We start from the raw sequence: 54,084 nt of genomic DNA on the forward strand, positions 1-54,084 counted from the left end.
GAGTGATTTGCCTAAGAAAACCCGGTTTTTGCCTAAGTCTTGCTTGAGTGCGATCTACCTTTTGCCAAAAAAATTAATTTACCAAATTTTCAAGCTACCAGAACAATCAGGCATAATGAGATTTGTCAAAATAAATCGCATACCTGATGAGTCCCAAAGGCAATAAAAAACGGGTTATTAAAACCGTTATATTTATCGGATTGAGCCTCACCATTTCCCTGTTGTGGGAAAACAGAAAAACCGCCAGTTCAAATCCGCTAATACCGATCGCACCCGTTGAAAATCCCCCGCCAAACCTCCTGAAACCCCGAAAACTAAAAACACCCCATTCTGCCCCCGCAGCTCCCTCTCCCAAACCTCCCGAACAACCTTTAGTCTTCGCACCGCCCGCGCACTTTCGCAGCCAAATTGTTTATAAAGCCAGTATTAACAACTCAAAAGTTATCGCCCTGACATTTGACGATGGCCCTTCGCCTGAAACTTTGAAAATATTAGAAGTTTTGCACAAACATCAAGTTGTGGGCACATTTTTCTGCTTGGGTGCAAATTTGCGGGAGTATCCAGAAATTGCGAAAAGAGTTGTGCAAAGGGGAAATGCGATCGGCAATCATACTTGGCATCACTATTCTCACAATGTTACCAAAAAAACAGCATCGGATGAAATAGATAATACTGGCGTTCATATTTATCGATCGAGTGGGGCAAAAAGTTTCTTGTTTCGCCCTCCCGGCGGTCGCTTAAATAACGGTTTGGCAAATTACGCTAAAAAAAAATTATGTAGTGGTGATGTGGTCGATCGATCCTAAAGACTTTCTGCAACCTTCGGTCGCTGCGATCACCCGTAGCGTGCTATCCCAAGCGACATCGGGGGCGATCGTATTGTTGCACGACGGCGGCGGAAATCGCCAGCAAACAGTCGAGGCGCTATCTGCAATTATTCCCAAACTCAAACAGCAAGGATATCGTTTTGTCACCGTACCGCAATTGCTGCAAATGCAAGCTGGACAAAAACAGCGAATTGCCAATCAAAAAACCCAATAAACAGACATCTCAGCCAAATCTGCTTTATCTGCATTTCATTTGCGTTCATCTGCGGTTAAAATCAACATTATGCTAAACTTATTAATCACTATAAAACCATTTATTAATCCTAATGCAAAAACTTCTCTCAAGAGATATCAACCTCCGCTATCTAATCGATAACTTCGGCTTGCAGCGAGTTCGCAACAGCGAATTTTTCCGAGAATGGCAAGAAAACTTACCCGAAGTAACAGACTCAGAAAAACAATTGCTCGATCGCATCCAAGACATATACTTCAACTTGGTAGACACCCCGCCTGTATTGGAAAATGCAGTCAAGCTAACAATTATCAGCCCCATTTTGTTTATTGCCGGTCTGTATGAGTCTCCTTTTCAAGTCAAAGCCGAAAAGTCTATCGCCATTCAAGAGGAAGACGAAGGCAGAATCATCGAAGGCAGAATAGATATCCTAATTATGAAAGCAAACTTGTGGGTGACAGTAATTGAATCCAAACAACTTTCGTTTTCAACGGACGAAGCACTTGCCCAACTCCTGACATATATGCTCGCCGATCCCGATCCAGAAACTCCTACTTTTGGCATGATTTCCACAGGTGCTAACTTCTCGTTTGTGAAGTTAGTCAGAGGGGAAACTCCCCAGTATGCCTTATCTCCAGAATTTGTAATCCGCAATCCCGGCAATGAATTGTACCGAGTTTTGCAGATTTTAAAACGCCTGAGTAAACTTTCAGACTAGCAATAAAAGCCATTTTGAGTTATCTTTCAAAGCAGACAATATCTAATATCTCAAATTTGAAACTGGTGCGAGCATGGTAAATTACTGGATAGTTGGCGCTGTGGCAATAGCTTCTGTCTGCTGGGCAGAAATAATACGAGACTTTTATCACGTCGTGTCCCATTATTGGGCACCCCTGCAAAAGCTGCACACTTGGCATCACCGCGTTTTCCGCCCGAATTTGACCGCCGTCAGCGAGACTATTTACAAGCAAGCACACTGGCGTCACGACGTGCCCGAAGCTGCGGCGATGATGGTTTTGGGCTTGTTGGTGTGGGTTGTAGCTTATTTTGGGCTGCCGGAATATCACTGGGGCGCAGCAGCGGGTTGTATTTATACTTTAGGCTTTTTGTTGAGCGCGATCGCCCGCGCGATCGGCATCAAAGGTGCAGACGAATTAACCGACATCACCCACCAACCGGGAGATTTCCTAACTCCCCCTGGCAAGTGGTTAGTTAATAAACCTTATCACTGGCGGCATCACTTCGACAATCAAAATGCTTACTATTGCGGTACTTTCACCTTAATAGATAAACTTATGGGTACAGCACTTTCTCTCAAAGGCAAAACTGTAGCCGTCACCGGTGCATCGGGAACTTTAGGGCGTTTGCTACTCAAACACCTCCACAAAGCTGGTGCAAAAGTGATCGCCCTCTCCTCTGGAAATGAGGAAATTACTTTGGATGTAGACGGCGAAAATTTACCTGTAAAAACCGTAACTTGGCAAGCTGGCCAAGAGGCAGACTTAGCCATATTGTTAGAAAAAATCGATATTCTCGTCATCAATCACGGGATTAACGTACAGCGAGAAAGAACAGGAGAGGCGATCGCAAAATCCTACGAAATTAACACTTTTTCCGCGTGGCGGCTGATGGAACTCTTTTTCTTAACAGTCCGCACTAACGAAAACATCGCTTGCAAAGAAGTCTGGATCAACACTTCCGAAGCAGAAGTAATTCCCGCTGTCAGTCCCCTGTACGAACTCAGCAAACGCGCCCTGGGAGATTTAGTCACCCTGCGTCGGCTGGATGCGCCCTGCATCGTTCGCAAACTGATTTTAGGGCCGTTTAAAAGCAACTTAAACCCGATCGGCATCATGTCTCCTGACTGGGTAGCGCAGCAAGTTGTCAAACAAGCTAAAGCTGATGCCCGCAATATCATCGTCACAATTAATCCTTTGACTTTTATCATTTTTCCAGTCAAAGAGTTTTTTGTTTCCCTCTACTTCCAAATGTTCAGCCGGAAAGCGATTTCCGAGATAACGGAAGCTGCGGCCTCTGAAAAATCTAGCGTTGAAGCTAAGATTAATTAATGAACAAGAAACCCGGTTTTTTATTAGATAAACCGGGTTTCTAACTTGGGATGTAATACCAAATTCGGCTTTAATACCCCTTTGATTCTTTTGTCCCTCTTTGCGGAGACCAAATTTTGTGTACGATCGGTTTCAACCGCCGCGTATTATTTAATTACTAACCTCAGCCATTTCAATGACGCGGCCGTCGTAATCCTTGACCAAAAAATTCAGTGGCTTTTCCCGGCGAATTTTATAACTAATGCCGCGAGTTTGTACCCTCATCAATAGCTGATCCAAACATTCGCGATCGAAACAAACGTGACGCTGGCGATTTTTTTCCCCTGCACCGGCCCCGCTAATAATGTGCAGTTGGGTATTTTTCATCAACTGATACCACAAACCCTCGGGACTCCCCAGCGTTTGAGAGGTCGTTGCCCTCCCGACATTCGGCGACAAATACAGCGGATCGATACCGGTTGTCCCCAAAGTTTGCTCGTAATTGTAGTAGTAGTGCAGCGGCACTTCTGCTACGGGCAGGTTTAGCATACCTTCATAGAACTCCCTCGCTTGTCCGAGATCGGATACCATGACCGTGTGTACCTTCGGAGCACTGGTGAGAAACATCCACATCGCCCCGGCATAGGCCGCCAGCAGCATTACCATAATCCCTTGAGTCGAAAATAAGCTGTCCAGGGGCAGGGACGGCAAAAAAGAGCTCAAGTACAAAGGCCGAAGTCCAAAAGCAATAAAACTAACTGCTAGAGTCATGAATTATAAGAAAGGTAAACAACGAAATTTAGGAAGATTGCAGTCGCGATCGCCCGCGAGACTTAAACTATTAGCTTAGCCATCTATGTTAGCAAAAACTAGCGGTTAGGCCCTACCCGATGAAAGTCTTTGTCTACGGCACTCTCAAACCCGGGCAGTGCAACTACCTCCGCTACTGCGAAGGAAAAGTTGTGGATGCTTGCCCCGCGATCGCCCGCGGTCAACTTTTTGCGCTGCCGATCGGCTATCCTGCGATGATGGCCGGAGATGGCACAGTCTGCGGTTTTCTCCTCTGTTTCGCAAACTCGGCTATTTTGGACGATTTAGACCGATTGGAAGACTATCATCCGCTGCGGGAACCGACACAAAACGAATATCAGCGGCAGGAAATCGAAATCTTCGATCGACACCTCAAACCTTTAGGCATGGCTTGGGCATACTTCATGTTACCCGATCGCGTCCGTTCCCTAGGAGGCATCTGGCTGCCCCACGGCAGGTGGGAAAATAGGTTTTTCACCAAATAAGGTGGTTAATGCCGATGAGCTTAGGAAATTGCCATTGCAGGGGGCGAAGGTGGCTCGAACCTGTAACCGTAACCTCGGATAGTTTTAATAAACTGCGATCCAGTAGCATCAACTTGAATCATTTTCTTGCGAATCTGACCAATATGTACGCTAACAACTTTCTCTTCTCCTGTGTTGTCGCAGTTCCACCCCCAAATTTTTTCAATTAGCTGTTGGCGACTCCAAGATTGACCGGAATGACTTGCCAAAAAATACAAGATATTAAATTCCAAGGCTGTTAACTTGATAATGCGATCGTTGAGTGTTGCTTCCCGGCACGCTGAATCGATCACGAATTGATCGAATACAATACGTGATGGAGTGACAGGACTCATGCGTCTCAACACCACTTCTATACGAATTGCCAACTCTGCCAAACCAAAGGGTTTACAGATATAGTCATCAGCACCGGCGGACAGGAGTTTAAGTTTATCAGCTTCGTCTGTGCGGCTGCTTAGCATTACCACAAAAGCATTAGTACGGCGCTGCATTTCCTGGCAGAGGTGATAGCCTGTAGTATCCGGCAAATTCCAATCGATAACTACTAGCAGTGGCTTGAATTTTTCAAACAATGTTAAAGCCGTCGCGCCATCTGCTGCCGACGTAAACCCTTCGATCGTAGCAAGTTTGCACTGCTGCAAAACTGCTTCGGGAATGGGTAAATACTCTAACTGCTCGACCCACCATAAAACTTGAGCAACACTCTTGAGGTCAGTATTTAGTTGAAGGTGAATCGTTTTAATTGGCTGGTTGTCACTTCGATAAATTTGGCGATTTCGTTGCCTTTTTCACCGCAATATAAAGCCATTTAAAAAGTCAATTACCGCTTAAAATAACCAGATTGAGGGCGAGGTTGGGGGTGGTATTAGACCTGGATGATTTTTTTTTTCCTTTTCCCTTCTCCCATCCTTTGAGCTTGCTCTTAATCGCAACCCTGAACGTTTCCTTGACCCAGCCCTTTACCTTGCCGTTAAATATACCTTTGACCCTGCTGTTGAACTTACCCTTGACCTTGTTCTTGACCTTGCCATTTTGCCTGTACTCGACGGTGCTATTGACCCTGCCCTTAGTCTTGCCCACGACATTCTTCTTGTCCCTGTTGTTGAACCTGAACTGATGCAACCACTGCAAGAATTTAAGAAACTACTACCTCACCCCGATGGTGAGAAGGAAATATTTAGGCAATGGTGGCAAGCTAACGGACAAGTTTGGACTAAGGAATTAAGACAAATCATAATTTCCTATCGCAATATAGGTCACGATTGGCAATTTAACGAACAGCAAAATTTATGACTGAGGAAGTATTATGATCCTAATAAATTGCTGGTATATTGCCTCAATAGCGCTTGTAATGTATCTCCTGCTGGGCGGCAGGAAATTGAGAAGACATTGCTGTTGCCGATCGCAAATCTGCAAAAAACCGAGGCCAACTGCGATCGAGTTTAATTGCTCGCCATCGCCTTCCCCTTCGCCTGGACACGGAGAGAGCCAGTGGAAATGATATAATGGCTAAAAGTTATTAGAAGTAAAGCGCATGAACATTACTCTAAAACCTGACCATAATAAATTTATTGAAGCGCAAGTCAAAAGTGGCAAATATTCTTCGGTGGATGAGGTAATTGCTGCGACGTTGGAACTACTCGCAGACAGAAGCGATCGGCAACAGAGCGATCGTTATCAAGAATGGGTCGATGAAACTCGTCCAAAAGTATCGGCAGGACTAGCTCAGCTTGAACGCGGGGAAGGAATTGATGGGGAAATAGTTATAGCTAGATTGCGGGAAAAATTTCGCAAAATGCGGGAAAATCAACAATGAGTCGCTACATTATTTCCCCTGAAGCCCGTCGAGATCTCAATGAAATTACCGATTACTTTGCAACTAGGTGACAAGTGCGATCGCGTGTTCTAATTCAACTAGCTACATACTCGGATATTAAGATGCGATCGCCCCACAATTCGTCATTCAAAGCCAGGAAAATGTCAAAGGATATATCCTACCTTGAAAAACTGGGAAAAACGGCAAAAAGCCCCCTTTTTTAGGGAGCTTCGCGACTTCCGTTATTGCTCAAAACAGAAATTCTACTGCGCCTTTGGCAATGACTTTTGAGGGGTTGCTAGACCAACTTTGGGAATATCCATTATCGGTGCATTCACCCCAAGCATCAAATCGTTGGGATTAACAATCTCCACCAGAGGCTCGTTCAAAGCTACAATCAAACCGTCAGATTCAGCAGGAACGGGCGATCGAGCAAACTGGGGAGCAAACAATTGGCGGCCGCCACCGACACCAGATACCACCGCAATCAACAAAGCTGCGATCGCACCTCCACCCAACATCCAAGTTTGTTTCGACTTGCGTTCCACCCGCTGCAAAACCTTCGTCGCCAACTCCTGTGCAGATTGTTCCGAAGCAGGCACCGGCATTGACTGAAAACCCCGCTGCATCATCAGAAGTCGCGAGTACAAACCCTTCGTCACAGGGTCATTTGTCAGCCAGTCCTCGACTTGCCGACGTTCTGCCGCCGTCACTTCGCCGTCGAGGTAGGCACTCAGCAATTCAAATCGATCGCGCATCATAGTAGTTACATTCCCCTGGGGATAATTCTTGTTAGCTTGAGTTTCAGCGAGTGAATCCCCGATACCTTGCTGATTCTGATTTTTATCCGATTCAAAGTTATAATTCATATTTCAAAATTGCTTTAATTGGAGGAAAGACGCACTCGCGATTAGAATGATTTACTGCTTTTTTATATTTTAAAAGATAAGTTTTGATGTCACAGCCAACATCACCACATCTTCTTGACCCGCCTCTCAAAGCACTCTTGCTAATTACCATCGAGATATTTTTGCAATTCCAACTGCAATCTTTGGCGAGCTCTAGCAATTCTCGACTTGACAGTTCCCAGAGAAACACCGGTCATTTCCGCTATCTCCTCATATGCTAAACCTTCTATTTCTCTCAAAACAATTGTCGTGCGGAATACTTCTGGCAAATCCGCGATCGCCACCCGCAACTGGTCGTAAAATTCTCGAGTCGTCAAATCTTCATCAGGCCCCGGACTGTCGGCGGGAATTTCCCAATCTACCTCGCCATCTTCCAGAGCACGGGGTACGTCCAGCGACAGCGGAGTTCGCACCCGCTTGCGCTTCCGCAACTCATCGTAAAACAAATTAGTGGCGATGCGGCTCAGCCAGCCGCGAAATTTTACCGGCTCTTGCAAGCGGTTAACATTGCGGTAGACCCGAATCCAGACTTCCTGAGCCAAGTCTGCTCGGTCTTGCCAGTCAGGAGCCAAGTGATATAGAACCCTGTCTACGTGAGACTGATAACGCTTCAACAGTTCTGAAAAAGCAGTGCTCTCAGGTCGATTTCCTTCCTGACAACGCAACACCAAGTCATAATTAGAGAGTTTTTCGGCTGGCAATTGCACTCTTTGAACGGTCGCCACAACCGCAGACCAGGACACGGAAATAAAGTCGCTCATCGGTGGAATTGGCTCATCGAACATTCCACATTTGTTGACGCTAGCAGATCCCGATGGGTTCCCGCACTCGGAAACTGCGATCGGCTTCACTCATCAAACAGTCAATGACTGCTGACTGCTTACTAATGCCCGACAACTTCGCACGCTCCTATACTAACCCAACTGCTAGAACCGTCGGCCCAATGTTCCTTTTTCCAAATCGGTACATTGTGTTTGAGCGTATCTATGGCGTACTGGCAAGCTGCAAAGGCCTCCCCCCGGTGGGGGCAACCAACAGCCACCAGTACGCTGATTTCTCCCACCTGCAAGTGTCCGACGCGGTGGTGAATGGTGACCCGATTGACATCGACCCACTGGCGGCGGATTTCCGTAGCGATTTGCTGGAATACTCGCACGGCCATCGGTTCGTAGGCTTGATATTCTAGGGAAACTACAGCTTGACCGTCAGTTTGGTTGCGGACTGTACCGCTCATCATTACCACGGCTCCGTTCGCGGGGTCATCTGCCAAAGCGTATATTTCCTCTACAGACAACGGCGCTAAGGTAATGGCGAAGCTGTCTGATTCATGGCGTTGAGGAATTGTGCCGATCGAAAGTGCAGCGCTAGAGTTCATTGCCAAAGAAGAGGTGCTGGATAAGTTAATTGATCTTGACACAAATCAAGTCGCGATGGATTTGTCTTGCATTCTTGTCGGGGACACAGGGAGAGTAATCTTGAGACCCATCTGGTAGCACGGGCAAGGGCCCGATGCCATTTTCCCGAACTTCTGCACCAGTGCGATCGGCTACAATATAACTCGCCCGAACCAAATTAAGACCGTGCTTGAAGACGAGCAGGATGCTTGTTTTTTAGAATTAACTGCCGATATTGCTGTAGCAACTCAATAAATAAGCACACGCAAATAAGTAGTGTCATTCGCAACTCAGTACAAGCAATCTCAAACCCCAAGCGATAACTTCGTTCCCTTTTTAATGACATAGTTTAAGTTTAATTCTGCCCTCCAACTTATTGGCGTAGCCCAAATTTTTAGCAGCAGATGTAAACTTTATTTATTTTTTTGTTCCGGAAAGCTACTTAGATGGCATGATATACCTGTGCAGGATTCAGGAACATTAGCCAATACTCGCCAAAAGCCAGACCTTAACGCCCTTTTGTGGCTTTTAGGAAACATAAGTTAATAATTTGGGCTGTTAATCGAGGTTTTGACCTGAATCTCCATCAAAAAATGTTAAAAACAATCACGAGGAAACTATGGAAGCACTAGCATTGAGCCACTCTTTTGTTGCTTATGAATCTCCAGAGTCCGAACTCCAAGTCAAGTCGTTAGACCAACTGGGCTTGAAAATTCCTAATTCTGCATGGATAGGCGTTGCAGGTCTGGCAGTAGCTCTATCTGTTCTGGGTGTCGCTGGCGAAGCGCAAGCAAGTTGCCACTACTCCCGCTGCGGCAAGAAAAGTCATCACGGCCATCACAGCTACGCCAAAGTTGTCACGAATGGCGGCCGACTGAATATCCGCAACCGCCCCAGTAGCTGTTCTCATGTAATCGGCAAGTTATATTATGGAGACCACATCAAATTGACCGGTCGTTACAAAAACGGCTGGGCACAAGTCAAAGGTGGTGGCTGGGTATCTGCGTCCTGGCTTTCCTAACTCTTAACTAGAGCACTTGACATTTCTAGAAAGAGTTTTAATCGTTACCCGGCTATACTGGGTAACGATTATTTTAAATATGCGATCGATCCTGAAAATCATCGAATATCCGAAATTCATGACTAACAACTAACAGCCTAAACTTTACCCCCGCCGATCAGGTAAAGTAATGCCATCCGCACCGCCACGCCGCTGGTAACTTGCTGAGAAATCAGGCTAAACTGGGCATCGTCCATCAAATCCGAACTAATTTCCACGCCACGGTTAACCGGGCCCGGGTGCAACACCTTCACATCCGGCTTGCAGAGTTTGAGCCGATCGCGCGTAATCCCGTACAAAGAATGGTACTCTCGTAAACTCGGCAGCAAATGGTCGCTCATCCGTTCCTTTTGCAGCCGCAAAGTCATCACAAAATCAGCATCGGCCAAAGCAGGTTCAAGCTGCCAATGCAAAAATAATTTGCCTTCCCTACCATCGCCACACTCAGCAAACAACAGCGGTAGCAAAGTTGGCGGCCCGGCCAAATGAACCTCTGCCCCAGAAGCCGTTAGACTCCAAATATTAGACCTAGCCACCCGCGAATGCAAGATATCCCCCACCACAGCAATTTTTTTACCCGCTAAAAGTTCCAGCCGCGGACGTTCGGTATCTAACAGAGCACAAATAGTAAATAAGTCTAGCAAACCTTGCGACGGGTGTTCGTGCTGACCGTCTCCTGCATTGAGAACGCTGACTCTTGAAGCCAAGCGATCCATTTCCGAAGCAATCGTGCTGGGAACTCCAGCTTGTTCGTGCCGGATCACCATCAAATCCGTTCCCATCGCCAGATAAGTCTTAGCCGTATCCAGAATAGTCTCCCCCTTCGTCAGAGAAGAACTTCCAGGGGTAAAATTTAGCGTATCTGCTGACAGCCGCTTCGCCGCCAACTCAAAACTATTGCGAGTCCGGGTAGAAGGTTCAAAAAACAAATTCGCGACCACTTGACCCTGCAGGGCCGGCACTTTCTTCGTGCGGCGGCCGAGCACCTCCCGAAAACTGGCTGCTGTTTGCAGCACGGTATCGTATTCGTCCGAGGTAAAATCAGCCAGAGTGAGAATGTGTCGCCTTGTCCAAGTCATACAATTTTAGATTTGAGATTTGAGATGTGAGATTTATTGAATCAAGACGGACGATGGGTTTGAAACTTGCCTGCTGGCCCGCGTGGGGCAGCCTAGAATGTTCGATCGACATTTAGGGGTGGCGATCAACAGTATCCAACAATTTTTGATCGCTTTTGCGGTGAGTAGAGTTATAATCAGTTTATCAAGGAGTTTATCAAGGAAATTGGGTCTAAAACCCTGTCCTTCTAGGACGGCTTTAATTTCTTAAATCCCTTCCTAAAAATCAAAAAATTTCTAGTATACTAGAGTAGTCAAGGTTAAACTCCTAAGCCATCGTGCATAAAAACAGTTAACGACACACTTTGGCGCGTAAACCGGGGGACAAAGAGCGGCGAAAACTCTATAAACAGCTAGGGGCTTAACACAGTTCCTTTAACCAGAGAAACAAACTATTTAGTCTTTTTAAGTAGGGTAGGGCATACCCGAACTCTAGGTTCATATCCTAGTACGCTTTTGGAGATAGACCCTCTGGGGTTGCTGTGAGTTGAACTCGTCAATTGGTATTTTGTACGGTTGAAAGGTTTAAGAAGTGCCGAAAGGACATAGCGCTTAAAGGTCAGTCGATGAATTAAGAATCCCCACGCCTTTAGGCTGGGGAGTGTCAAGTAGCTCAGACCCCACTCTCACAGCGAACCCAGCGTCGAAGGTGAAAGAGGTGTGGTTTACGTGCAGGAAAGCGGAAATTACGCTGTAGCCACCAAATCGCAGTAGTTGCAGTTTCTCCTACGCAAACTCAGCCTTGTCAAGAACAAGCCTAACGCAGCCCTTGCATCTACCACTATGTGGAAACAATCAAGGCAGCAAACCTCCCACTGTCGATCGACAGCATATAGCGGGACATTTTAAAGATGATTAATTCTTTGAAGTCGGTCTTGACTCTTCAGTCCTGCTTATAGGCCCTTGTCAAAACGAACTCTGTTAAGATACAAGTTGAATATGTAGCTTCCCGACAAAAATCTACACGTATCTTGGCGAGACTGTTCTTGGCGAAACTGCGGTAAAAAGTGAGAGCTGGGAAGTGGTAATTACACAAGATTTAAACAATTCAAGAGGTATTATGAGCCAGCAGGTTATACAGCCGATGGTTAAGTTCCAGCGTCAGGTGCATTCTCTCGTCACGTCTGACATTATCAAGCCGACAGACAGTATTTGGAAAATTGCTCTGCTTTACGGCGACGAATGGCCGTACTGGAAACAGCAATTGCTAGAGTTTGATTTTTCTATGCAAGACCCCGTGAGCGAGTTGATAGCTGTAGAAGCTTGGGACGAAGAATAACAGAGGAGACGGAGGACTGGGGTGTCGGAGAGAAATTTCGAGGCGATCGGGTATATTTTCTCAATAAATTTTCCGTTGTTACCTTCTTCCCTCTTCCTTGTTTCCTCTTCCCTCTTGCTAGTGACGAATGACGAATGACAGCGGACTTTTTCCTTCTGACTAATGACGCATGACCAGTGACTAATGACTTTTGACTTCTATGAAAGGGAAGCTGCTAAAGCTCGAGCTAATTGTTGAGCAGTTTGAAAGCGATCCCCAGGCTTAGCTGCCGTGGTTCGCAAAATGGTGTCCCGCAGCTTGGGGGCGATCGTCGGAATATTTTCGAGCTTAAACCCGTAACCTCCAGCTATTTTCCCGTAAAAGTTTTGAGGGCTTTGGGCTGTCAGCAAAAAAATCAAAGTAGGCCCAATAGCATATAAATCCGACTGAGGGAGAGGCTGTCCCCGGTCTTGTTCTGGTGCGGTGTAGCCTTCAACGCCGATGCGAGTCCCTGGAGGAGTGCCGATTTCTTTAACGGCGCCAAAATCCAGCAGTGTAATGCAATTGTCGCGGTGGCGCACCAGCAAATTAGCAGGTTTAATATCCCGGTGGACGATAGGGGGTTTTTGAGAGTGGATGTAGTCCAAAACCTCACAGGTTTGGATCATCCACTCTATTGCTTGTTGGGGAGCAACAGGTCCGCGGTTGTAGATGCGTTTTTCTAAATCCTCGCCGTGGAGCATTTCCATAACCAAGTATTTTTTGCCCCCTTCCACAAAGAAGTCAAAAAACTGAGGAATTCCCGGATGGTGCAGAGCCTTGAGAGTTTTAGCTTCACGTTCAAACAGTTCTTGAGCTTTGGCGATTTGAGCCATATCAGCATTCATTTCCTTGAGGACTACCAGAGATGCTGCGGGGGAACTTCCGGGTTGTTGAGCTTTCGCTTTATCTCGATCCCAGGCTAAAGTGGTTGTTCCCATACCGCCTTGGCCCAAAGTTCGCAACACTTGGTAGTGGCGCACCGTGCGATCGACTTTAATCGGTTCGCCGCAGTGGATGCAGAATAAATTCCCCGGCGGGTTTCCCGCGTGGGTACACCTCGGTACCAGAAGATTGACGGTGGGGTTCGCCTCAATCTTGCCGCCGAGTTCAATAGTAATCACTTGGAAATGCAGAATTGGGCCGCCCCGCGCCAACTGGATCAGGGCACCGTCGGATATCCAACCCTGAGACATGAGAATACCGTTAACCAAAGTGCCATTTGTCCCCGAATTGACTAAGTACCACTGGCTGGATCTCCCGCTATTAACTCTTTGCAATTCCAGATGCTGCCGTGACACTAGAGCATTGGGGATCACAACGTGATTTTCAGGAGAGCGGCCGATGCGAATAATGGATTCGCTCTCGAAACTCCACTGTTGCAGGGGGGTCTGTTTTTCTGGATCTAAAAGAGTCAGCAGCATTTTTGATTGATGTGGTTGAACTCCCTGATTTGGCAGTGAGAGTTGGCGGGAATTTACAGATCAGGGGCGTAGGGCTTTGAAAAATTAGAAATTAAAAATTACTTATGAGCTTCACACGTTAGTTTCAGGAAAACTTTATAATATCCTGATTATGATTAAAGATTCATCAAAAACTAAGTTATAAATAGTTTTTTGGGAACAATTATCCGTAAAAATTCATAGGGTCGATCGCTCCTTAAAACACAGTCGAGCGATTTAACACTTGAAACTACAAAAAGTAGGTAAACAATCGCTCAACTTTTACGTAAATTTGATGGAGTAGCAGATTGTGATTTACCCCCCACATCTATATGTAGGGCGGGCACTTCCTGCCTAGGCCCAAATTGCCCCGAGAGCGATCGAGTATAAAACAGATTTCGCATCAGCCCGCCTGCAGACTCACTTCATTTTAGTTGATTTTTTTTCATTAGACCAACTATTTTTGTAAGTGAAAGCTCTTTCAGCAATGATGAATCCACTTACTATCAAGCAACTTTTTCCAGTAGATTCCCTGAACAGAGTCTCAAAATTAAAGCTACGGATAAATGGTTGGTACTCCACAGATTGTTTGCAAGAGTATGGGTCTGTAATCAGTTTTTGAACACTCAAACCGAAGCTGTTTTAACACCGGACACCTAATAACAGAGCCAGCAGTAAAGCCTTGCCCGGAAACGGCAGAAGCTGTTTTTTTCTCTGCAACAATTGCAGGTTTAACGCAGACAGTCGCGGGGGAAAGCGCCACCTTTGGAACAGTTGGCAGCATCCAAATTCTAAAATCGAAATGCGCCTACCTGCGCCCGAATGATAATTGCCGTGATATTGTCGTGACCGTTGCGTTTGTTGCCCAGTTCAATCAATTGGGCAACTCCCTGGTCGAGATCAGCTTGGGGGTTGAAAAGGGGTTCGAGAGTGTTCTGCCAGTGAGTTTCCAACAAATCATTATCTGTCAAACCGTCGGAAGCCAAAATTAATAAGGTATCTTCGCACAAGTCTAAAAACTGCACGTCAGGCTTGAGATAATTACTGTCTCGCGGGCCGAGGGCTTGAGTTAGTTGATAGGCGTCGGGACGGGCATAAGCAGTTTCTGGGTCAACCCCGCGCTTAATTTCGCGCTGCCCGACTTCGTGGTCTGAGGTGATTTTTTCTAGGGTTTGTCCCTTTCTCAGTCGGTAGAGGCGGCTGTCGCCGACGTGGGCAACGGCGAAGTGGGTGTCTTGAACTAAGACTGCGACTAGAGTTGTACCCATGCGGGCGCTGCCGGAGCGTCCGTCCTTTTGATTGATTTCAAAGATGGCTTTGTTGGCTAGCAGCACTCCCTCGCGGATGGTGTCTGCAGGAGGTAGTTGGTTTTCCCAACTGGTTTGAAAAAATTCTCTGAGGGTTTCAGCGGCTAGTTGACTGGCTACTTCTCCCCTGTCGTGTCCGCCCATGCCGTCGCAGAGAATGTAAAGCCCTTTGGTTTGAAAGATGCGACCGAAGGAGCTTTCGAGTTTGTTGAGCTGAGTCCAGATGCTGAAGAAGTCTTCGTTGTGGTCGCGCGTGCGGCCAACATCGGTGAGGCCTGCGTCTTCTAAGCTGTAAATCTGGAGTGGCATGGGCTGGGTTAAGACCTCGCCAACCTCGGGGGGCGACTCGTCTGGGCCCCGGAAAGGCCGGCGCGTGGAGGTTGATATTGGTGAAGGTGCGGGTTGGAGTTCGAGGGGAACTGTTTCTAGGCGCGATCGCAATTCTTCGATCGTGTTAATCTCGCCTCTGTACATTTGTTGCAGCAGTTCGAGCAAGGCGCCAAACTGAGTGCGACGATCGGACTGGCTAAATATCACCTGCCAGAGTTGCCCCAAATCTACCAGTTGCAGGTTTGAGCCGGCGGGTTCGGGATAGAGGTATTGCAGCCGCAAAGAAGCCAAGGAAAAGGAAGAGTCGGGGTTGACTCGTAAATTTGTCAGTTCCAACAAGCTTTGCCGACAGCGCCAGGGTTCTAGGGCAGCCCACAGTTCTGTCATTTCGTGCAGCCAGTATAAAATTTGCTGGATGGAAGTTTCGGGTTGACTCCAGCGTTCTACCAGCAGCGGCCATTGGGAGCAGTCTTCTAGCAGCAGGACTGCCTGTTCGTTGTCTGACCAGCTATCGTGAATGACTGGCAGGTTTTGAGAGAATTGCCACCGGAGTGCCAGATAAGGTTCAGCTATGCCTTGGCAAAGCTCTGCTAAAGCGGAATTGGTTGAATTTTCTCCGCCTTTGATTACTGCGGTGTAGGGGGAGGTTCGTCTGGCGACGCTGGCAGAGTTGGCTGCTAGCATGGCTTTGAGGGGTGACATTTCCAGCGGCTGACAGTCCAATACTGTTACTTCTACTGTGTCGGAGCGTTTTCTCGGCGGCACGGTTTCTAGGAGTTGGTAGCGCTGCTGAGTGTCTAAATAAGCTCCGGCTGGCTGGGAAGGGATTAAATATTCTGAATTGGGGATGGGGAATTCTGGAGATGGAGGGGATGTGTCAGCTATGTTTGGGCTGTCGGGGTTCTCGGTTGCTTCCTGGATTTGTTTAGGCTGTGGTGCGGTTGTAAAATGCTGCTCAGATGGGGTTATTTCGCGCTGTGGTGCTGTAGTAGAGCTTTTTTCTGTTGTTTGAAAGGATGCTGGTGCGATCGCCCCCACGGCTACCACAGGGTCAATTTCTGTGCTGTTGAATTCGCCGTCGCTTGGCTGTGGAGAAGTTGATGCGACTGCTGTTGGGGGTTCGGGTGGGGTGGTTATTTCGGTTTTAATGGCGTCTGTGATTGGTTCAGGAGAGTTTTGGCGCGATGCGATTTCTGGAACCCTCTCTGGTTTTTGGGGAAACTCGGCTGGGGGTAGGGTTGACTCGTCTGCCTCGACTGCTGGAAAATTCGATCGACCGCAGATAATGGCCCGCCACACTTGACCTGTTGCGACGCCGCAATTCTGACATTCTTTGGCGCTAAAAGCGACTTGGGCACCGCATTCGTGGCAAGGTTTGTAAATTAGGGAATTTCCGCACTGTTGACAAAACTTGTTTGGATTGGGATTTTCAAATTGGCAGCGGGGACAGAGAAGCATAGGGGTTTTAAATTGGAGATGGGCGATCGAGTTTGGTGGTGGGGAGTTTTGGGTTTTGGCTTGTGAGTTAGGAGTTATGAGTTTTGGGCCTGACTCGCAACGGATAACTCTCATTGTCCTATGCCTTATTTTATCGGGATGAATTCAGAAGTAAGATATTTCTTAGAACTGAGATGTTGCATCCGTGTCAGGAATAGGCCTCTTAAGCCACATCTACAACAATCTCTCTCACTTCACAGGCGAGAAAGCCAGCTCCACCGGCGCGAGCGAGCGCGGGCCCCACAAGAAAAGTTATCTCATGAGTGGAACTCTCATCCTGCCTATGCTTAACAATGGTGGCAGATATCAGTTAGAAAAGATTTGCTGTAGAATCTTCTTGGAAAACGGTCTCTCGGGCGATCGATTGAATGGTTGAGAGGGGTACTTCACAGAAATATTTCCGCCGGAATTGTTCTTCGGAGACTGCTGCGAGGAATTGCGCTGCAAAACGGGCGGCGATAGGCGAATTGGGCACGGAGGATTGGATGGATTGACTATCTAATAACGGTTGCGGGATTTTATCGGGCGCGTCTTCCTGCTGTCCGGTTTCGGGTTGTCTGGTGATGTGGAAAGCTCGATCGCGATAATTGATTTTGAAACCAAGATATGTTAGGGTTTTGAACCCCAGTTGCAGGGAGGTGTCGCTGATGCCGAGTTTTTGGCGCAGTTGCTGTCTGGTGACGGGTTTTTTGGTGCGGCTGAGGTATTTGGCGATGCCGATTAGCTGTTGGCAGATTTGCTGTGGGGGTACGAGTGGGGGTAATGTGTAGGCAATCGCGAGTTTTTTCTGAGTGTGCTGTGCTTGCCGAAACCAGATCCGCAGTTCGTCCCAGCTTGCGGGGCATTCTTTGAGGACGATCGAGTTTTCGCGATCGACCATTTCGGAATTGTAAACTAGATTGTCGATCGGCATTGGAGATTCTAAGTTTGTGCTGGCTGCTAACAACTCTTCATCATTATTTCTATTGCGCCAGTCTACGATCCAATCTATTTTAGTGGGCGAATTGATTTGGTTTTCTTCCGTGCGTTCCCGCACGGCTACGAGACGCACTTCATATCGCGATTTGTAAGTATTAAAATCGAGTTCAACGGTGACATCGCAGCGGCCTTGGGGAACTTCGTTTTGATTGTGTCCCCACCAAATGCCGGGAAATCCCGTATCGCTAGATTCGTCCCTAATTGTAAATTCTGTTTTGATATATTCTACTTTTTGCCCTTTCAAATCCTTAATTTTTTGATTCCACAGATTGTCAAACCAGCAGTTTTCAATCAGCAATTTGGGTGCGGGGTTGCCCATACCGCACGGTTCGAGCAATTTTAGTTCTTGAAATAAGTCCTTGCCTAATTCGGAGACAGTAATTTTTAGGTCGGCTTGAACGGGGGCGGCTGTTAAACTATCTGTGCTGTATTGTTGCCGCAGTTGCTGATTTACTGCATCTGTAAATAGGGGAATATTTTCAACGGGGAGACTTAATCCAGCAGCGAAGGGATGACCGCCAAATCTGTGCAATAAATGCGCTTGGTCTTTGACTAATTGGTAAAGGTCTATTTGATTGGCGGAACGCGCCGAGCCCCTGGCAATTTTGGATGGGGAAAGTGTTGGTGATTCTGACTCTAAGAAGGAGGTAAATTGCGTTTCTGGGGAATTTTCGTTAATTTCTTCGCTTCCTTCTGTGCTGAATAAAATCACGGGGCGGCCGTATTCTTGGGCGATTTGTCCCGCTACTAATCCTAATACTCCTACCGGCCATTGGGGGTCGCTGAGGACGATGACGCTAGTAGTTGAAAGGTCGAGTTTGGCTAATTTGGCGGCGGCATCTTTAGCAACATCTTTTTGTAAAGATTTGCGCCGGGAGTTGGCAATTTCGGTTATATTTGCTAATTCTTCGCAGCGTTTTTTGTCGCGGCTGGTGAGGAGTTCTACGCAGAAGCTGGCGTCACCTTGAATGCGGCTGACGGCGTTGATTCGGGGGCCGAGTCCGAAGGAAATGTCGGTTGGGCGATCGCCCGATCTTTTGCACAGTTCAAGCAATTTTGCAACTCCTGGGCGGGTGGGATTTGCGATTTGTTTTTGCAGTTGCTGGATGCCGATTTGTGCTAGGTAGCGGCTGTCTCCTGTAAGTTGGACTAAATCGGCAATTAAGCCGATCGCTACTAATTCTAATAAATCTGTGAGCGGGCGCTGCGGAATATCCGGTAATGTGTGATATAATGCTTCAACTAATTTGTAAGCTACTCCAACTCCTGAAAGGTTAAATAGTTGGTGGTTTGGGGGAAAGTAGCGGGGATTGATAATGGCTGTAGCTGGCGGGCGATCTTCCGGTAATGTATGATGATCGGTAATAATTGTATCGATGTTTAAGCTAGTTGCATATTCGATTTCGGCGAGGTTTGTACTACCAGTATCGCAGGTAATAATTAAGCTAATTCCCGATTTTGCTAAGGCGTCTATTCCTGGGGTATTGAGTCCGTGAGATTCGGTTAAGCGGTTGGGAATGTAATAAGTTAATTGGTCATTTTGAGCAAAAAATTCTCCCAGTCCGTCCCAAAGTACGGAGGTTGAGGTAATGCCGTCGGCGTCGAAGTCTCCCCAAATTGCGACTTTTTCTGCGCTGTTTCGTGCTTGCTGGATTCTTTCTATCGCCCAGTTCATTTCTAGTCCGAATTCAAAGGGACTTGCTGGTTGGTAAAGTTTGGGATTTAAGAAACCAGGTATTTGTTCGGGGTTTTGAATCCCTCTATACCACAGAAGTGCGGCGGCATAGTTTCCGGGGAGTTCTGGTGCATGGTTTCTGACAGCTTGGATCAGCCAAGCTGGGGGTTGGGGTAAGAGTTGATTTTGCCAGTTTTGAGGGGTTTCTGCCATTCGATTGGAGATTTGAGATTTTAGATTGTGAGCACCGATGGACCCGGAGGCTTATTTGTATGTTAAATAGGACTTACGCCAGTGGCATATATGGTAAGGTGCGTCAGGATCAAACCCTTAATTATCGAGTGATAAGGCAACTCTGACGTACCCTACAAGTCGATCGCGCTTGTGGCACTTTGCCGTCGTCCTGTTAAATATATATTTCGTCGATTATAGCAAGATTTGGCAGCCAATCTGTGGGAGTTTCTGCGAGAATATCTGGTGAGGGAGTTTTTGTGTTTTGTGTGCGGTTACAGCGAGTGGCAAATTGACAGGAATCGCAAAGATTAGAACTAATTTCTACTTGGGGTAAGAATTCGCCGCTTTCGGTATAGCGCTGTCGCCAGTCGGTTAGCTGCTGCAATAGGTGGGTTAAATCTTGTTTTGTGCGATCGTGTTCTGTTTGGTTGTAATAAAACTTGAGTTTTTGCGGCGGTTCTTCTCCTTGCAATTGTACGAACCAGTATGTCATAGAAACTTGTTCGGGGGCATAGTCGCTGGTTTCTACTAAGACGTATAAATAGAGGCGAGTTTGCCAACTTTCGGCTATCCATTTTGATTTTTGAGGGCGGGGATAGGTTTTCCAGTCGAGAATTTGGGCGGCGTTTGGTTCTGCTATTAGCAAGTCATAGATAACCGTGAATAGGTAGTCTTGGAAAATTAGGGTGCGGGGGTGTTCGGCTTGGCGGAAAATTCGATCGCTATTTTCTGAATTAGTGAAAAGTTCGGGTGCGGTGTTGATAAATGCTGCCACACAGCGTCCCAGTTCAGGGTCTTGTTGGATGATAAATTCAATGGGGAGGCCGAGTTCTCGCTGCTGCATTAATAGGTGAAAGTGGCTTCCCCATGTGAGTTTTTCTTTGTGTTCTGGGGAGGCGGTGGTGGCTAGGAGTTCTAGGTAGCTGTGTTGGAATTTGCGGGGGCATTCTTCGAGGATTTTGAGTTGGGTTTGGGATAGTCGAAGCATTTTTTGTGTGTGATGTTGTTGGTTTTTGGTAGGGTTTTGTTAGAGTGGTTGGTAGAATGGCGATCTGGCTTACAGCCAAAATTGTTTATCCCCATCCAATGCACCTGGAGAAATACCTTGTAACCGCCGATAAGCGATGCGGTCAGAACCATATAAGGGAACTGGTAAACGTGGCTCTTTAAGTGCTCCATGATGCAATAAAGTAAGTTTAAGTGTTGTTTCTACTAAACTTTCAATCGATACTTCCTGTCCTGCATCAGGAATAACCTTCAAACGTAATGGATAAGGCAGACCCATCTTCTCATTCTTTACTTCTGTGGTCACCAAAATCACTTCATATGCAGATAGTCGAAGTGCTAGGCCTTTTGTGGGTGCTTTTAAAGCTAACTGAGCAAAGTTGTAAAGTCGGGGAACTTGAGACTTGATACATTCCACCAAAATAAAATTAGAGCTAATTGCTTTTGCTCGTTCACGTAAATACTTGACTTCATTACCACAAAAATGTCCATCGCGGTAAATTAGTACAGTTTTTCCAGTTAAGCCATGAGCCGGAAGAAACCTCTCTAGTGTTCGTTTATCGATTTCTTCACCCTGTGTCAAAGCATCTTCTAGCCTATAGCGAATAAATTCTCCTTGCCGATCATAAAGACGCACACTTGCACAAACATTCAAGCTTCCGCTTCCCTTCTTTTTGGGAGTTCTGGAAATATCCAATCCGATGAAATAATCAGCAATCTTTAAAGGCTCAGCTAGAATAAAGGGCAAGTTACCTAACTTTGCTAAAATGCCTGGAATGACTTGATTGAGAATATTTCCGTGATTTTTAGTATCTTGCAACGTGTCCTCGTAAATAACTTGGCTTGCTTTTCCGTGTCGGAGTAACTGCGAAGAAATAAACGCATAAAAACTGCCGTCTTCGCTATTGTCGGTATTGCGATCACTCTGAGGTAAAAAAGTCAAAACAATATCTGAGGGAATCTCTATTAGTTCATATATAGCTTGTTCCAATCTAACTTTAGCCTCAGCCTTACTCAAGCCGTGGAGCGAAACTACTTTAATTCTACTCTCATCAATCTCCTTGGTAGTTGGGTCTCTGAAACTGAGGGTTTCAAAGTTATACTTTATCAGCCGTTTCTGAACTTCATCAAGGAAATATGTCTTTACCTTAAAATCACCTACCTTTAAAACTGAAATGCGAATAGCTCTTGGTGGATTAATGTAATCATCGTGACAGCGATAAACACCACCCTTAGAAAGTCCTTGCAATACCTCACGTCTTTTGCCAATAACGTCTTTTCCAAAAAGAAGGTTGGTTTCCTCAATTTTAAAAGCTACCGGCAAAAATAAATTTGGATACTGGCGACTATTAATACTATCATTCAACTCAAATCCAAAATCTTTGAGAGAATTTGCAGCTTTCTGTTTATATGAGATCAAACAATCTTTTCGCTGTTGGTAGGGAATTTTTGTTTCCTTGAGTAAGTCTCCGTATTTTACCTCAAAGCGATCGGCGGTTTCCTCTGTGACACAGGGACGCAAAGCAGACATTGGATAGTGATACTCAGTTGGATTTTTGCCAAACTGGACTGCAACAACAACTTGATCGTCTGGTGCTTCTTGAAGTTTTAGTTTGCTCTGTGCACCTGTTGCTTTATCGATGAGGTCTTGTCTGCGTCCTCCTTCTCCAATCGGGCCTACAATAGCAGTAATGGTAGCAAAACTATTATTTTCAATATTTCTAACTTTCAAACCTATTAAAAGTTCTTTCGTTTTGTTCCTATATGGATGATTTTCGTAAAATTCATCCAATGTAGTTTGGTAAACGAAGTAGCTGTGAGGTGTTAAAACTAAAGCCGGATATTCACCATCTTGCAAGTCAATAGTTTCTGCCCAAAAATTAGCTTCACGCTTGACTTCCACATGATTGTCCGACCAAACAGTATCAGCCGATGAGAACTCTGAACTTCTTTTCAAGATTCTCACAGCTAATTGAGCAAGGATAGGAGCTGTTACCTGCGGTTCCCGTACCCATTGGATAGAGTAGGATCGATCGCCAATATCTTCTCTCAACTCCTCTTCAATTTCTACCAGTGCCTCTCGCCACTTTTCTTTGGTGGGCATGGGTTGATTAGGTTGACCTAAAACCCAAAAATATTTGTCTTCCCAGATAGTAACTAGCTGATGAGGAAATTCTTGATTAGTAAACTTTTGGCAAAAACGCCAGCTAAATCGATTGCCAATTTTGCGATCGACTTCTGGAGTCAGTCGAAAGCTGATTAAATTGCCCTGTGAAATCATAAGCGGGAAAATCTCGCTCAAATATGTTGGTGAAGGAGAGACTTGTGGAGGAATATGAATATGAGCAGTCATGCGGCAACCTCTAATATTACAGAAGAAAATTCACAAATTGAGTTAAAGGGACAGTAAGAACAGTTAGAACCAGGATTAGGTGGAAAAATTATGTTGAACTCAGCCGGATCGTCGCGGTAACGCTTCAAATCTTTTTGATGTCGTTGAGCAATTAGCGACATTTCTATTTTGAAAGCTTGTAGTGTATCAGCCGTTGCCCTGAGTGGGTCAGACTGCTTGCCTGTTTCCAAATTATAAAATGAGGCGATAGCTGGCTGAGACCGGTAGAGATAACTGGCTGCTAGCAAGTAAAGGTATGCCTGTCGCCGATCGAATTCAGATTTACCTGTTTTGAAATCTAAAATGTGTATGGTTCCATCGGGTTCGGCAAAAATGCAGTCTATCGCCGCAAAGAAGTTAAACAGATAACTCCCCTGCTTCAGAATAATTGGTGGGGGAAATCCCTCATCACCTCGGTTCAGTTTAATGATGTTCTTGCCTAAAAGAATCGGTTGCTGGTGGTAATTGGTCAGGATGAGAATTACTCGTTCCTGAACAGGAGTTGACTCTTGGCTTAATTGCAGAATTTCTGCAACTAGCTCTACAGCATCTTTGCGGGAGAATAGTTTAGGGTTTTGATGAAATTCATAAACTCCTTGCTGTGCAAGTATTCCAATTCGTTGAGGTGTGTTGTCTAAATCTTTAACTGCTGCGACTCCAGGTTCTCGCTGTCGTGCCCTAGCAAAACCTCGCTTCATATCGCAGTGGAAGTATTCTTGCCCTACTGGTGGAGCAAACTGTGACCAAAGATTATAGCTGGCAAATGCCCAAATTTTGTCCATGAGTTTAGCCCTCTATTTTAGAGGGCTGTTATTGGTTCATTTGGTTAAAATTTCGTGGATGGCGGTTTTTGCTTTGACGGATTTGGAAACCTCAGTTTGGTTCGCCAATTCAAAGGTACGCAAGCCTTCTAGCATTTGTTTGGCGGCCTTCCTCAGCTTTTGATTCCGACTTGTCCGTTGAACTTCCTCAAGCAAAACTGGCAGGGGTCTGCCGATTGAGAAGCACAGTTGGTCGGGATTGAAGGGTTGTTTTTTCATGCTGTGGCTCCACAAAGGCCTGTCTTGACCTATTATAGTGTTTATGTTGTTCATGTTGACCAATTTAGCCAACAAATATACTTTAGACCCTGTTGAAGATAAAGTCAAGATAGATTACAATTTTTCCATGATAAGGGACTACAGCCGTGAGCGAGACGTTTGGCAAGCTGATTCGTCAAGCCCGTAAGGACAAGGAATATAGCCAGCGCGAGCTGGCAAAGTTGATCGGTGTGGATTATACCTACCTATCCAAACTGGAAAACGACCACGCTGGGTATCCTCCCAGTGAGGATGTCATTGAGGCGTTAGCACGTCATTTGGGTTTGACCGATCGTACAGATGACCTCAAACGCCTAGCAGGTAGGATTACACCAGATGATGCCAAAGTTTTTGAGGATCTGGTCAAAAAGTACAGGCAAATGCCTGCGTTGCTGCGCCGGATGCGGGATGAGCCAGAATTTGCACAACAATTACTGCGCGAAACCACACAATTAGAAGGTGAGGAGAGGAAGAGTTGAAAGTAATCAACCAGTATCAAATATTTTCAAAACAGGAAATTGAGCTTCGTGCGATGGATGTTCTTGCGCGCGTCAATAAAAAGCGCAAGCGTCCTCTAAAATGGCCTATTGATGCTGGTCATGTTGCTGAAGCTTTAGGATTGGATATGGATTGTGGCTACATACCTCCTGATGAAAAAGGGGCGATTGCTGCCATGATTCTACCTACTGAACGTAAAATTATAATGAACGAAAAGAGTCTGGAACTGCCTAAAGGTTTTGAAGAATCTTCAATAGCTCACGAAATAGGACATTGGGAGCTTCACATAGATCAAAAAGCGGTTTATCGTTTAGAAGAAGAGCAAAAGCGTGGTGTTGAGAGCGCCGTAGAGCCGTTTTTATGTCGCAGTATTAGCAGTCAGCAAGGGATAGAATGGCAAGCACAGTATTTTGCTAGTTGTTTGCTGATGCCCAGCTTTAAGCTAGAAGAAGTACGAAGAGGACGCGATCTAACCAACTGGAAACATCTTTATGCAATGCGAGATGAACTTGGCGTAACAATATCCAATCTGATAAATCGTCTGCAAGACCTTCGCTGGATTTACATTCGCAAGGGTTCTAAGCAAATCTATCTTGGTGATACACGAACAAATGGGTAGAAAAGTTTGTTTTAGTGAATTGCGATCGCCTACCTCTCTCATCCCAAATCCAAAAGTGCGATCGCCCTTTTCTTTCCCAAGTGCGAATGTTCATGGATTTGTCTTGAGGTTTTTGTAGTGTAACTCTGCTAACTGCTCTTAACGTTAAGTTTTAACGCTTATCGTATCTGAAGCTTCTATCGGCTATGGATTTGAGGGTTTTAGTAAGTGTTAAATTGTTTGCACAAGTGATATATTTTTGATTTGTAACCGCAGATGAACGCGGATAAACGCGGATGAAGGAAAGATAAATTTAGTATAAGTTAAGTGGCGATCGCCCTGCACCTCAACAGCACAAAATCACTCTTTTGTCAACACAAAGACACTTCCTTCATTCCCGCGCCCGATCCGCAAATCCTTATCTAAATAAGTAATATCCAACCATCCCTGCTGTTCGCGACTATCGAACCCGAAATCTACAGCAGCGAACTTTTTACCAGACTCAATCTCATTGATAAACTTGACTGGAGATTCATAGCCAATCAACCTGCTTAAACCGAAAATTGACCGCTCAAACTTCACCTGCACTCGCTGTTCCGAAGTCGCCTCAAATGTCGCAGCCACGCTGACAATTCCTTCTAAGTAAGGCAAGCCGTAAAGTTCGGCAATGTTGTAAATTTTAGATTCTTTGATGCGGATAGATTGATAAATTGAACCCAATTTCACCAAGGGAAAACCGTCAAGATTCAGCAGGGCGCGGCTGGTGGTGTATAATAACCGCCAATCTCCATTTAAAAGCTCTCCAGCTTCGACAGGGCGTGTTGTGGGGTTGTAATCTTCCAATTGGGCGATCGCACTTAAAATCGCTTGTTTGTCGCTTGGAGTCGCTAGCAAACCGCGATTCTTACCAGCAATTATCTCTAATAGTGCAGATTTTCTAAGCATGATTTTTTAAGAAGGAATAACGAAGGGGGAAGAAGGAAGAGGGAACTTGTTATTTGTAATAAGCTGTCGGGCATTTTGCGTTGTATTTTTCGGGCGGGCGGGCCGCCCAGCCCACAATAATTTTATCAAACTAGACTGTAAAATTTCGAGGCGCCTGGGCTTAACCAATCACCAATAACTAATGATTAATTACTAATCACTAAGATATCAAATTTCACCAAATAAAGCAGAGTCCGATATAGGTATGCTAATTCTTGCTCGTTTTTCACGTAGCGTTTGATAACTTCCCCCACACTGACAGTACCTTCTTGCTTAATTGTATCCAATATTTCCCTCTGAATGCTAACAGATATTCTCCTATCGTCACCAAAACTGGTAAACCAAATTGTCTGTACCTGCTTTAAAAGTTCTGGTGTGGCGATCGCACCCAGACTCAGCATCATCTCATTGCTTAAACTTCTAGTCGCATAATTACCCAATACCCGAAACGGATCGTCGCCTAGGGGATAAGGCGGCTTCCCAGGTTTTAAAGGTGCTGACTCCGGTGCCGCAAGGCGAATTTCTGCTAATTCCCGCCACAATTGTTCGTAAGCAGCAATTACTACTTTCCAATCATAAATTTCCCTCGCCCTTTGTCTGGCATTTTCCCCCATCCGCTTTCTCAATTCGGGGTTTTCAATTAATTGGCACAACGCCAGGGTGCAAGCATCAATGTCAACTGCTGTGGCGAGGGAAGTGTGACCCATGTAAGTCGGCCAATTTAAGCTGCCGTCAAGATAATTTAGGGCTAAATCTAAACAAGATTCCGGGGGCGGAATGAGTGTGGGAATGCGGAAGCCGTCTATTTCGTGGCGTACAGATTCTTTGTATCCGTTCCAATCCGAGACTATGGCCGGCAGTCCGTTCGCCATAGCTTCTATTGGTGTTAGTCCGAAGGATTCTTGAATGTTGTCGGACAGCGAAATGAAAATGTCGGCCGCCGACCAAATATTTATTCTAATTTCCGGCTGTCTCCCATCTAAAAAAATAGCATTCACTGAGGGACAAAATATTGGCGCGCTATTTTTAAAGTCGGGTTCTTCTCTCGGATCTTCTATCCAACCGGCTTGAATTAAGTGAATTTTGGCTTTTGTCTGTTGTGCGGCCCGTTCTAGGGCGATGTACATCGGTACCGGATGAGCTTTTGCAGAAAAAGTCAATCGACCGACAAATAACACAATAATATCTTCCGGAGAAATGCCGAGTTCTTGTCGCAGTTTGCGGCGACTATTAACTGCTTCCACACCCTGCGGAAACGCCCTGCAATCCACTCCTAGGGGAATAACGGGGAATTTGACCAAAATTTCCGGTTTACCGCCGTTCCGCTGGGCTAAATATTCAGACCACTCCCTCATAACTCCTTCTACTGCTGTTTTCACGGCTGCAGAGGTGCAGATCAGGGCGTCCCAAGGCTGCATGGGTGCGGTTATCAAATCGCCGATCGCCCCCATGATGTATTTTGTACCGATCGTGTGAGTAACGCCGCAAACGCTGTAGGCCCGCTGATCGACAAATCTGCGCGCCCAAACCATCTGCGACAAAACCGGATCGGGTCGGTAAATTGTGCCCGGTTGAGATAGCAAATCCGGTCGTTCCATCGGAATCCAGCGGACTTTCCGAGGTGTTTGCAGCCAAGGTTGGATGTGCGAACAAAACTCCTTAAAGGTTGTTGCGCTATCGGCGCAACAGTATAGAGAGTCAGCGGTTCCGTGTTGGACTAAGCTTTTGAGAAACCCTTCTCCGGCTGAATGACGCCCCAGAAGTTTTTGCCCTCCGGTGTGGTAACCCTCTTTGTTGTATAAAACCGCTGCCGTTATATCCATTCTGAGATTTATTGCTTGAGAGTTGACTGAAGAAGCCAGAAAGCATTCGGGATAAGGCTTTGATGAAAAATCAGGAGACTATTCTGAATCCACCCCTTGGCGTTAGGCAAGCTTGCAGAATATGATCGCGGCGTGTCCCGCGATATCTTAAAGACGATCGTCTCAGATTACAATGCTTAGGGCTAAAGAAGGATTGGCAAGAGCGGATTTTAGTGTTATCCTGAGGCCCATGCTTGGGGGCGATCGCCTTTTGGGTCTCCCATCTTATCCGATCCGGAACCAAACAGTGCCTGTGGTATAATGCTTTAGCCTTGCTAAATGCCCGATTTGCAAGTGCTTGATCAAAGCAGCAGTCCGTCGGCAAAACGTTACCTCTACTCGATCGCGTCTTTGTCTTTAAAAACCGATAATCATGTACAACCCATCTCTGCGTCAAATTCCTCGCCACTTACCTGCGGATGTAATTCCATTAAAGCAGCAATCTTCTCTTTTAGACTGGTTGGAATCTAACAATCGCCTGTTAGCAAGGGATGTCCAAGAACCCGACTATCTGCACGAAGAAGAAATTTCTGAACTTATGGCAGTTGACGACAGTCCTTACGATGATTTAGAAGAGGAAGTAGAAGAGGATGTGAGTGTAGGCGAAGAATAACTGGGACAAGGGTGAAGGAATCAACAGGAAACAGGGAAAAAAACTAATAGATTTCTCAATCTTCTGTATCGCACCCTATTCCCCCATTGTCAATTGCTTATTCTCAAATAGTGTGTGGTGAGGAGTGTTATGGATAACTTTGTGGATGAGAAAATCCCTTTTAGTCTGCCTTTCAAACTTACAGGCAAGAATTTATTCCTGCTGCTGGGTTTGGGACTCGGCATTGTAGCGATCGGTTTAGATGTAGTAGCGGGTAGACTTTTAAATACGCCTGCATCCCTATTTATGCCGCTAGCTGTTTGTGCAGTAGTTGCATCGGTTTTGGGCTATGCAGTTGTGCCCGTACTTCAGCAACTAAAAGCAGGACAAATAATTCGCGAAGACGGCCCCCAAGCCCATTTGAAAAAAGCGGGAACGCCGACAATGGGAGGCATATTTTTTATACCTGCAGGGGTAGCAGTCGCTTTACTTTGGTCTAAGTTTAACTCAGATGTTGTTGCCGTATCGGCTTTAACTTTAGCTTACGGTTTCATTGGCTGGATTGATGACTGGCAAATTCTGCGACGTAAGTCGAACAAAGGTATTTCACCTCGGATGAAATTGGCTTTGCAAATAAGTTTTGCTGCTCTATTTTGTCTGTGGCTGATGTTTCATCAACCTGCAATTTCTACGAATGTTGCTTTGCCTTTCGGTTGGGTATTGCCCTTAGGTTTGCTGTTCTGGCCACTGGCGGGTTTTGTGCTAGTTGCCGAAAGCAATGCTACTAATCTTACCGATGGTGTTGACGGGTTGATGGGCGGTTTGGGCGCGATCGCACTTTTGGGATTGGGCGCATCTGTAGCCTCAACTTCGCCAGAATTAATGATATTTTGCGCTTGCATCAGCGGCAGTTGTTTCGGTTTCTTAGCTCACAACCGCAATCCAGCCAAGGTGTTTATGGGCGATACAGGTGCTTTAGCTTTGGGCGGTGCGTTGGGTGCGGTAGCTTTATTAACAAATAGCCTTTGGATATTATTAATTATCAGCGGGATTTTCTTTATTGAAACGCTGTCAGTAATTGCTCAAGTAGGTTATTACAAAGCTACAAAAGGGCCTGATGGAATCGGCAAGCGTCTGTTAAGAATGGCTCCACTGCACCATCATTTAGAGTTGTGCGGCTGGTTGGAAACTCAGGTTGTTGGCATTTTTTATTTAACAAACGGGGTGTTAGTGTTAATGATTTTGATGTTGGCTAGCAACAGTTGAGAACTGATGGGGTGACGAATTGCACAGGGGATGTAAGAGATATTTTCTACTATTTCAAAGAAACAGGCAAGATGCCTGTTCCACAACTGGATTCAGTTCTTGTGGAACAGGCATCTTGCCTGTTTAAGGCTCGGAACTTATAATTTCGAGAATTGATATCCCCAGTTAATGCAATGGAACTTAATAACGCTTTTTAACTATTTGAAGAACCGCGAAGACGCTTATAGGACAAAGGAAGAACTACATTTGCTTATTTATCTTCCTTCGCGTCCTTCGCGCCTTCGCGGTTCGTTTAATCTGACTCAATATTAGTTATGCTATCGTTTACGGTTGTTTGTGAATGACTAAAACGTTTTTACCGGAGGTTTCGGTGATTGTGCCTGTTTACAACGGCGAGATGGATTTGCCGGAGTTGATCGAGTGCCTGCGATCGCAAACTTATCCGATCGACAGTGTAGAATATCTCTTAGTAGACAATAACAGTCGCGATCGCACTTCAACCATCCTCCAAACAGCAGCCTCTAACCCGCCCTCAGTCCCCCCTTTGGTAAGGGGAGGAAGCAATTTCAATCAAATAACCATTCGCCACCTCACCGAAAATCAGATTCAAAGTTCCTACGCCGCCCGCAATCAAGGAATTCGCGCATCCACAGGCGAAATCATTGCATTTACCGATGCAGACTGTCGCCCGGAATCTGACTGGCTGGAAAATTTAGTTAAGCCATTCGTTGACTTAGAAATAGGAATTAGCGCTGGGGAAATACTCGCATTGCCCGGTAAAACTATCTTAGAACAACACGCCGATCGCCAAAATACTTTATCTCAAAAACATACTCTCGCTCACCCTTTTTGTCCCTACGGTCAAACCGCCAACTTAGCTGTACGGAGGCTAGTTTTACAACAAATAGGATTATTTCGCCCTTACCTCACCAGTGGCGGCGATGCTGACTTGTGCTGGCGGATTTTGCGGGAAACATCCTATAAAATGTATTTTGCCGAAAATGCGATCGTCCGACATCGCCACCGTTCTACAATAAAACAGTTGCAAAGTCAATGGTATCGCTACGGCGAATCTAATAAATACTTGCACGAACTCCACGGTGTCGATTTGATGCGAGAATTGACAGCACAGGAATATTTTTATCGGCTGGCTAGATGGCTGTTCAAAGAATTTCCGGTTGCTGCTGCCAAAAGTGCGATCGGCAGAGCCGAGCTGGTAGACTTGTTCAATACGCCGATCGGTCTTTTGAATGTTAGGGCAAGGGCGATCGGGCAGCGCCAAGCCAAACTTCCCGAATCAGCTTGGGACATTGAGCGGTTTTAATATTTTACAACATAAGCCTTTCAAGGGCGGGCTCTCCGGCCCAACCCCTACTCCCCACAAAAAAATTGAACTGTTGTGGCACAGTCATCTTGCCTGTTCCTCAAAATCGTGCAAGATGTGCGATCGACAAAGATTCGTTTGTCTACAATCCGCGCCTATAAATACCTATAAGTGCAGTTTATTGGTGCATATAGATATGCTGAATTAGAAATATGAAAATTTAACGTAATCCTTAATATAAAATTAATAAGTCGATTCTGATGCGCTCGGTTTGACGACGGCAAGGAAATCAGAGGCAAACCCCAAAATTTTCTTTACTTCTGCCTTCGGGCTTTCCACTGCTGTTGTCAGCGCGATCGGAATAATTCTCAGAATTTTAAATTTTTGTAACCTTTACAGGTAATGCCAATGGCTCAAATCTTACTCCAGACCGTTTGGTTTATACCTTGCTATCCACTCATCGGCGGAGTTCTGTCAATGCTGTGGTTTCCGGCAGTTACCCGCCGCACGGGGCCCAGACCATCCGGTTACGTAAACGCCATATTAACCTTCTTCGCTTTCGCCCACGGCGTCATCGCCCTGACAGCTATCTGGAACCAACCGGCGAAACACCAGTTCATTCCCTGGCTGAATGTAGCAGGTTTAGACTTAACCATTCCCGTAGAAATCTCTGCTGTCACCGTCGGCGCGACAGTTTTGATTACCGGACTGAACTTGCTGGCGCAGATTTATGCTTTCGGTTACATGGAAATGGACTGGGGCTGGGCTCGGTTCTTTTCCCTGATGGGGCTGTTTGAAGCGGGGATGTGCGGGTTGGTACTGTGCAATTCCCTGTTCTTCAGCTACATGATTTTGGAAGTTCTGACTTTGGGCACTTACCTGCTAGTCGGGCTGTGGTTCAATCAGTCTTTGGTGGTGACAGGAGCCCGCGACGCTTTCTTAACAAAGCGGGTGGGCGATTTATTCCTGCTGATGGGAGTAGTCGCCATTCTGCCGCTGGCTGGAACTTGGAATTTTGACGAGTTGGCTGTTTGGGCAGAGACTGCAAAGCTTGACCCCACTGTAGCGACACTGCTGACTTTAGCTTTGATTGCCGGTCCGATGGGTAAGTGCGCTCAGTTTCCCTTGCACCTGTGGCTGGATGAGGCGATGGAAGGCCCGCTGCCGGCGACGATTTTGCGGAACACCGTAGTTGTGGAAACTGGTGCTTGGATTTTGATTAAGTTGCAGCCAGTGATTGCTTTGTCGCCGATGGGGATGACGACAACTATTATTGTAGGCGCTGCGACGGCGGTTGGTGCTTCATTAATTGCGATCGCCCAAATTGACATCAAGCGCACGCTTTCTTATATAGTCAGCTCTTACATGGGCTTAGTATTTATCGCCGTCGGCACCGGACAAGCCCAAACAGCCCTGACATTGATATTTGCCTACACCTTGGCAATGGGTTTGCTGGTGATGAGCATCGGTTCGGTAGTTTGGAACAGCATCACTCAGGATGTCCGAGCTCTCGGCGGTTTGTGGGGAAAGCGGCCGATATCGGCCATATCGTTTATTGTCGGTAGCGCTGGATTGGTGGGACTGCCGCCCTTCGGCTGTTTCTGGGCTTTAGAAGACTTCACATCCGGGCTTTGGGAAACTCACCCTTTCTTGTTAGGAATAGTGCTGTTTGTAAACGGCGTCACTGCTTTTGGCTTGGTGCGTGTCTTCGGTTTAGTTTTTGGCGGCAAACCAAAGCAAATGACCGAACGTTCGCCAGAAGTTCACTGGCCTTTTATCTTGCCGATGACTGTTTTAATGGGCTTTACTTTGCACGTTCCCCACTTGCTGGCGACGTGGCAGTTATTGCCTGGGGCAAGTTTGAATTATACCGCAAGTGGACTGCTAGTTTTGTCAACGGCGATCGGCATCGGTGCAGGAGCATTTGTTTACCTGAACGAGAAATGGGAAAAACCGGTGCGAATTGGTTCTCAAGCCCTGCAAGACTTTTTTGCCTACGACTTTTACACCGCCCAACTTTACCGAGTGACAGTGATATTTGCAGTTGGTTTGGTTTCGCAAATCATCTCCTGGGTCGATCGCAATATTGTGGACGGATTCGTGAACTTAATCGGTTTTGCAACAGTTTTCGGCGGGCAAAGCCTCAAATACAACGTTAACGGTCAAACTCAGTTTTACGCCTTGACAATTCTGTTCGGAGTAGCACTTTTGGGACTCCTCATAAGCTGGCCTTTGCTAGCTCGCCTGTCGCTGATTGTGGGCGGGTAAAGAAATATAAGCTTGAAGATTTTAGGTGACAGTTTTAATCTAAAATCTTAAAAACATGAAGTCTTGAACAAAGATTTCAAACTAGATACAACAAGGCAAAATCAATGAACCAAAATCACAGACAATTCAATCTTTCCCGCCGCAATTCGCTGAAATTTGTCGCCGGAGCCATTGGTACAGGAATACTCGCAGCACGAGCAGGCGCTGATTTGGCTGCACCCGAACCAGTAATTGCTCAAAATGACTCGACTCCCGAGGCAGCTCTGCAAAAATTAATGGACGGCAACCAGCGGTTTGTTGACAAAAAACGCCAAAGTCCAAACCAAGACTTACCCCGCCTTCTCGAAGTTGCCGTAGCTCAAAAACCCTTTGCTGCTATTCTCGGCTGTGCAGATTCCCGCTTTCCTTCGGAAATTATCTTCGATCAAGGATTGGGAGATTTATTTGTCTGTCGCGTGGCCGGAAATGTTGCTACTCCCGAAGAAATTGGCAGCCTGGAATTTGGCACGCTGGTATTGGGAGCAAAAGTGCTTGTGGTAATCGGGCATAAACGGTGCGGTGCGGTAGACGCAACCCTTAAAGGAGCTCAAGTTCCCGGTCAGATTGGCAGTTTGCTCGACGCGATTAAGCCTGCTGTAGAAAGCTCGAAAAACCAAACGGGCGACAAGCTAGAAAATGCTTCAAAAGCCAATGTTGTGCTCCAAGCTAACAAGTTGAAAGCCTCTCCAGTTATCTCTAAGTTAATTGCGGAGAATAAACTGAAAGTTGTTGGTGGGTATTACGATTTAGACACGGGAAGAGTCACTATTCTTTCTGAGTCGTGATGCAATTGGGAATTGATAATTGGGAAAAAGTTTAACATTTAAACTCTCAAATTATCAAAGACAAGAGGCTGCAAAATAGATTGTTCACTCTTCACTCTTCACTTCACACATTATGCTTAGTGCCTTGCTCTGGTTGCCCGCGTTGGGCGCTGCGGTAGTCGGGTTCCTGCCCGGAAATATCAATGGGATGCGTCTGCGTTCAATAGCCTCGGCTTTTGCGGCAGCTATTTTCATTTTGAATATCTGGCTGTTGACTCAATTCGATCCAGCCAATTCGGGACTGCAATTTCAAGAATATTTGCCTTGGATTCCACAATTAGGTTTGAGCTACAACTTGGGCATTGACGGTTTGTCCTTGCCGCTACTGGTTTTAAGTGCTTTGCTGACGCTATTAGTCATTTACGGCACTGGCGAAAAGATGGATCGCCCCCAGCTTTACTACGCTTTGATTTTGCTAATCAATGCTGGTATTGCCGGAGCTTTGATGTCTCAAAATTTGCTGTTGTTTGTACTGTTTTACGAAGTAGAATTAATTCCTTTTTACCTGTTGATTGCGATTTGGGGCGGAAAGCAGCGGGAATACGCTGCCATGAAGTTTTTGATCTACACGGCAGTTTCGGGACTTTTAGTGCTGGCAGCATTTTTGGGTGTGGCTTGGTTGAGCGGTTCTTTAAATTTCGATTACAGTGCGATTACCACTCAAGAATTGCCGAGAAATGTGCAGTTAATCCTGCTAACAATTTTGCTAATTGGGTTGGGAATTAAAATTCCCTTGGTGCCGCTGCATACTTGGCTGCCGGATGCTTACGTCGAAGCTTCGCCAGCAACAGCAATTTTGCTGGGAGGGATTCTGGCGAAGTTGGGAACTTACGGTTTAGTGCGGTTCGGCTTGCAGATGTTTCCCGAAACTTGGTCGATTATAGCTCCCGCTTTAGCGATTATCGGGACTGTGAGCGTGATGTACGGGGCTTTGAGCGCGATCGCCCAAAAAGATATCAAGCGCATGGTAGCCTATAGTTCGATCGGCCACATGGGCTACATCCTCGTTGCCTGCGCGGCGGGTACGAAGCTGGCATTAATCGGTGCTGTCGGGCAAATGGTAAGCCACGGCTTAATTTTAGCTTTGCTGTTTTATTTGGTAGGCATCATCGAAACCAAAGTTGGCACGCGGGATTTGGACGTGCTCAACGGTTTGATGAACCCGATGCGGGGTTTACCCACTGCTAGTTCCCTCTTAGTTTTGGGCGGCATGGCAAGCGCCGGAATTCCCGGTTTGGTGGGTTTTATTGCCGAATTCTTAGTGTTTCAAGGCAGTTTCTCGATCTTTCCCATTCCAACTTTACTCTGCATTTTAGCCTCTGGTTTAACAGCAGTTTACTTTGTGATTTTGCTCAACCGCACCTGTTTTGGGAAGTTGGACAACGCCACGGCTTACTATCCTCCAGTTACGTTTGGCGAAAATATGCCGGCGCTGGTTTTGGCCGGTATCATTTTTGTTTTGGGAATTCAACCTGCTTGGTTGCTGAAGTGGAGCGAATCGACTACAAATGCGATAGTTGCCACTCTTCCGACTGACAGAAATGCCCAAGTTGCTATTAGTTATCTCGTTGAGAATTCGGCGATAAAAATCGCTTCTACACAAACGAAGTCCGCCAGGGAATGAATTCCACGGGGCTTATAGCGAAAGTCCTCGCTATGAGGACTAATGAGTTTTCTAGTCCTCATAGCGAGGACTTTCGCTTTGAGGCAGGGGTTGAAACCCCGGCCGGACTTCTGGACTATCGGTTTTACGTTAAGTTCTCACCAATAGGCAGAGCCGGGAAGTAGATAAATCTTCAATTTCACTCAATCAAAGGAAAAAACAATGGTACAAACCCCTAATAAACCAGCAACTAAACTACCTCCTTCAAAACACGAATTTGCCGAAGTAATTCACAGACTAGAAGCGGGCGGCGCGATGATTCCAGATACGCCGGAAAATCTGATGCAAATCATCGCTATTTGGAAAGCTTACGCAGTGCCCATGGACTTTTACTGGCGAGATTTACTTTACATCGCCGAACGAGTATTTTTACACCCGCTTCCCTTCTTTAAATACTTCTTGCCACAGGAGTATTTAGACTTGCAAAATCACTATTCAGGCGACGGTGCAGATTTGCGGATTTGGCGCGGGACAGGAAGTGTTCACCCGGAACTTTTGGAGTTTATGGAAAAGGGAGAAACTGGGAAAAAGCCGCGGCTGTTTCACCATTTGTGGCACGATCGCATTAACATGGAATTTGCCGAAGAGTGCATGAGGTCAATGCTTTGGCACCGGGGCTTATACGTGCCTACCAATCAATTCGATCCTTATTTGGACAGTGACGAATATAAGGCTAATGCCGATCGGGCAATTAAAGCTTACTTCAAAAAAGACCCCTTCATGCTGGCACTTCACAAAGCATTTCCCGAAATGTTTTTAGAACAGTGCCGCCAAATGTCTTATTACAGCAATCTCGGTTTATTTTGGGAAGTCATGGCGCCGGTGTTTTTTGAGGTTTCGGATCTTTACGATGAAGGGAAAGTTACCACAGTCCCGCAGGCGATGGATTTCCTAGTAAATGGCATATTTGCGATCGCCGGTCGCCCGATTTACCACCACGTTCAAATCGACGGTGAAACCTACGAAATCATCCCCAAATCTAAGGGTTTCACTTGGCTTTACGAAGCAGCCTTACCTTACGTGGAAGCTGTATTTTACCGCACTTCGCCATTCCGAGGAACCAAATCTTACAACGCTCAAGCTAGGGAAGTTCCTGACGACCAAAAAGACTTCCACTACGGAGTGCTTTATGCAGACAAATTCCCGGTAGGTACGGCGGGGATTCCGCCGACTTTGCTAGCACAAGATATGCTGCATTTCCTGCCGCCTTATTTGATGGATTTCTACAAACAGCGCTGTCGCGGCGAAGATGATATCCTCAATCAAATTGGGGTGACATTTCAGCGATCGATGTACTGCGTTACTTCGGCGGTGTTTCAAGCTTTGCGGACTGCTCTTTTGTATCCTTTAGATGACCCGAATCCAAAGCATTTGAAGGCAAATCGAGCTTTCTTTGAGTCTCAAATCGATCGCTTCTGTCGCCCGGAATACGGCATGAAATATGCTGCGAAGTTGAAGAATATTCAGACTTCCGATTATAGGTAAAGGATGTTTGCGGGAGGCATCTTAGCTGAACAGTCCGCCAGTCCGCCAGGGGTTGAAACCCCTGGCTCAAAGCTCAAGTCGGTTGAAACCGACTGGGAAAAATCAGATTTTTTTAAAGCCGTTTCAAAATTCCTATAATATTAAGCCCGTTGGCATCGTAATTATTCATCACTCTCTCTTCTTTTCCTCTGATTTCTCTGCGTTCTCTGCGTTCTCTGCGGTTTAATCATTCCGATACAACCGGAAATGATTAAACCAATAACCAATAACAAATAACTATGGACAGCAAAGATTTAGCCAAATATATCGAAGCAACTGACGGGATTTCCAAACCTTGGCTGTTGGTGCAACTGCGGCTGAAAAAATTGCAAGAAAGGCGATCGGATATTTCGGCTGAAGAGTATATGACAGAACTTACGGACATTCACAAAGATTTAATGAATCTGGGGGAATGGTGGCTGGGAATCGAGGATGAGGTGTTCTAGGCGATTTAAAGAATGCTAGGTGCGGGGATGGTTTCACCTTCTTCCTGCCAAGCTTCTAGATACATTTCGAGCACTTCTTCGCCATGTCGGATGGCTTCTTCGCGGGTTTTGCCGTGGGTACAGGGCATGACAACGCGCTCGGCAAACTCTGGAATCGTCACGAGGAAAAGTTGATCCTCGTCAGACCATTGGACGATCGTACTGTATCGATTCATCAATCTTCCTCCTTTAACTCGTCGAGTTCCGCTAACAATATTGCCAACTGCTTGGGATGGGTGAGATAGTGGGTGAGGAGTCAACCTCCTCTGTAAACTTCCTTCCGATGTTTGCATTGCAACAGCAAAATCCTGAGTTCTTGATCTTCAATTTCATAACGAACGCAATAATCACCGATGCGAATACGGTATTCATTTTCAGAACCTTTCAGTTTAACCACTCCATCGGGACGCGGGTTTTCCGCAAGTTGCTGGACTTTGACAGCAATACGCTCGTAAACATCATCAGGCAAGGCATCTAGCTGCTTTTGCACAGCTTTGGTTATAATGATTGTATAAGTCATGTTGACTTTCTTGCCCGTTGAGTCGTGTATTGGTGGAACGTGGTGTATTCACCGGCTTTGTAATCAGCACGGGCGGCCTCAATTTCAGCAATATCTTCTGGAGAATCTTCGTCATCCGGGAATAATTCAGCTTCCAACAGTTCCCAAAGCTTCTGTTTTTCTGCAATTTCCAGTGACGCAATTGCTTCTAGCAGTGATTGAAATGAGATCTCTACTTTCACGGTATTCTCAGCCCTTCAAACTTTTCTCTATATTTAGTTTTACATTTTTAATTGTGCCTGTACCCATTCTCGAAATTGCTCGTCGGGGCGATCGCACTTTAAAATTTCTCCATCAAATGTTTTTCTTGGGCATAGACATCACGTAGCTGTTGCAGCGCCGCCCCAGAAATGACCGATTTAACAGTAGCTACCAACAGGCCCCACTCCAGCAAGCTGTCAACTGAAACAGCTTTTTTGAACTTGTGGGTGTAGAATTTCGTCCAAAATGCTGGTGCTAGCTTGCTTTTCCAGCGTTTGTACCATCTGCCAAAATCTTGAAGTGCGATCGGCTTTACCTCTAAAATAGGGGGAAAATCGGCGTAGCTGACAAAACGGCTGATACCTTTGGCGTGCACGTACACCATGTAGCGACAGCATTCGATGCGATAAATGTCGTCTGCTGCGATATTGAACAGGAGTGCGACTGTTTCTTCGGTAACGAATCTTGCCAGCGGATGCAGGATTGGAGATTTATGAATTATTCTGGATTCTGCGATCGTCCGCGATTTTGCCGGAGTTTCTGATATCATAATAGACGCATCTCTTGATTGTAGGTGTGTACATCTTTTTGGTGTAGATGTGCAGGACAGAGATTATCTGTCCTGATTAGGTTTAATAGGCGATCGCCCTTTAGTTTTCCAGGCCGGGGGGCGATCGCTTTTTCAGATATCTAATATTAAACGACAGCAGATTGTCATTTGTCAAGTCAGTATGAGCAAAGGCTTAGTGAGGTTGCGGATTCGGGAGTTTGCTGCCCAGAACGGCTGGACACTTAAGGAAGTTTCCGATCGATCGGGCGTTGGTTACAGCACCATCAGAAACTACGCCCAATGTCAAGGCATGACAACCGTTAATTTTGCCTACTTGCACAGGTTGGCTCGCACGTTTGACGTAATGATTGAGGATTTGGTGGAGATTTTGGAGGAATAGGCCGATCGACCTTAAGTTGTCTAGACCGGGGGCGATCGCTTTTTCAGATGCAATTATCTTAAAACGCAACTGCATTATTTGTCAAGTATGGGTTTAGTTAGAGTAAAAGTGCGAGAGTTAGCGGCCGAGAGGGGCTGGACATTCAAGGAGGTGGCTGAGCGATCGGGCGTGATCTATAGCACCATAACCAGCTATGCTCGTCGTTCAGAAATATCAATGGTTGACTTTACCGCCCTGTACAAGTTAGCGCGGGCCTTTGATGTGATGATTGAGGACTTGGTGGAGATTATTGAGGAATAGGTCGATCGACCTTTCCACGTTTCCACTATAAACCCTTGTGTTTCGTCTTGTCAAGACGCGCTTAAGCATTTTGCATCGCAGATAAAAGCTCAGCTTAAAGGTGCTAAGATTTAGTCAAAGTTGTTAATCTCCGGTTAGTTTTGTGACTAGAGCCAGTACCGCCATTGGAGTCAGCCCCATAATTAAGGAACTTGTGCAGAAAAAGGCGCTAGCAACCCGACTAACGCTGAAGGAAATCATCTATGTCGGGATGCTGGCGATTGACGAGTTGGACGAAAAGCGCTTGCAAGAGTTGGCAGATAAGGTGCATCAGATGCAGGTTAATGGCGAGATTTGAGGGGTTGAGGAAAACCAGGTCAACAGTTTCAGCTTTACGGCTAATCACTGTGCAAGAATTTCACAATGAAGCAAACATGAGAAAGAGGTTTATTCAGATTATCTCGATGGCCATTAATTTCATCATCAAGTAAGACAACAGATTTTAAACTCGCCTATTCTCTTAACTTTTGGCATTGATTCTTCATTCGGCTATACGTTCTGGCGCAGCCCGCTTGTTGGGGTGCTGTTGCTACCTCGGTGCTTTACGCCAACCATTTGCGAGCGCCTCTGACTCTGTGCAAAACCATCTCTCACCGCTAGCTGGATCGATAACTGTTGATTTGTAATCTTCCATGCCTGGAAGGTGATAAACCTTATTGCCTGTATCGATCGATATGTTGCCTTTGATAGTACATCCTGGTTTTGTGATGGATCTAATTAGAGAAGGAGAACGACTACGACTGAACTCCATTGTAAAAAGCACAATGACAGCCAGAATCCCAATACCAACAACTATTTCGAGTAGACCACGTTTCTTTGGTTTCTGCTTTGTTGGCTGATGTCCAGGTGCAACACCTTGAATTGATGCTCTAGTTGCACGTACTTTCCCGTCTGTTTCAGCAACTTGCTCGTACAAAATCCTATCTCCAACTTTTGGGCGGCGACTTGCTTCCTTCAGCGCACTGATATGCAAGAAAACTTCTTTACTGCCATCATCCGGTTTAATGAAGCCAAACCCCCGATCGTCTTTCCATGTTGTCAGTTGCCCTTTATTCAGAACAGGTTTCATAAAATCGCACTTTTATTCCTGCTTAACAGACTCAGCCAACCGTTTCGCATTCTCTCGCGGATAAACATTAATCTGACTGTTGCGAATATCAGCTTCTACCATACCCATTAGTTCATCTAAACTGAGAGTGTAGAGCCTCAAGCCGTTGACAGACACCTAGAAGAGTTCTCATAGTATTTTGGATTACTTCACGATCGGGGAGTTTGGGTGTTTCACTCATGGCAGGTGAAAATCTCTTTTGGCTTCCCGGATAGTGGCTTCGCATCGCCGTCAACTTGTGTTTGCTCAATCGTTTGAGCTACTAAATTCAGCATACCAGAAAAAGCTGTTGGCTGTGATTCAGAAATCCGCCACAGCAATGTGTAAAAGCGAGAGTAAGGATTTCTTAATAGTTGCTATTTTTTCCTGCTGTAACTTCGCTATAAAAAAATATTCTTCACTCTCCATCCTCAACCAACATCTACAAAAAAATCCCCCGCCAGAAGGCAGGGGATTTCATTTAATTACCTAGAAACCAGAGTTCAGAGTTACCCGAATTTCCCGGCCGTCGAGGCAATTACAAACGCCGCGTAAGTGAGGATGTATCCCACAGTAAAGTGAGCTAGACCAACAACGCGACCTTGGATGATGGACAAAGCAACAGGCTTGTCTTTCCAGCGAACCAAGTTAGCCAAAGGAGTGCGCTCGTGAGCCCAAACCAAAGTCTCGATCAACTCTTGCCAGTAACCTCTCCAAGAGATCAGGAACATGAAACCAGTTGCCCAAACAAGGTGTCCGAATAAGAACATCCAAGACCAGACAGACAAGTTGTTAGTACCATACGGGTTGTAACCGTTGATCAACTGAGAAGAATACAGCCAGAGGTAATCGCGGAACCAGCCCATCAGGTAGGTAGAAGACTCATTGAACTGAGCCACATTACCTTGCCAGATGCCCAGATGCTTCCAGTGCCAGTAGAAAGTTACCCAGCCCAGGGTGTTGAGCATCCAGAACATAGCCAGGAAGAAAGAGTCCCAAGCAGAGATGTCGCAAGTACCGCCACGGCCGGGGCCGTCGCAAGGGAAGGCATAACCGAAGTCTTTCTTGTCCGGCATCAGCTTAGTACCGCGAGCGTCGAGAGCTCCCTTGACCAAGATCAAGGTGGTGGTGTGCAAGCCTAGTGCGATCGCGTGGTGAACCAAGAAATCGCCAGGTCCGATCGCCAAGAACAGAGAATTAGTACCGCTGTTAATCGCATCCAACCAGCCTGGGAGCCATACGTTGCCGTAGTTCGGCCAAGCGGTAGAAGCAATGCTGTCAGGGTTAGACAACAGCACGTCCATGCCGTAGAGAGCTTTTCCGTGAGCAGCTTGGATGAACTGTGCGAACACTGGTTCAATCAAGATTTGCTTTTCAGGAGTACCAAAAGCAACTACAACGTCATTGTGAACGTACAAGCCGAGAGTGTGGAAGCCCAAGAACAGCGACACCCAGCTCAAGTGAGAGATAATCGCTTCTTTGTGCTGCAACACCCGATCGAGCACGTTGCCTTTATTTGCTTCAGGATCGTAGTCCCGCACCAAGAAGATAGCTCCGTGGGCGAAAGCGCCGACCATGATGAATCCAGCAATGTACTGGTGGTGCGTGTAAAGCGCAGCCTGAGTCGTGAAGTCCTTCGCCATGAAAGCGTAGGGAGGCATCGCGTACATATGCTGTGCTACCAGGGAGGTGATCACACCCAAAGCAGCGAGGTGAAATGCCAGTTGGAAGTGCAGCGAGTTGTTGTAGGTTTCGTACAAGCCTTGGTGAGGCAAGTTGAACTGCCCTTCACTCTTACCGCCGACCAAACCAGCCTTAGAATCCAACATCTCTTTGATGCTGTGACCGATACCGAAGTTAGTCCGGTACATATGACCGGCAACGATAAACAGAACTGCGATCGCCAAGTGGTGGTGAGCGATGTCTGTCAGCCACAGGGATTCTGTTTGAGGGTGGAAGCCGCCCAAGAAAGTCAGAATTGCAGTTCCCGCGCCTTCGGAAGTACCGAATACGTGGCTTGCTGCATCTGGGTTCTCAGCGTATACGCCCCAGTTACCACTGAAGAACGGAGCCAAACCGGCCGGGTGAGGCGGGGTAGACAAGAAGTTGTCCCAACCTACGTGCTGTCCGCGAGATTCGGGGATAGCAACGTGAACCATGTGACCAGTCCAAGCCAAAGAGCTGACACCGAACAAACCAGCCAAGTGGTGGTTGAGGCGAGATTCAGCATTTTTGAACCAAGACAAGCTGGGGCGGTACTTGGGCTGGAGGTGCAACCAACCTGCGAACAGGAAGACAGCGGCCAGCAGTAGCAAGAAGATAGCTCCTTGATACAGGTCGGCGTTCGTCCGAATCCCTTGAGTGAACCACCAATGGTAGACACCGGAGTAAGAGATGTCTACTGGGTTAGAAGCGCCCCCTTGAGTGAAAGCTTCTACTGCAGGAGCGCCGAATTGCGGGTCCCAAATCGCGTGAGCGATCGGGCGGACGTTTAGGGGGTCTTTAATCCACTGTTCAAAGTTACCTTGCCATGCTACGTGGAACAGGCTGCCCGAAGTCCACAAGAAAATGATTGCTATGTGGCCGAAGTGAGAAGCAAAAATCTTTTGGTAAAGATTTTCTTCCGTCATGCCATCGTGGCTTTCAAAGTCGTGTGCTGTGGCAATCCCGTACCAGATCCGCCGTGTGGTCGGGTCTTGGGCAAGGTCTTGGCTAAATTTTGGAAATTTCGTTGCCATAAGCCTTGATTAATCCTGAATCCTGAACAAAATTGAAGGGATTCGGTTCGGAGTTTGGATTCTCGATTTGAGATTCCTCCCAAATCGAGAATCCAAAACCTAGGGGTAGTTTACCCTACCGAAATGATTCGCGCTAGGAAAAATGCCCACGTAGTGACAATTCCTCCTAGGAGGTAGTGAGCTACACCCACAGCCCGACCCTGAATAATGCTCAGAGCGCGAGGCTGAATGGAGGGACCTACTTTGAGCTTATTGTGAGCCCAAACAATCGACTCAATCAGTTCTTGCCAGTAGCCGCGGCCGCTGAACAGGAACATCAAGCTGAAGGCGAAGACGAAGTGTCCAGCTAGGAACATCAGACCGTAGGCCGACAGTGCCGAACCGTAGGACTGAATCACCTGAGAAGCTTGCGCCCACAGGAAGTCCCGCAGCCAACCGTTAATCGTGATCGAACTTTGTGCGAAGTTGCCGCCGGTGATGTGAGAAATTGTGCCGTCTGGCGATACTGTTCCCCACACGTCCGACTGCATTTTCCAGCTAAAGTGGAAAATCACGATCGAGATGCAGTTGTACATCCAGAACAAGCCTAGGAAAACATGATCCCAACCCGAAACTTGGCAGGTACCGCCACGGCCCGGGCCGTCGCAAGGGAACCGGAAGCCCAAGTTGCCTTTGTCAGGAATCAAGCGAGAACTGCGTGCAAATAACACGCCCTTCAAGAGAATCAGGACTGTAACGTGAATGGTGAAAGCGTGGATGTGGTGGATCATGAAATCCGCCGTACCCAACTCGATCGGCATCATCGCTACTTTGCCGGCGACTACTACTGCACCGCCACCAAAAGCGTGGCTGACGATTTCCGTAGCATTAGGCGCTGTTGTGCCCGGAGCCAAGGCGTGGATGTTTTGCACCCACTGGGCAAATATCGGACGCAACTGAATCCCGGTATCCGAGAACAAATCTTGAGGACGACCGAAAGCCCGCATCGTGTCGTTGTGAACGTACAAACCGAAGCTGTGGAAGCCCAAGAATATACAAACCCAGTTCAGGTGGGAAATGATCGCATCTCTGTGACGGATCACGCGATCGAGCAGGTTGTTGACGTTACCGCTCGGTTCGTAGTCCCGAACCATGAAGATTGCTCCGTGAGCGGCTGCTCCAACAATCAGGAATCCGCCGATCCACATGTGGTGGGTGAAGATGGACAACTGAGTCGGGTAGTCCGTCGCGATGTAGGGGTAGGGAGGCATCGCGTACATATGCTGAGCCACGATGATGCTCAGAGAGCCCATCAGTGCCAAGTTAATGGACAGTTGCGCGTGCCAAGAAGTAGTCAGGATTTCGTAGAGACCTTTGTGACCTTCACCAGTGAAGGGGCCTTTGTGGTTCTCTAGGATTTCTTTCATGCTGTGGCCAATGCCCCAGTTCGTGCGGTACATATGACCAGCAACGATGAACAGCACTGCCAAAGCTAAGTGGTGGTGTGCTGTATCGGTCAGCCACAGACCGCCCGTCGTCGGGTTCAGACCGCCTTTGAAGGTCAGGAAGTCTGTGTATGCGCCCCAGTTGAGGGTGAAGAAGGGGGTTAAACCTTTAGCGAAACTCGGGTAGATGTCAGCCATCAAGCCCGGTGTCAAAATCCACTCGTGCGGCAGGGGGATGTCGGCAACTGTTTTGATCAGCTTGCCGCCGACTGTCAGCGGTGAACCTGCATCGATCGCGTCCATGCAAGCATTGATCGGCAGAGCAACGTGAATTTGCTGTCCTGCGAAGCCCAAGCAACCGCAGCCTAGCAAAACTGCCAAGTGGTGGTTCATCATCGATTCCACGTTCTGGAACCATTCCAGTTTCGGAGCGCGGACGTGATAGTGGAACCAACCGGCAAACAGCATCAAAGCTGCCATTACCAGGGCGCCGATCGCAGTGCAATATAGCTGGTATGAGTTAGTGATGCCGTTGGCGCGCCACAGTTGGAATAGACCAGAGGTGATCTGAATCCCATGAAAGCCGCCGCCTACATCTGCATTTAAAATTTCTTGACCAAAAATCGGCCAGACCACTTGAGCGCTGGGCTTGATGGCTGTAGGATTTGTCAGCCAAGCTTCGTAATTGGAAAATTTAGCGCCGTGGAAATATGCGCCACTCAACCATACGAAGATTACTGCCAAGTGGCCGAAGTGAGCGCTAAAGATTTTGCGCGAAACGTCTTCTAAGTCACTTGTATGACTGTCAAAGTCGTGAGCGTTAGCGTGGAGGTTCCAAATCCAAGTGGTGGTTTTTGGCCCCTTAGCTAGAGTGCGATCAAAATGACCGGGTTTTGACCACTTCTCGAAAGAAGTTGGAACCGGATTCTTATCGACTACTACCCTAGCTTTTACCTCTCGCTCTGGAGGACTAATGGTCATGAAGACTCTCCTCTCGGTAAGACAAGGAACGAGAACTGAACACTGTACCGGACACTCCCCACGCTTGATTAGGCGGGGGATTCTCGAAAAAGCCGACACTACATGGCACTTTACTCTTTGCAGAGCTAGACGCAGGTGCATCGTTTCCCCAAGCATTTTGCTTCTGTGAAGAAGCCAGTTTCCCAGTGTCGCTAACAATGTGACTGGGTACTGCTAACTCTTCTCGCTATCTGGAGCCGCCGATCGCGTCCTTGATTCAGACTTGATACGCCTGCTCCTTTTGAGGGAGTTTTATGAATTATAAGCTTGCTAGAGAAGTATTAATCGCTTGTTAACAATACTTAAAAAAGGCTCAATTCTTGATGTAATAACGCCTTTAAATCCCACAGTCCCTCGAAAAAGTCAAGGGGTACTGCCATTAACTTTACAAAACTCAAAGATAAGGTAATTTAGGAATACTCATTTGTAGATATATGTTTTGGAAAAAGGCTGCAGCAATTAATAGTCGGAGAGGAGGGGTTGCCCGCTGCTGCCTCAATCCGGGTTCCTACGCCGCTTTGAAATTCCTGAGTGGCAATTCCCCCATACTAAATTCATTTTTGGGCTATAGTTCCCTATGAGAAGGCTTCTAGGAGTATGGTTGCGTGATTGGGATCAATTGGCACAGAACGGTTGCGGGCAGGCTGGTGGCATTGTTCGCAGTAGCAGTATTAATTTTGGGTTTAGCAAGTTGTGGCGCGGGCCATCCCGAATTGCCCAAATCAGGGAACAAGAGCGGCTCAGCTACCGCCCCAGTAAACAGAATTTCAGAGGTTTCTCCCCCAGAAGCCATTCAACAACTGCGTCAGGCTCTAGAAATCTACCAGCCTCAAATTAGTATTTTGTATCCATTACCTGACGAAGTGCTTCAGGATATAAATGTGTCTGTTCAGTTCCAAGTGAAGGACTTGCCCATTTTCAAAGAGGCAAACTTGGGTTTGGGCCCCCATCTGCAAGTTTTATTAGACAACCAACCTTATGCAGCAGTTTACGACATCAACCAACCTTTAACGCTGTCGAATTTAGAACCCGGAACCCATACCCTCCAGGTGTTTGCCGCTCGCCCTTGGGAAGAAAGCTTTAAAAACGAAGGTGCCGCGGCTCAAACCACCTTTCACGTTTTTACCAAAACAGATGACAATAATCCCGATCGAACATTGCCTCTATTAACATACAACAGCCCCCAAGGCAGCTACGGTGCAGAGCCCATCCTGCTCGACTTTTACTTGACAAATGCCCCCACGCACCAAGTGGCGCAAGAAAATTCCCAAGATGAAATACTCGATTGGAAAATTCGAGCCACAGTCAACGGGGAAAGCTTTGCGATCAACCAGTGGCAACCTATATATCTTAAAGGATTCAAACCAGGCAAAAACTGGGTACAGCTAGAATTAATTGACGAGCGGGGAAATATCGTCAAAAACGCCTTTAATAATACAGTCAGACTGATAAATTTCCAGCCGCTTGGCCAAGAGCCTCTTTCAAAATTAGTGCGGGGCGAACTAACAGCAGCAGAAAGTCGCGGTATAGTCGATCGTACCTACCAAGCCCCCGAACCGACACCAACCCCAACCCCCGAACCGACACCGACACCTGCATTAGAAAAAACACCAGTTGTCCCACCCTCACCAGCGGTTCCAGAAACCCCTGTTACCCAACCCAGCTTAGAGCCAACAGTCATTCCCGAAGTTGCTCCCATTCCAGTAATAGAACCGACACCGACAGCAACCCCCCAACTCGAAGCGCCGAAAATTGTAGAACCAATTCAAGCAATAGAACCGACGCCGACAGCAACTCCACAGTTAGAAGCGCCGAAAATTGTAGAACCAGTTCAAGTAATAAAACCGACAGCGACAGCAACTCCACAGTTAGAAACCCCGAAAGTTTTTGCACCCGTTAAAATAATAGAACCGACCCCAACAGCATCTCCCCAAACAAAAAAACAGGAATATAAAGGATACTACAATCGGTTCCGCAACTTCTTGCGTGAAGAACCCCAATCTGCTAATCCTTCATATCCGCCAACCCTGCCAGAAATAACAGAAAAAGCTCCAGTACCAAAAGTAGTCGCTCCCGCGATACCAGAACAGTCTCCCAATCTTGTACCGCCAACGCCACCAGTTGCCGCTGAAACTCCTAGCCAGCCAACCAACGAATTAGCAGAACCCGAAACAACTGTTTCCGAACCAGAAAATCAGCCCAAATCCGAACAAAAAGTCGAATTTGCCACCTAACAAAATCTTTCTGGGCTTCGTGGCCTGGGCGTCCCGCCCGTGCTCCATCTGCAGGCAAAAATCAAAAATTAGGACACTAAAAAATGACCTACCTCGAAACAGCAGCCAAATTCTACAGCGATGTCGCCGAAACACCCCAACTCGGACTTTGCTGCGTCCAAAGCAGTCCCTTGCAATTGCCAGGATTAAAAATTCCCGAACAAATGCAAGAAATGAATTACGGCTGTGGCACAACCGTTCACGCCGCCGAACTCGTCGGCAATCCCTTCGTGCTTTATGTAGGCGTCGGCGGCGGCTTGGAAGCACTACAATTTGCATATTTTTCTAGACACAAAGGAGCGGTTATTGCCGTCGATCCGGTTCCAGCAATGCGAGATGCGGCTGCACGAAACTTGCAACTAGCCGCCCACGAAAATGATTGGTTTGATCCGAGTTTTGTAGAAATTTGTGAAGGCGATGCTTTTGCCTTGCCGGTGCCGGATGCTTCTGTAGATGTTGTCGCCCAAAACTGCTTGTTTAATATCTTTGAACCAGCGGATTTAGCTAAAGCATTAAAAGAGACTTATCGGGTGTTAAAACCGGGTGGCAGATTGTTGATGAGCGATCCGATCGCAACTCGCCCCATTCCGCAGCATTTGAAGGAAGACCAACGCTTGCGCGCCTTGTGTTTGTCCGGCGCTTTGACATACGCAGAATACGTTCAACACCTTGTAGACGTTGGTTTTGGGCAAGTCGAAGTGCGGGCCCGCCGTCCTTACCGGCTGCTCGACAAACACAATTATCAATTAGATGCGGATTTGCTGTTAGAAAGCCTGGATTCGGTGTCTTTCAAAGTGCCTGTACCGGATGATGGAGCTTGCATTTTCACTGGCAAGACGGCGATTTATACGGGGTCTGAAGATCTGTTTGATGACGGGGCAGGTCACGTTTTGCAGCGGGGAGTTCCGGCGGCGGTGTGTGATAAAACTGCTGGGAAGTTGGGGGGATTAATGCCGGATAAGGTGTTAATTACGGATTCGACTTGGCATTATAACGGCGGCGGTTGCTGTTAGATTTTGTGGGGTTAAGTCGATGGCAAGTGCGATCGACCAGAATAAAATTAACGGTGTATTGGTGATGCTGGAAAATAACAGCAGGGAAAACCAAGGAGAAAATTGGGGCTCAGCAAGAGGGGCGAATTTCTGAAGCTGTTAATTTTGTGGTTCGTCAGAGAGAATTTACAAGGGTAGCGAAATCTACCCGTTCTTTGATTGGAGATACTGGTATACTACGATCGACAGTTAGTTATTTAATAATTTGTAGTCATGGTAAATATGTCAAGCATCTCCAACATCGCCTCTGAAGTGGAAAGTGACTTTCTGGGAGAGATTGATAACCTTGACAGGCAATTACACGAGCGCTTTCAAGACAAGTTTGTAGTCCAGCCCTCGCTTACGCGACTTTTGGTTAGTTTTCAGGCTAACAAAACTAGACCCATTTATAGGTGGTACAAGTATAAGGAAGCTTTCTCCGCTTCTCTGGTAGAGTTCTTATTCCAAAAATATCAAGTCATTCAAGGCAAGATTTTAGATCCTTTTACAGGTAGTGGAACTGCTTTATTTGCTGCTAGCGACTTGGGAATAGATGGTGAGGGGATTGAATTATTACCTATTGGGCAACAAATAATTAATACCAAAATCCTTTTAGACACTGCCTTTACTCTTGATGATTTTCAGCGGCTAAAGACATGGTTTAATTTGCAAATATGGAAACAATTTGAAAACCCAGTCACTCTGCCAGAATTGAGGATCACTAAAGGAGCTTACTCCGAACAAAATAAAATAGAAATTGAGCAATATCTTGGAGCTTGTTATCAAGAAAATACCAAGATTCAATCAGTTTTAGTCTTGACTTTACTGTGTGTTTTAGAATCCGTAAGCTATACACGCAAAGATGGACAGTATCTTCGTTGGGATTACCGTTCGGGTCATGGCACGTCAAAGAAGTCCTTCAATAAAGGTGAGGTTCTTGAGTTCAGTCAAGCTATTACCAAAAAATTTAATGAACTTGTTAACGACTTAGAACCTCCTACACACCAACTTGAGCTTTTTCAAACTCAGAATAATCAACAAGGCAAAATTAATTTGCATCAAGGTTCTTGTCTGAAGATAATGCCCGATTTGCCGGACTCTACATACGATGCAATCATCACATCTCCACCCTACTGCAATCGATATGACTATACTCGCACCTATGCACTAGAGCTAGCTTTACTAGGAATTTCTGAAAAGGAATTAATTAATCTGCGTCAGGAAATGCTAAGTTGTACGGTTGAGAATCACCCCAAAGATTTATTGGCTATCAATCCGGCTTGGGAAATAGCTTTAAGTATTGCTAATTCGCAAACTCTATTGCAGGCTATATTAAGATACTTGGACACCCAAAAGTCACAGGGTATATTGAACAACAATGGTATACCAAGAATGGTAAGAGGATATTTCTATGAAATGGCTTGCGTAATACAAGAAAGCTTTCGTATCCTTAAACCAGGGGCATTTTTGTTTATGGTTAATGACAATGTGCGCTACGCAGGTATAAGCATTTCAGTGGACATGATTCTTTCTGATTTTGCTGAAAAACTAGGCTTTGTTACGGAAAATATTCTCGTCTTACCAGGTGATAAGGGGAATAGTAGTCAACAGATGGGAAACTATGGACGCGCTCCTTTGAGGAAGTGCGTTTATGTATGGAAAAAACAATAACTCGATACCTATGTGTGCTTATCGTAACCACCTTCAATCCAGTGACGATCTTGTCACAACCTATGAAGACACTCGTGCGGGTTTTGTTGCACTTGCCCTTGAAAAAAATCGACGCGCTACCCCTTACGTGGCCCAAGCAAGAGCACTTCAAGAAGCTGCTGGTCAAGCTGAGAGTCCTGCTGATTTGTTAAATGTTAAGGGCATTGAAATGGGATTGTTGACTGCAGCAGGATTATCTGACAAGTCTCTTGCTCATTTGATGCCAAAGGATAAGAGTGAAGCTATCAATGGTCTAATCAGGAATTTTCTTGAGCCAGCAGGCACAAATTTTGTGGAGGAATTGGTCTTTAGATTTCTACTGACTCGTGGTGACACGCTTGGTGGCTCAATGCGTAATGTTGGCGGAGCATTGGCACAAAGAAAACTAACTCGTGCTATCCTCTCGACTCTCACAATTGCTAGTAAGAGATATTATTGGCAAGACTCAAAGACAAAAAAGTGGATAGCCATGACAAATGATGACACAGGAATTGAGTTGTCTTTACGTGGGATAAGTTGGGAGAGCGAGCTAGGTAATCGCACATTGATTTATAACCTAACTGTTCCACTCGTCAGGAGCAATGTGGATTTGTGTTTATTTAATCTTGCCCCGACGGAGTTGGTAGCTAATAAATCCAGCGCAATTGAGCCATCTATCGTGGCACCCTATGTTATTGCATTGGGCGAACTTAAAGGTGGAATCGATCCTGCAGGTGCAGATGAGCATTGGAAAACGGCACAAGCAGCACTAAATCGCATACGCGAAGCATTTTCCACAGTTGGACACTCACCTCTGACTTTCTTTGTGGGATCGGCAGTTGCAAGAAGGATGGCGGGTGAAATCTGGCATCAACTGGAAAACCGGAGTCTCAGTAATGCTGCAAATCTGAATCAGGAGAATCAAGTTGCATCTATTTCTCGTTGGCTATGTAATTTATAAAAGCAACAACCGTTTTGACTCGGTGTCGGTTTTACCATCCTCCCTCGCCCCCGTCTTGTGGCACAGCCATCTTCGCTGTCTCCAAAAACCCTGGTTTAATCAGCTTTCTTCCCATCCTGCCAAACTTCCCGCTAAATTAAAGAAGTAAAAAAATCATTCACGCCCTACCAGGAGATGCCATGCCCCGCGTCCGAGCACCAGAATTCCCCGCAAACTACCCCTGGCTGAACACCGACAAACCTTTATCCATTGAATCTCTAAAAGGCCGGGTCGTCCTCCTCGACTTCTGGACGTACTGCTGCATCAACTGCTTGCACGTCCTCCCAGAATTAAAATACCTCGAACAAAAATATAAAGATTCTCTCACCGTTATCGGCGTTCACTCTGCCAAATTTGAAAACGAAAAAGAAGTAGAAAACATCCGCCAAGCTATCCTCCGCTACGATATCGAACATCCCGTAATCGTTGACAGTGGCATGAAAGTTTGGCAAAGCTATGCCGTTCGCGCTTGGCCGACTTTAATGGTGATCGATCCTGAAAGTTATGTCGTTGGCTTTGTTTCCGGCGAAGGCAATAGAGAAGCACTGGACGAATTAGTTGGCAAGTTAATTGCTGAATACAAAGATAAAAATGCACTTAACTTTAAACAACTCAGTTTTAGCTTAGAAAAACAGCGCAAACCTGTATCAACACCGCTGGCTTTTCCCGGTAAAGTGCTGGCATTTGCCATCGGTGCAACGGAGGCCAAACAGCTTCACCAACAGGTCGCCCTTTTGGGCGAAATGACTGAGGATAATGAATCTGTAGATGAAACTGTATTGCCCGGACCTGCTAATTCAGTCATACAAAACTTAGTCGGTTCTTGCTTATTTATTGCCGATTCCGGACACAATAGGATTGTTGTCAGCACCCTCGAAGGTGAGGTGCTGCACGTCATCGGTAGTGGCAAACCGGGTTTAACTGATGGGGACTTTGAAGAGGCTGAGTTTTTTGCACCTCAAGGTATGGCTTTTGATGCAGAAAGCCAAATTCTATATGTTGCTGATACGGAAAATCATGCTCTCAGAAAGATTGATTTTACGACTCAACGGGTGGAAACTGTTGCTGGTACGGGCGAACAAAGTCACGAAATTTCACCCCGCAGCGGCAAGGGTTTAGAAACGCAATTGAATTCGCCTTGGGATTTAGAAAGAGTTGGAAATAGACTTTTTATTGCAATGGCGGGTTCCCACCAAATTTGCGAAATGCAGTTAGACACTGGCACGATCGGCACTTATGCGGGTATTGGCCGAGAATCCTGTGTGGACGGAAATCTTGCAGAATCTGCTTTTTCTCAGCCCAGCGGCCTCGCTACGGATCGATCGGAGTTGTTTGTTGCTGACAGCGAAATTAGTTCGATTCGCGCTGTGGGTATAGATGAAGACCCGAAGGTTCGCACTGTTTGCGGTAGCGGTGAATTGTTTGGTTTTGGAGATAAAGATGGTCGCGCTGATGAGGTAAGGTTGCAGCACTGTTTGGGTGTTGAATACGCTCAAAATTATCTCTGGGTTGCTGATACTTACAATCACAAAATTAAGCGGATCGACCACCGAGGCGGTACGTGCAGAACTATGATTGGAGATGGTACAGCGGGTTTGGTGGACGCTAAAGGCCTTAAGGCTCGATTCTTTGAACCTTCAGGGTTGAGTGCGATCGGGCCTCACTTGTTTGTTGCTGATACCAACAATCATGTAATTCGGAGAGTTGAGTTGGATACGCTGGAAGTCACAACTTTGGATTTCCCCGGTTTGTGCCCTCCTGATGTTTGTCTTCCTGATTAAGCCGATCGACCTTTTTGACCAAAAAAACGGGATTCAAGCCCCGTCCTTCTAGGACGGCTTTTCTTGATTTCTAATATATTCCTTCAAAACTT

The 54,084-nt window shown here is 46.4% G+C and carries 50 protein-coding genes and 1 pseudogene; 27 read left to right on the forward strand and 24 right to left on the reverse strand.

The genetic code is table 11. The annotated features are described in order from the left end of the window. Positions 1–146 precede the first annotated feature (146 nt). The 4 genes from QUA70_RS01800 to QUA70_RS01815 all read left to right on the forward strand — a co-directional run bounded on the left by QUA70_RS01800 (position 147) and on the right by QUA70_RS01815 (position 3,128). Positions 147–806 carry a polysaccharide deacetylase family protein gene (locus QUA70_RS01800; protein WP_333344876.1) on the forward strand — a complete coding sequence of 220 codons (660 nt, stop codon included), beginning with the start codon at positions 147–149 and terminating at the stop codon, positions 804–806. After that, positions 787–1,041, forward strand: a complete 255-nt coding sequence (locus tag QUA70_RS01805; RefSeq protein ID WP_333344878.1) for a hypothetical protein — start codon at positions 787–789, stop codon at positions 1,039–1,041. Before QUA70_RS01800 ends, QUA70_RS01805 begins: the two co-directional genes overlap by 20 nt. Before the next feature lie 112 nt (positions 1,042–1,153). After that, a complete protein-coding gene (locus QUA70_RS01810) occupies positions 1,154–1,777 on the forward strand; it encodes a restriction endonuclease subunit R (RefSeq protein ID WP_333330889.1) in 624 nt (207 codons plus the stop codon). A 73-nt stretch (positions 1,778–1,850) separates the two neighbouring features. Then, positions 1,851–3,128 (forward strand): bifunctional sterol desaturase/short chain dehydrogenase, encoded by a 1,278-nt coding sequence (locus QUA70_RS01815; protein ID WP_333330892.1) that lies wholly within the window; start codon positions 1,851–1,853, stop codon positions 3,126–3,128. Between the two features lie 150 nt (positions 3,129–3,278). Here the strand turns inward: QUA70_RS01815 and QUA70_RS01820 are convergent, their stop codons facing one another. After that, positions 3,279–3,878, reverse strand: coding sequence for a glyoxalase-like domain protein (locus QUA70_RS01820; RefSeq protein WP_333330895.1), 600 nt, complete (start codon positions 3,876–3,878; stop codon positions 3,279–3,281). A 119-nt stretch (positions 3,879–3,997) separates the two neighbouring features. On the opposite strand from QUA70_RS01820, the gene QUA70_RS01825 reads away from it, so the two are divergent. After that, complete coding sequence (locus tag QUA70_RS01825) at positions 3,998–4,402, forward strand: gamma-glutamylcyclotransferase (protein ID WP_333330898.1); 405 nt, start codon at positions 3,998–4,000, stop codon at positions 4,400–4,402. Positions 4,403–4,422: 20 nt separating this feature from the next. Here QUA70_RS01825 and QUA70_RS01830 read toward each other — a convergent pair whose 3' ends face one another. Together QUA70_RS01830 and QUA70_RS01835 are read right to left on the reverse strand one after the other, a co-directional pair. After that, complete coding sequence (locus QUA70_RS01830; RefSeq protein WP_333330901.1) at positions 4,423–5,082, reverse strand: response regulator transcription factor; 660 nt, start codon at positions 5,080–5,082, stop codon at positions 4,423–4,425. A 175-nt stretch (positions 5,083–5,257) separates the two neighbouring features. Next, positions 5,258–5,521 (reverse strand): hypothetical protein, encoded by a 264-nt coding sequence (locus tag QUA70_RS01835; protein ID WP_333344880.1) that lies wholly within the window; start codon positions 5,519–5,521, stop codon positions 5,258–5,260. A 36-nt stretch (positions 5,522–5,557) separates the two neighbouring features. Here QUA70_RS01835 and QUA70_RS28505 point away from each other — a divergent pair. Continuing rightward, positions 5,558–5,887, forward strand: a pseudogene (locus tag QUA70_RS28505) (NACHT C-terminal helical domain 2-containing protein). Between the two features lie 88 nt (positions 5,888–5,975). Further along, a complete protein-coding gene (locus tag QUA70_RS01845; RefSeq protein WP_333330911.1) occupies positions 5,976–6,257 on the forward strand; it encodes a type II toxin-antitoxin system ParD family antitoxin in 282 nt (93 codons plus the stop codon). Between the two features lie 263 nt (positions 6,258–6,520). Here the strand turns inward: QUA70_RS01845 and QUA70_RS01850 are convergent, their stop codons facing one another. The 3 genes from QUA70_RS01850 to QUA70_RS01860 form a co-directional block, all read right to left on the reverse strand. Next, entirely contained in the window at positions 6,521–7,126 is a 606-nt protein-coding gene (locus QUA70_RS01850; protein WP_333330915.1) for a zf-HC2 domain-containing protein, read from the reverse strand. A 140-nt stretch (positions 7,127–7,266) separates the two neighbouring features. Further along, positions 7,267–7,926 carry a sigma-70 family RNA polymerase sigma factor gene (locus tag QUA70_RS01855; protein WP_333330917.1) on the reverse strand — a complete coding sequence of 220 codons (660 nt, stop codon included), beginning with the start codon at positions 7,924–7,926 and terminating at the stop codon, positions 7,267–7,269. Between the two features lie 122 nt (positions 7,927–8,048). Beyond that, positions 8,049–8,540: a molybdenum cofactor biosynthesis protein MoaE gene (locus QUA70_RS01860; protein ID WP_333344928.1), complete on the reverse strand. Its 492-nt coding sequence runs from the start codon at positions 8,538–8,540 to the stop codon at positions 8,049–8,051. 638 nt (positions 8,541–9,178) lie between these two features. Between QUA70_RS01860 and QUA70_RS01865 the strand changes: the two genes are divergently transcribed. Next, positions 9,179–9,580, forward strand: coding sequence for an SH3 domain-containing protein (locus QUA70_RS01865; protein WP_333344882.1), 402 nt, complete (start codon positions 9,179–9,181; stop codon positions 9,578–9,580). Positions 9,581–9,717: 137 nt separating this feature from the next. Here the strand turns inward: QUA70_RS01865 and QUA70_RS01870 are convergent, their stop codons facing one another. Beyond that, positions 9,718–10,698, reverse strand: a complete 981-nt coding sequence (locus tag QUA70_RS01870) for an aspartate carbamoyltransferase catalytic subunit (RefSeq protein WP_333330926.1) — start codon at positions 10,696–10,698, stop codon at positions 9,718–9,720. A 1,099-nt stretch (positions 10,699–11,797) separates the two neighbouring features. Here QUA70_RS01870 and QUA70_RS01875 point away from each other — a divergent pair. After that, positions 11,798–12,016: a DUF4327 family protein gene (locus QUA70_RS01875; protein ID WP_006631282.1), complete on the forward strand. Its 219-nt coding sequence runs from the start codon at positions 11,798–11,800 to the stop codon at positions 12,014–12,016. Between the two features lie 197 nt (positions 12,017–12,213). Here QUA70_RS01875 and QUA70_RS01880 read toward each other — a convergent pair whose 3' ends face one another. From QUA70_RS01880 to QUA70_RS01910, 7 genes are all read right to left on the reverse strand, one after another. After that, positions 12,214–13,458, reverse strand: a complete 1,245-nt coding sequence (locus QUA70_RS01880; protein ID WP_333344884.1) for a protein kinase domain-containing protein — start codon at positions 13,456–13,458, stop codon at positions 12,214–12,216. A gap of 809 nt (positions 13,459–14,267) precedes the next feature. Then, positions 14,268–16,571: a serine/threonine phosphatase gene (locus tag QUA70_RS01885; protein WP_333344886.1), complete on the reverse strand. Its 2,304-nt coding sequence runs from the start codon at positions 16,569–16,571 to the stop codon at positions 14,268–14,270. 349 nt (positions 16,572–16,920) lie between these two features. Further along, complete coding sequence (locus QUA70_RS01890) at positions 16,921–19,476, reverse strand: DHH family phosphoesterase (RefSeq protein WP_333344888.1); 2,556 nt, start codon at positions 19,474–19,476, stop codon at positions 16,921–16,923. Between the two features lie 193 nt (positions 19,477–19,669). Beyond that, on the reverse strand, positions 19,670–20,485 hold the full coding sequence (locus QUA70_RS01895; protein WP_333344890.1) for a PD-(D/E)XK nuclease family protein: 816 nt from the start codon (positions 20,483–20,485) through the stop codon (positions 19,670–19,672). Positions 20,486–20,554: 69 nt separating this feature from the next. Beyond that, positions 20,555–22,855: a Piwi domain-containing protein gene (locus QUA70_RS01900; RefSeq protein WP_333344891.1), complete on the reverse strand. Its 2,301-nt coding sequence runs from the start codon at positions 22,853–22,855 to the stop codon at positions 20,555–20,557. After that, entirely contained in the window at positions 22,852–23,676 is an 825-nt protein-coding gene (locus QUA70_RS01905; protein ID WP_333344893.1) for a PD-(D/E)XK nuclease family protein, read from the reverse strand. The genes QUA70_RS01900 and QUA70_RS01905 overlap by 4 nt, the downstream gene beginning before the upstream one ends. Positions 23,677–23,712: 36 nt before the next feature. Continuing rightward, a complete protein-coding gene (locus QUA70_RS01910; RefSeq protein WP_333344895.1) occupies positions 23,713–23,934 on the reverse strand; it encodes a hypothetical protein in 222 nt (73 codons plus the stop codon). A gap of 146 nt (positions 23,935–24,080) precedes the next feature. Here QUA70_RS01910 and QUA70_RS01915 point away from each other — a divergent pair, with 146 nt between their 5' ends. Both QUA70_RS01915 and QUA70_RS01920 read left to right on the forward strand, forming a co-directional pair. Beyond that, on the forward strand, positions 24,081–24,452 hold the full coding sequence (locus QUA70_RS01915; protein ID WP_333344897.1) for a helix-turn-helix transcriptional regulator: 372 nt from the start codon (positions 24,081–24,083) through the stop codon (positions 24,450–24,452). Then, positions 24,449–25,090: an ImmA/IrrE family metallo-endopeptidase gene (locus QUA70_RS01920; protein WP_333344899.1), complete on the forward strand. Its 642-nt coding sequence runs from the start codon at positions 24,449–24,451 to the stop codon at positions 25,088–25,090. The genes QUA70_RS01915 and QUA70_RS01920 overlap by 4 nt, the downstream gene beginning before the upstream one ends. A 339-nt stretch (positions 25,091–25,429) precedes the next feature. On the opposite strand, the gene QUA70_RS01925 is transcribed toward QUA70_RS01920, so the two are convergent. Together QUA70_RS01925 and QUA70_RS01930 are read right to left on the reverse strand one after the other, a co-directional pair. Further along, on the reverse strand, positions 25,430–26,014 hold the full coding sequence (locus QUA70_RS01925) for a PAP/fibrillin family protein (protein WP_333344900.1): 585 nt from the start codon (positions 26,012–26,014) through the stop codon (positions 25,430–25,432). A 185-nt stretch (positions 26,015–26,199) separates the two neighbouring features. Continuing rightward, the gene (locus QUA70_RS01930; protein ID WP_333344902.1) at positions 26,200–27,876 is read right to left on the reverse strand and encodes a glycosyltransferase family 4 protein; all 1,677 of its coding nucleotides are present in this window, start codon (positions 27,874–27,876) and stop codon (positions 26,200–26,202) included. Between the two features lie 412 nt (positions 27,877–28,288). Between QUA70_RS01930 and QUA70_RS01935 the strand changes: the two genes are divergently transcribed. From QUA70_RS01935 to QUA70_RS01970, 8 genes are all read left to right on the forward strand, one after another. After that, positions 28,289–28,528 carry a DUF3134 domain-containing protein gene (locus tag QUA70_RS01935; protein WP_006631296.1) on the forward strand — a complete coding sequence of 80 codons (240 nt, stop codon included), beginning with the start codon at positions 28,289–28,291 and terminating at the stop codon, positions 28,526–28,528. A 129-nt stretch (positions 28,529–28,657) separates the two neighbouring features. After that, a complete protein-coding gene (gene mraY, locus QUA70_RS01940) occupies positions 28,658–29,773 on the forward strand; it encodes a phospho-N-acetylmuramoyl-pentapeptide-transferase (RefSeq protein WP_333330947.1) in 1,116 nt (371 codons plus the stop codon). Positions 29,774–30,113: 340 nt separating this feature from the next. After that, positions 30,114–31,097, forward strand: coding sequence for a glycosyltransferase (locus tag QUA70_RS01945; protein ID WP_333330950.1), 984 nt, complete (start codon positions 30,114–30,116; stop codon positions 31,095–31,097). A 408-nt stretch (positions 31,098–31,505) separates the two neighbouring features. Further along, on the forward strand, positions 31,506–33,365 hold the full coding sequence (locus QUA70_RS01950) for an NAD(P)H-quinone oxidoreductase subunit F (protein ID WP_333344904.1): 1,860 nt from the start codon (positions 31,506–31,508) through the stop codon (positions 33,363–33,365). A gap of 104 nt (positions 33,366–33,469) precedes the next feature. Further along, complete coding sequence (locus QUA70_RS01955; RefSeq protein ID WP_333344906.1) at positions 33,470–34,189, forward strand: carbonic anhydrase; 720 nt, start codon at positions 33,470–33,472, stop codon at positions 34,187–34,189. 112 nt (positions 34,190–34,301) lie between these two features. Beyond that, the gene (locus QUA70_RS01960) at positions 34,302–35,852 is read left to right on the forward strand and encodes an NADH-quinone oxidoreductase subunit M (protein ID WP_333344907.1); all 1,551 of its coding nucleotides are present in this window, start codon (positions 34,302–34,304) and stop codon (positions 35,850–35,852) included. 201 nt (positions 35,853–36,053) lie between these two features. Further along, positions 36,054–37,376: a CO2 hydration protein gene (locus QUA70_RS01965; protein WP_333330963.1), complete on the forward strand. Its 1,323-nt coding sequence runs from the start codon at positions 36,054–36,056 to the stop codon at positions 37,374–37,376. A gap of 278 nt (positions 37,377–37,654) precedes the next feature. Continuing rightward, positions 37,655–37,861, forward strand: a complete 207-nt coding sequence (locus tag QUA70_RS01970) for a hypothetical protein (RefSeq protein WP_333344909.1) — start codon at positions 37,655–37,657, stop codon at positions 37,859–37,861. Positions 37,862–37,866: 5 nt separating this feature from the next. Here QUA70_RS01970 and QUA70_RS01975 read toward each other — a convergent pair whose 3' ends face one another. The 4 genes from QUA70_RS01975 to QUA70_RS01990 form a co-directional block, all read right to left on the reverse strand. Next, positions 37,867–38,076, reverse strand: a complete 210-nt coding sequence (locus QUA70_RS01975; RefSeq protein WP_333344910.1) for a type II toxin-antitoxin system HicB family antitoxin — start codon at positions 38,074–38,076, stop codon at positions 37,867–37,869. A gap of 80 nt (positions 38,077–38,156) precedes the next feature. Next, entirely contained in the window at positions 38,157–38,420 is a 264-nt protein-coding gene (locus tag QUA70_RS01980) for a type II toxin-antitoxin system RelE/ParE family toxin (RefSeq protein ID WP_333344912.1), read from the reverse strand. Next, entirely contained in the window at positions 38,417–38,641 is a 225-nt protein-coding gene (locus QUA70_RS01985) for a hypothetical protein (protein ID WP_333344914.1), read from the reverse strand. Before QUA70_RS01985 ends, QUA70_RS01980 begins: the two co-directional genes overlap by 4 nt. Positions 38,642–38,739: 98 nt before the next feature. Further along, positions 38,740–39,210, reverse strand: a complete 471-nt coding sequence (locus QUA70_RS01990) for a hypothetical protein (RefSeq protein WP_333344915.1) — start codon at positions 39,208–39,210, stop codon at positions 38,740–38,742. 181 nt (positions 39,211–39,391) lie between these two features. On the opposite strand from QUA70_RS01990, the gene QUA70_RS01995 reads away from it, so the two are divergent. The 3 genes from QUA70_RS01995 to QUA70_RS02005 all read left to right on the forward strand — a co-directional run bounded on the left by QUA70_RS01995 (position 39,392) and on the right by QUA70_RS02005 (position 40,247). Continuing rightward, on the forward strand, positions 39,392–39,610 hold the full coding sequence (locus QUA70_RS01995; RefSeq protein WP_293135490.1) for a helix-turn-helix domain-containing protein: 219 nt from the start codon (positions 39,392–39,394) through the stop codon (positions 39,608–39,610). Positions 39,611–39,697: 87 nt separating this feature from the next. Further along, on the forward strand, positions 39,698–39,910 hold the full coding sequence (locus QUA70_RS02000; protein ID WP_006631308.1) for a helix-turn-helix domain-containing protein: 213 nt from the start codon (positions 39,698–39,700) through the stop codon (positions 39,908–39,910). A gap of 142 nt (positions 39,911–40,052) precedes the next feature. Next, complete coding sequence (locus QUA70_RS02005) at positions 40,053–40,247, forward strand: hypothetical protein (RefSeq protein ID WP_190744088.1); 195 nt, start codon at positions 40,053–40,055, stop codon at positions 40,245–40,247. 231 nt (positions 40,248–40,478) lie between these two features. Here the strand turns inward: QUA70_RS02005 and QUA70_RS02010 are convergent, their stop codons facing one another. From QUA70_RS02010 to psaA, 4 genes are all read right to left on the reverse strand, one after another. Continuing rightward, positions 40,479–41,018, reverse strand: coding sequence for a cold shock domain-containing protein (locus tag QUA70_RS02010; protein ID WP_333344917.1), 540 nt, complete (start codon positions 41,016–41,018; stop codon positions 40,479–40,481). A 12-nt stretch (positions 41,019–41,030) separates the two neighbouring features. Then, a complete protein-coding gene (locus QUA70_RS02015; RefSeq protein WP_333344919.1) occupies positions 41,031–41,174 on the reverse strand; it encodes a hypothetical protein in 144 nt (47 codons plus the stop codon). A 371-nt stretch (positions 41,175–41,545) separates the two neighbouring features. Next, entirely contained in the window at positions 41,546–43,774 is a 2,229-nt protein-coding gene (gene psaB / locus QUA70_RS02020) for a photosystem I core protein PsaB (protein WP_333344921.1), read from the reverse strand. Between the two features lie 110 nt (positions 43,775–43,884). Beyond that, complete coding sequence (psaA, locus tag QUA70_RS02025) at positions 43,885–46,179, reverse strand: photosystem I core protein PsaA (protein ID WP_333335794.1); 2,295 nt, start codon at positions 46,177–46,179, stop codon at positions 43,885–43,887. A 644-nt stretch (positions 46,180–46,823) separates the two neighbouring features. On the opposite strand from psaA, the gene QUA70_RS02030 reads away from it, so the two are divergent. The 5 genes from QUA70_RS02030 (at position 46,824) to QUA70_RS02050 (ending at position 53,992) form a co-directional block, all read left to right on the forward strand. Continuing rightward, a complete protein-coding gene (locus QUA70_RS02030; protein WP_333335791.1) occupies positions 46,824–48,452 on the forward strand; it encodes a hypothetical protein in 1,629 nt (542 codons plus the stop codon). Between the two features lie 83 nt (positions 48,453–48,535). Continuing rightward, on the forward strand, positions 48,536–49,504 hold the full coding sequence (gene arsM, locus QUA70_RS02035) for an arsenosugar biosynthesis arsenite methyltransferase ArsM (protein ID WP_333335788.1): 969 nt from the start codon (positions 48,536–48,538) through the stop codon (positions 49,502–49,504). Between the two features lie 252 nt (positions 49,505–49,756). Next, entirely contained in the window at positions 49,757–51,193 is a 1,437-nt protein-coding gene (locus QUA70_RS02040) for a site-specific DNA-methyltransferase (RefSeq protein WP_333335785.1), read from the forward strand. Further along, positions 51,174–52,172 (forward strand): type II restriction endonuclease, encoded by a 999-nt coding sequence (locus tag QUA70_RS02045; RefSeq protein WP_333335783.1) that lies wholly within the window; start codon positions 51,174–51,176, stop codon positions 52,170–52,172. Before QUA70_RS02040 ends, QUA70_RS02045 begins: the two co-directional genes overlap by 20 nt. Positions 52,173–52,351: 179 nt before the next feature. Further along, a complete protein-coding gene (locus QUA70_RS02050) occupies positions 52,352–53,992 on the forward strand; it encodes a thioredoxin-like domain-containing protein (protein ID WP_333335780.1) in 1,641 nt (546 codons plus the stop codon). Positions 53,993–54,084 lie beyond the last annotated feature (92 nt).

It is taken from the genome of Microcoleus sp. LAD1_D5 (genome assembly GCF_036702115.1).
In the GTDB taxonomy this organism is placed as follows: domain Bacteria; phylum Cyanobacteriota; class Cyanobacteriia; order Cyanobacteriales; family Microcoleaceae; genus Microcoleus.

Bases quoted from the DNA above. Each gene is read 5' to 3' on its own strand.
- QUA70_RS01960 (WP_333344907.1), top strand. From the start codon at position 34,302: ATGCTTAGTGCCTTGCTCTGGTTGCCCGCGTTGGGCGCTGCGGTAGTC.
- QUA70_RS01865 (WP_333344882.1), top strand. From the start codon at position 9,179: ATGGAAGCACTAGCATTGAGCCACTCTTTTGTTGCTTATGAATCTCCA.
- QUA70_RS01935 (WP_006631296.1), top strand. From the start codon at position 28,289: ATGTACAACCCATCTCTGCGTCAAATTCCTCGCCACTTACCTGCGGAT.
- QUA70_RS01930 (WP_333344902.1), bottom strand. From the start codon at position 27,876: ATGGATATAACGGCAGCGGTTTTATACAACAAAGAGGGTTACCACACC.
- QUA70_RS01945 (WP_333330950.1), top strand. From the start codon at position 30,114: ATGACTAAAACGTTTTTACCGGAGGTTTCGGTGATTGTGCCTGTTTAC.
- QUA70_RS01965 (WP_333330963.1), top strand. From the start codon at position 36,054: ATGGTACAAACCCCTAATAAACCAGCAACTAAACTACCTCCTTCAAAA.
- psaA (WP_333335794.1), bottom strand. From the start codon at position 46,179: ATGACCATTAGTCCTCCAGAGCGAGAGGTAAAAGCTAGGGTAGTAGTC.
- QUA70_RS01855 (WP_333330917.1), bottom strand. From the start codon at position 7,926: ATGAGCGACTTTATTTCCGTGTCCTGGTCTGCGGTTGTGGCGACCGTT.
- QUA70_RS02000 (WP_006631308.1), top strand. From the start codon at position 39,698: ATGGGTTTAGTTAGAGTAAAAGTGCGAGAGTTAGCGGCCGAGAGGGGC.
- QUA70_RS02045 (WP_333335783.1), top strand. From the start codon at position 51,174: ATGTATGGAAAAAACAATAACTCGATACCTATGTGTGCTTATCGTAAC.
- QUA70_RS01950 (WP_333344904.1), top strand. From the start codon at position 31,506: ATGGCTCAAATCTTACTCCAGACCGTTTGGTTTATACCTTGCTATCCA.
- QUA70_RS01850 (WP_333330915.1), bottom strand. From the start codon at position 7,126: ATGAATTATAACTTTGAATCGGATAAAAATCAGAATCAGCAAGGTATC.
- QUA70_RS01815 (WP_333330892.1), top strand. From the start codon at position 1,851: ATGGTAAATTACTGGATAGTTGGCGCTGTGGCAATAGCTTCTGTCTGC.
- QUA70_RS01860 (WP_333344928.1), bottom strand. From the start codon at position 8,540: ATGAACTCTAGCGCTGCACTTTCGATCGGCACAATTCCTCAACGCCAT.
- QUA70_RS01820 (WP_333330895.1), bottom strand. From the start codon at position 3,878: ATGACTCTAGCAGTTAGTTTTATTGCTTTTGGACTTCGGCCTTTGTAC.
- QUA70_RS01900 (WP_333344891.1), bottom strand. From the start codon at position 22,855: ATGACTGCTCATATTCATATTCCTCCACAAGTCTCTCCTTCACCAACA.
- QUA70_RS01810 (WP_333330889.1), top strand. From the start codon at position 1,154: ATGCAAAAACTTCTCTCAAGAGATATCAACCTCCGCTATCTAATCGAT.
- arsM (WP_333335788.1), top strand. From the start codon at position 48,536: ATGACCTACCTCGAAACAGCAGCCAAATTCTACAGCGATGTCGCCGAA.
- QUA70_RS01925 (WP_333344900.1), bottom strand. From the start codon at position 26,014: ATGCTTAGAAAATCTGCACTATTAGAGATAATTGCTGGTAAGAATCGC.
- QUA70_RS01895 (WP_333344890.1), bottom strand. From the start codon at position 20,485: ATGCTTCGACTATCCCAAACCCAACTCAAAATCCTCGAAGAATGCCCC.
- QUA70_RS01995 (WP_293135490.1), top strand. From the start codon at position 39,392: ATGAGCAAAGGCTTAGTGAGGTTGCGGATTCGGGAGTTTGCTGCCCAG.
- QUA70_RS01905 (WP_333344893.1), bottom strand. From the start codon at position 23,676: ATGGACAAAATTTGGGCATTTGCCAGCTATAATCTTTGGTCACAGTTT.
- QUA70_RS02010 (WP_333344917.1), bottom strand. From the start codon at position 41,018: ATGAAACCTGTTCTGAATAAAGGGCAACTGACAACATGGAAAGACGAT.
- QUA70_RS01890 (WP_333344888.1), bottom strand. From the start codon at position 19,476: ATGGCAGAAACCCCTCAAAACTGGCAAAATCAACTCTTACCCCAACCC.
- QUA70_RS01910 (WP_333344895.1), bottom strand. From the start codon at position 23,934: ATGAAAAAACAACCCTTCAATCCCGACCAACTGTGCTTCTCAATCGGC.
- QUA70_RS01880 (WP_333344884.1), bottom strand. From the start codon at position 13,458: ATGCTGCTGACTCTTTTAGATCCAGAAAAACAGACCCCCCTGCAACAG.
- QUA70_RS01805 (WP_333344878.1), top strand. From the start codon at position 787: ATGTGGTCGATCGATCCTAAAGACTTTCTGCAACCTTCGGTCGCTGCG.
- QUA70_RS01875 (WP_006631282.1), top strand. From the start codon at position 11,798: ATGAGCCAGCAGGTTATACAGCCGATGGTTAAGTTCCAGCGTCAGGTG.
- QUA70_RS01990 (WP_333344915.1), bottom strand. From the start codon at position 39,210: ATGATATCAGAAACTCCGGCAAAATCGCGGACGATCGCAGAATCCAGA.
- QUA70_RS01845 (WP_333330911.1), top strand. From the start codon at position 5,976: ATGAACATTACTCTAAAACCTGACCATAATAAATTTATTGAAGCGCAA.
- psaB (WP_333344921.1), bottom strand. From the start codon at position 43,774: ATGGCAACGAAATTTCCAAAATTTAGCCAAGACCTTGCCCAAGACCCG.
- QUA70_RS01980 (WP_333344912.1), bottom strand. From the start codon at position 38,420: ATGACTTATACAATCATTATAACCAAAGCTGTGCAAAAGCAGCTAGAT.
- QUA70_RS01975 (WP_333344910.1), bottom strand. From the start codon at position 38,076: ATGAATCGATACAGTACGATCGTCCAATGGTCTGACGAGGATCAACTT.
- QUA70_RS02040 (WP_333335785.1), top strand. From the start codon at position 49,757: ATGGTAAATATGTCAAGCATCTCCAACATCGCCTCTGAAGTGGAAAGT.
- mraY (WP_333330947.1), top strand. From the start codon at position 28,658: ATGGATAACTTTGTGGATGAGAAAATCCCTTTTAGTCTGCCTTTCAAA.
- QUA70_RS01800 (WP_333344876.1), top strand. From the start codon at position 147: ATGAGTCCCAAAGGCAATAAAAAACGGGTTATTAAAACCGTTATATTT.
- QUA70_RS01825 (WP_333330898.1), top strand. From the start codon at position 3,998: ATGAAAGTCTTTGTCTACGGCACTCTCAAACCCGGGCAGTGCAACTAC.
- QUA70_RS01955 (WP_333344906.1), top strand. From the start codon at position 33,470: ATGAACCAAAATCACAGACAATTCAATCTTTCCCGCCGCAATTCGCTG.
- QUA70_RS01885 (WP_333344886.1), bottom strand. From the start codon at position 16,571: ATGCTTCTCTGTCCCCGCTGCCAATTTGAAAATCCCAATCCAAACAAG.
- QUA70_RS01970 (WP_333344909.1), top strand. From the start codon at position 37,655: ATGGACAGCAAAGATTTAGCCAAATATATCGAAGCAACTGACGGGATT.
- QUA70_RS02050 (WP_333335780.1), top strand. From the start codon at position 52,352: ATGCCCCGCGTCCGAGCACCAGAATTCCCCGCAAACTACCCCTGGCTG.
- QUA70_RS01870 (WP_333330926.1), bottom strand. From the start codon at position 10,698: ATGACTTGGACAAGGCGACACATTCTCACTCTGGCTGATTTTACCTCG.